A 42,694-nucleotide genomic window follows, 5' to 3' on the forward strand; every position below is an offset into this window, starting at 1 on the left:
AACCTGGAAGTAGAGCGAACCTGGAAGAGTTATTATAAAACTCAAAATGTGGATTTGTAAACCTATTTTAGGACTAATAAATATTGTAAACGTATAACAGGATTTATCAATTAAACTGTAAACCTATTTTAGGACAAGACAGCCAGACCAACCGGTGAATCCGCGAGTCCGTACATCGTCTGCGGGCGCAATCCTAATTGAAAACCATATCCGATACCCTTTTGATATACGAACTGCAAACGCTCGTAAGCGAGTTTCTCGTCGGCTGAAAGACCTGAGGGAGCCGGCGCCCCGGAAAATGCCGCGTTGTTAATATCCTCCTGAAATACGCCAGGCATGTTGGTGTGAATAGCCAACAACTCCGGAGGTGCAAGCAGACCTATTTGCTCGGTGATGAGCGCGCCCCAATCGCCGCCTTGTGCTACAAATTTTTTATAGCCAAGGCGCTTCATCAGCACAACCCAGGCACGTGCGATATGTTGAGGGTCCCAGCCGGTAGTAGTTGGCTTGCCCGAAAATCCATAGCCCGGTATGGAAGGAATTACGACATCAAACGCGTCCTCCGCCTTTTCACCATGTGCAGTAGGATTCACAAGCGGATCAATAATCTTCATTTGTTCGATGATGGAACCGGGCCATCCGTGCGTAATGATCATTGGCAACGCGTTTTCGTGTTTCGAACGAACATGAATAAAATGAATGTCGAGTCCATCGATTTCTGTTATAAATTGGGGCAAAGCATTCAGTCTCGATTCCACGTTACGCCAATTATAACTTGTGCCCCAGTATTTTGCCAGTGCCTGAATAGTACCGAGTTGCACACCCTGCGTTTGATCGTCTACGGTTTCTCTTTCGGGCCATTTTGTTACTAAAATGCGGCGTTTTAAATCATCCAGATCGGCCTGCGGAAAGGTAGTCTGGAAGGGGTGGATCAATTCCGCCGATCCTACTTCTTCTAAAGTGTCTGTGATTGTTTCCATTGTTTAAATTTTAAAATTGCTTTCTTAATTTATTTTAGATGTAAACCGTAGTCTATCAACAAATTGGTTAGGCAGACTAAACGGCATTGTAGTATTCAGACTATTTATCAACGGAGTATCCGGCTTAAACCACGTTGATCTCTACATTAATGTTACCGCGTGTGGCTTTTGAATACAGACAGGTTTGGTGACCTGCATCAGCCAGCGCCTGAGCAACTTCACGTTCCAGGCCAGGTAAGCTAATGTTGAGGCGCGCCTGCAGGTGGTAATCCTCCCCGGTTTGGGCCAGGTCCACTTCAGCATCAACGGCGGCATCTGCCGGAAACCTTACCTTCATTTTTGCAGCAGCAATCTTCATCGCACTCATGAAACAGCCCGACCAGCCGGCGGCAAACAACTGCTCAGGATTTGTTCCAGTACCAGGAGTGCCGGGACTGGAAAGTTTAACGTCCAGGCGACCATCAGAGCTAATAGCTGAGCCGCCATCGCGGCCTCCGGTAGTGTGAGTTTTGCCTGTGTACAGTACTTTTGTGAGCTGGGTATCCACTTGTGGATCTTCTGTATGTGTATTTTCCATTGTTTTGATTTTTAATTATATGTATTGTTCAGTTTTCACTTCCACTTTGTGCCAGTTATACTCCGTAGCCCTATAGTTGGCAAGGAACTTCATTGTCGCGAGCGGCACCCCTGCGTTTATCGTTCATAATTGCTTTCTTAAATTTATCCTCCATGTAAACAATATTCAGTTATCAAATTGGTTGAGCGTTCTAAACAGTCTTATGGTATTTAAACCATTTCCCAACAGATTAACGGAGCGAACTAAAAGCCGCACGCATTTCATTAACAAATAGTGTTGGTTGCTCCCATGCAGGAAAATGCCCTCCTTTGTCAAGTTTATTGTAATGAATAAGATTTGGATATGCCTTTTCTACCCAACTGTGTGGCGCCACAAAAAGCTCATCAGGAAAAACACTCACGGCAACGGGGATAGTGATCCCCTTTGGGCTAAAATAGGCCAGCTTATTTTCCCGGTAAAGACGCGCGGCTGAAACAGCAGTATTTGTTAACCAGAAAAGGGTGATGTTATCAAGAATCTCGTCTCGTGTAAGGGATTCATTTTGCCCGGCAAAGGCTCGTGAGATAAGATCTAAACCACGGGCGTCAAAGTCGATTAAAAATGCCGCCATACCAACCGGCGAATCTGCCAACGCGGCCAGTGCTTGGGGGCGCGATGCCATGTAAGAGGCATAATATACATGTTGGTATACAAATACCAATTGCTCATAGGCCTGTTTTTCCTCCCCGGATAACCATGAAGGAGTCGGCACACCTGTAAATGCGGCCTCGTTAAGTTCTGCCGGAACCGCCCCGGGCATGTTTGTATGAATCCCAATCAATTCGGGCGCTGCCTGTACAGCCATCTGTTCTGTGATAAGTGCCCCCCAATCTCCACCCTGTGCCACAAACTTGTTGTAGCCAAGTCGTTTCATCAGCACTACCCAGGCTTTCGCTATACGCTCCGGTCCCCAACCTGTACTTGTTGGCTTGCCAGAAAATCCATAGCCAGGCATCGATGGAAAAACGACATCAAAGGCTTCCTCCGTCATCCCCCCAAACACTTCAGGATCGGTTAAAGGACCGATGATTTTCATCTGGTGAGTTATAGAAGCGGGCCAGCCATGAGTTATAATAATTGGGAGGGCATTTGGATTTTTTGAACGTACATGTATGAAATGAATATCCAATCCATCAATACTGGTTATAAATTGCGGAAGGGCATTTATTTTTGCTTCTATTTTACGCCAGTCGTAGTTTGAAGCCCAATAGCCGGCAAGTGTCTGTAATGTGGCCAGTGGCGTACCCTGCGAAAAATCATCTACTGTTTCTTTTTCAGACCACCTCGTGGCTAAAATACGGCGATGCAGATCATCAAGGTCGGCTTGCGGAAAGTTGAACCGGAAAGGACGGATCAACTCGCCTGATCCCACTTCCTCTAAAGTTGCTGTGCTGGTTTCCATTGTATAGATTTTAAAATTTCTTTCTTACATCTATCCTCCATGTCAACTGTATTCAATTAGCAAATTGATGGCGTATGCTAAACGGTTTTGTAGTAAATTTTAAGGTGTCATTATTTTTTAGCAAAGATATTTATATCATCAACCGGCATCCAGCACCAAATAGGTTAAGTGGACTAAATACCTCCTGAGGTGGACATTTTTAAACTCGAAATTTTTTAACTTTTGCGATGATTATAATTTCCAGAAACGAAATTTACGTATTAATAGCCTCCAGGGAATGAGGGGAATAATTCAAAGAAGATTGTACTTCTTTTTTAAAGGGTGACCTGAAAATTGCCTGTTTTTTTTAAAGACTACCGGTTATCGAGCCAGTGCAAAAAAATACTCACCTTTTCTTTAGGAACCACCAATTTATCGGAGACAGGTATAATTGGATTAACCAATAGTTTCCTTGCAAAATAATGCTCAACATCCTTTATTAACTGAAAGCTTATCAAGTATTGCCTGTTTAACCTAAAAAACTGACTGTTTGCCAAAAGTTTCTGAATCCGGTCCAATGAATAGTTTACAGCATATTCCTGCTGATCGAAGCACACAAGTGCTGATGATTCGCACGTGACATAAAAAAAAGCAATATGATCAACGGGCACTGTGCTATATTTATTTTGCCTGAAAACAAGGAAGCTTGTTTTACCGCTGCGTTTTTCTAACACATCATCAGAATAAGATCCGTCATTTTGTTGGGTGACTTTCATGACTTGCGTTTCCATCTTATTAGGTTTTATTTTTCTTAACCATCCGCCTGCCCAGGTTTATTACATCTTTAATCAGTTAAAGAATAAACTCGGCTACTGCTATCTACCTTGGGGGCCGAAAACCAAATGTCCATGTTATGTGAAATTCTATTCAAAAATAGTAAAACAGTAAACTCCAAGAAAGATTAAAATGATTAAAAACGTAATTGCAGCAAGGTAGTGGCCGGAGTTTACAAACAGTGTACTATCATAACACTTTTTATTAGTTCATAGTAACTTAACTTCATGAATAATTAATGGAGAAAACCTGCTTTATGCGTTAATGATTGCCTGTACGGCAAGCCATTGGCCTATTATTATTTGAGGCGAAATTTTATTGGTAACAAATTCAACAACTTAGCGTCAAAAGGTTATCAATACAACCTGCAAGTTTTACTGAATTTATTATTAAACATTAACCCCATAAAAACAACCTGTCATGACCTCAAAAGAATCATTCTCCCTAAACGGGGATATCCTGCTTAAAAAAGTAAAAGAACTAATTGCCGAAGGCAACATCAGGAAAATAACCATAACAGATCATTCCGGTAAAGAATTGATGACATTTCCTTTGGCCGTAGGTATAGTAGGCATTTTCCTGGCACCAGTATTGGCAGCCGTAGGAGCAGTAGCCGCGCTGATTGGCGAATGTACAATCACCGTTGAACGGGAGGAGCCGGAAGCAGAACAAAAGGACGAATTGTAAATTGCTGTAAATGCAATAGGTTAAATGCATGCAGCGGCAGTTGGAATTTAAAAACAAACATTGCTGCTGTATGCATTTTTATTGATGCTTTCCCCGTCGCTGGCGAACACCTTCCGCGTAAATCCCGCTGGTAAAATTCAACAATATGATGCATTTTTACAATTGCATCAGCACTCCTCTATAGGTTATGGAAATAAGACCGGCCACTCAACAAGATTATGATTCAGTTTGGGAAATATTCTCAAAAGTTATACAAACAGGAGATACGTACGCGTTTGATCCTGAAACTCCGAAAGCTGATTTACAAAAACATTGGTTTGCAAGCCCCATCCAAACCTTTGTTGCCGAAGAGGACCATAAAATATTAGGCACTTATATCATGAAGCCCAACCAGGTGGGACTGGGCAACCACATAGCCAATTGCGGTTATATGGTACATCCTGATGCCAGAGGCAAAGGTATAGGAAGCCTGCTTTGCCGGCACTCTATGCAAATAGCTAAAGAACAAGGGTACAAGGCTATGCAGTTTAACATTGTGGTTTCAACCAATTATGATGCGGTAAAGCTTTGGCAAAAAAATGGCTTTACCATTATTGGCACTACCCCTAATGGTTTCAGGCACCTGCAATTGGGGCTTGTAGATACCTATATCATGTACAAGCCGCTGTAATACACCTTTATGCTTCAAAACTGCATATCGGCCCCCCATTAGCGAAAGTCTTGTGTGGTGGACAGAGTAGTGGCTGACTTGTGTTTAGTACAATACCTTATCTACCAGCAACTGCCGCTTCAATATCTTCCTTAATAAATACCCATTCCTTACCTTTTAAGCAAATGGGATCCAAATCATCATTGGCATCAGCAAAATCCGAGAAATTATTTATGATCAGGCGTTCATCATGTGTCCATTCAAAACGTCGCTTGTGGAGAAGGATCATGGCGGCGACGCTGTATTGACTTAGTAATTCATGCAAATCCCAAAAGTCTTTTTTCCTGCCGCCCCTTTGTACTACATCTATTTTCATGGCAACAATCTCTTCCATAGTTGCCATGCGCACACCATCTTGCAGAAACACATCTTGAAAAAAAGGATCCATGGAATAGTATAAATCCAGTTTGATAGCGTTATCCGGATCAGTTCCAATAAGGTAAGATTTTCCCATGCCCGGATTACCTCCAAACTCACCATCTACATGCCCGAAGCTTTTGTTGAGAAATCTTTCAATAGCGTCAAAATCAACAGAGCCATAATTCGCATCGGTAAAAAGATCTATATCCACTGACATTCGGTGTCCCAAATACAAGCTCAACGCTGTGCCGCCAACAAGTCTGAAGTCTTTAAGTTCTTCAGCCACCATTAATGTCATTAAACAGTGTTTTAAAAGGGCATTTACAGTATTCCAATAGAGCATGTTATTTTGCTTTTACGTGTCCCATTACAGGCAGTGTATTATTTGCAATCCTGGTACTGCCAGTAATAGCCTTAATTTTATCTTTACCGTAGAACCTCAGCATTTCTTTTTTTTCATCATCATTTCCCCGTTCAAACACACGTTGAATAACTGCTTTATACTGCTTTTCCCAATCAATCTTAGTGATATCTGTATCCCAGAACAGCTTTTTTCGAATAACTGAAAGGTCAGGACGTTCCCCTAAATTAGCTTTCTGCTGTTCCTTTTTTATTTCGTAATAAGTCTGAAGCAGAAGCATTGTTCCCTCTTCCAATCCTAAAGCTTTGTCAATTTTTAAAGATAGTGCAGGCGTCAGTCCGCGTTGTCCTTTAGTAATGCTGTTTAACGTTTGAGGATATTCATGTAATGAAAGTGCAAAAGGGCCTTTTTTGAGGTTCCTTTTCTTAAGCTCACGTTCCAGAATAACTCCTGGATGAATGCCCTTATATTTTTCTATTACAGTTTCCATATGACTAATATAAACAAATTTGTTTATAAAATTATAATTATACAAATATGGTTATAAACGAACTATTATCCTCTCAACTTGTTATTAATAGATTCTTAATTGTAGGGTTGTGGAATGTTATAGTGAACCGTTCAACCAAGGTTGGGTGAAGGCCTTTCTAAGAATAATTTTTGTTAAAAGTTCCCCCTTGCAGAAATTATTGATCCAATTGCGTATTCCTTTGATCAGCTGGGATCTTCAAAAAAGCTTTATAACTGGTATCCAGATAAAACACAAGGTTAAAATCGGCACTGAAATAGGTTTTAGCCGATGGGGTATAAAGAACTAAAAAGTCGTCCATATCCTTACCTTTTAAAGGCAGGTACTTGGCTATATTATCGGCATTAAAAACCTTGACTATTTGATCCTGTTGGTCTTGGTTTATTAAAAAATCCTGCTGTTGCTTGCGTTTCTTCTCGTCTTTTTTAAAATACCTTAACCTGAACGTGAGGCCGCCGTCATAATTACCAAGCTTATCGCGATGATACACCACCGTTTGGTTATGAAACTCGGGCGCAGCGAATGAGCCGGCATGTATCGCTTCCGTAGCGGTTACATTTACCTCGTTAAGCATATTATGCTGAGGCGTCAGGAATATTTCAAGAGGTTTATTGCCGGTAAGCAGCACGGTATCCGGTTTATAAAAAGCACCGCTAAACACCAGCAGTTCACCAGCTTTGCCGCCTATAGTAAATGCACCGGTTTTATCCGTAATAACAACCTTATTGTTACCCAGGTTTTCAACCCGTATATTTTGCAGCACCACGCGTGTTTTATTCTCATATACCACACCGCTATGCAAACTTTGCCCCAATGCAACTGCCGAAATTATGCAGCCCGTAAGTAACAAAAACACCCTTTTAAGCATATATAAAAATAAACATAAAATTTAAACTACAATTATACAAAACAGCATTTAACTAAAATTAACAGCTTTGCAATCATATAAAACATCAATGAAAACTCTTTAACATTGAGTGACTGATGGTTGCACTTTATCGCTGACTTATACGCTATAACCAAAGTATAAAAAAAAGGTGCACCCGAAGATGCACCCTTTATAAAAACCATTATTACAAAGCAATAAAATAGTACTTATTTATCATTCATTATTCACCTTTAGTCTCACCGCTCACTATTCCTCCACTCACGCCGCCACCTTCATTAACGCGCTGTAACTTTTTCAACATTTCGCTGCCTATCAGGGCATCTATCATACCGTTGCCGCCGCCGTCTTTGCCGCTTACCAGTATTTCGGGTACTAACTTAATACCATTGCTGGCAAGGGCCTCGGCTACACGTACAATGGCGTATTGTTCGGTACCCATAGCTTCGGTTTTTTGTTTGGTTACTTCGGCTTCGGCCATACCTATGGCTTTTATTTTGGCACCTTCGGCCAAACCATTCACCTCTGTCGCGTTGGCATCGGCCTTGGCGTTTACGGTTTTGGCTTCTGCATCTGCTTTAGCTATCGTGATCCTCACTTCGGCATCAGCCTTAGCGTTAATAGTTTTGGCTTCGGCCTCACCACGTGATGCGGCAACCCTTGAAGCGGCCATCTGGGTATTTATCTCTACCTGGCGGGTCGATTTTACAACCTCTGGCTGCATATCGGCGCCAGCCCTGGCACTTTCAAATTCCTTACGCTCAATTTGCGCATGGCGTTGTATCTCGTAAGTAACTTTTTCCTGTTCGGCTATTTTACGGTCGGTTAAGGTTTTCATTAAAGCTGCAGGTGGCACTATGTCACCTATCAATGTATCCACGCCTACCACGTTGTAAGAGGACAATACTGTACTGATGTGTTCCTTAGCATCATTTTGCCTATCTATACGATTGGCCAAAAAGCCAATCACATCACTCTTTTGCGCCGAGTTACGGAAATAGTTGGCAATAGTTGGTTCCAATACCTGCGATACCAGGTTTTTCATTTTACCAAACCGGGCTATTACTTTCGGAGCCTCGTTACGCGGTACGTGTATGATCTGTGACACATCCAGATTGAATGTAAAACCATCGCTTGATCTTACCGTAATGGTACACAGGTTTTTATCCAGTTCATGCGCTTCGGTACGGCTATCGGCCCAGTTTAATACAATGTTGGTAGTAGGCACAATTTCAACCGCGTGGGTATAAATGTTAACCGGGTGCTTACCGGGGTCAAGTGGCTCGTCCCAAACACCCTTTTGGTTCCGTTTAACAATGTTACCATGCTTAAAGGCATCGCCGCTGGTATCCTTACCTTCTGGCCCAACAAAGGAGTTAACTACACCCACATAACCAATCGGGATGTAGATCATATCTACCTGTTCCACCAATACAAACCATGGGTTAAGGTAATAAGTACCCGCCAAAATTACATCCTCCTGCAAACCCTTACGGCCGCCGGCATTAATAAATGCAATAGGGTCCTGGTAGTTTTTATGGCCTTCAACAGAGTAGCCCGCAATTTCGCCTTTTGCCAAAGGTTCACCATCAAGGGTGGTAATAATACCCACCTTGTTTTCCTGGATCTGCGTAATAGGCACCATCACAATCTCGAACAAAAAGGTATTGATACGGTAACTACCCGGTGTAAGGAAGGCAGCCTGCGGGCCTTTTTGACCATTGTTATCCAAAAACGCTATCGCATCCTGGAACTTATCGCAGTTTACCGGTTTACCCAGCACACGGCCGGTATCAAACGGGGCACCATCCTTTGCCTTTACCAGCCCAAGCTTATTTTGTTCAATAATTGTAAACGACTCCATGGTAATCCCATACTGCCACGGCCACATCCCCCAGTATAAACCCGGCGCAAGTGCTTTAGCCTGCATACCGGCCTCGCCGTTGGTAGCAATGATACGTCCATCGGGCAAGCGCATTTTTCCCGAAAGGGTAAACTTTTTAACCACCAGGCCAATACGGTCATCGGGTACTATCACCATACCAAAAAACACCCGTAAAACAAACTTGTACATTACAAGCACCAAAATTACAGGCACAGCATAAAATAACATCACAATTGATTTGTCCATTTTTTTAAAAGATTTAAATATTTGATTTTTTTAACGGAACCCTTAAGGTGCGGGTCCTCACAATACTTAATAGCATACCTTTTGGAAGGGAGTCCTTGGCTATTTAGTGTCATTTAGACAGTTACGGTTATAGGTTGTTACAACAATTTTAAAAATTATTTTTTGACCGTTGATGGTTTACCACTAATTTATTTTTGCGCTCTAAGTTCGTCTGAACTGGAATTTGTGTAATTAATTGATAGACAGGATTTTCATCCTTTGCTTGTATCATCATCATCGATGTTCAAAAAAATTTTTAATTCCATCCCAACGCGCCGATATATATATACTGCAATCGTACTTGAACGCCTGACTTAACCCCTGCCTCCCATTCTCCGAGAAAGGAACCGCACATTGCCCCTGTCTTTTTTATTTCTTCCTAACACCTATGGTATCCTCACAAGCAACCATTCCCAACTTTCACAACACTACTCATCGTCAATACTTTAACAAGCCGACCAATTCTAAAAAAAACAATTCCCGATCCCAATGGGTTGATATAGCTAATACCTTTCTATATAATATCTAAAGCACAACTATCATGTCCATATTAACATCAAAAAATAAAACAGACGGCTCAAAATCAACAGAAAGCAGCAGACCTGCCAGCAAAGAACTTAAAACCGATTTCCCGATGAGTGAAAAAGACGAGCTAAAAAAAGCCGAAGAACAGATGAGAAAACGCGCAAAAGGCAAGTAGTTTTGTTTTTAATTTTAAAGGCAATTGCATAGCTTGGCTAAAATATTACCTGTCATGATTAAACATAGCATTTTACTATTAGCCGTTGCACTGTTCCTGCTAACATCATGCAAGCCATCGGTTAGCGTTACAACCCTTACCGGCAAATGGAAATACGTAAAGATTGAACACCCCAATGCCAGTCCGCCGGATACTATGAAAAAGGCCGACCTGGATGAGGTTGTCCCTTATATTCAATTTACCCCCGAAATGAAATTCCTGATTGTATGGGGTGGTAAATTCCTGGCGCACGGCAGTTTTACCCTTAATGGCAGCAATATGAACATAACAGAAGTGCTACCCGACGGTAAAACACGCAGTTATGTTTTCACCGTATCGGAGTTAACAGAAAGCAAAATTGTTTTTGAAACCATAGGTGTAGATGGCTCGAAGGTAACTGCGTTACGGGCGAGTAAGTTTTAGTACTGTTGCGGGGAGCGGGGGACGAGTTGCGGGGTTCGGGTTGCGGGGTTGGTGTAGTTAAAGTAAATGAAGTTATGCCCCCCGCTGTTTGTGTCCTCACAAACAGCTTGCACAATTAACATGGTAGCAGCAGTTTCCACCCGCTGTTTGTGTCCTCACAAACAGCTTGCACAATTAACGTGGTAGCAGCAGTTTGTGGGGACACAAACTGCGGGAATAGAACCCAAACCACGGAAATAGCATACCACTTGCAAACTTGCCCGGTATGTTGAATAACTTGTCCTATGGGGTGCCGAAACAAGTTCGGCATGACTCCTTAGGTATTAAAAGTCCCTCGTCCAAAAACTGCGTAACCACTCAACTAAGTTAATCCTTGCTCCTTCGTCCAAAAATCCTTGCTCCAAAAATCTCTAAAAAAAGGTGATATAACTTCCTTAACTTGCACATAGTAATAAACAGTAAACAATGGATGCGGTTAAATTACAGGAACAGGCGGCAAAAAGGCAGGAGCTTTTTATAGCCTTATATCAAAAAGTTTTCCCGGCTGTGGCGAAGTATGTATCCCGCTGCGGCGGATCATTTGATGAGGCTAAGGATGTTTTCCAGGATGCCTTGCTCAGTTACTACGAAAAAACAGCTTCTGCCGGCTTAGCCATAAACAACAGCGATGGTGCCTACATTTACGGCACCGCAAGATACCTGTGGCTCAAACACTATAAAGAGGGCAGCCAAACATCGCCTCTGAATGAAGCTGAGATAGCCAACTCTGCTGCCGAAATTGTATCCATACCCGATGAACATAAGTTGCTTCGTTTTTTAGAAACCGCCGGTAAGCGCTGTATGGAGTTACTCCGCTCCTTTTATTACGATAAATTACCGATGACGGAGGTGGCAGCAACATTCGGTTTTTCGGGCGTGCGCTCGGCAACTGTGCAGAAATACAAATGCATCGAAAAAGTGAGGGAAACGGTTAAACAAAAAGCATTAACGTATGAGGACTTCCTTAAATAACATAGCGCAAACAGAAGCCCACCTGCTCAACAAGCAGCACCCCGGAGATGCGTTGCTGTTTGATGCCAGGCTGTTGCTGGATACTGATCTGCAGGCTAATGTATCAGCCCAAAAACAGATTTATACTTTGGTGCAGCAATATGGCCGCAGGCAGCTAAAACAAGAGATAGAAGCTGTACATCAGCAATTATTCACTCAACCAGAACATCTGAGTTTCAAACAAAAAATAGCCCGCATATTTTTAAACATGTAAGGCAAAGCTTACCACAAAAACAACATTTTCATGAATATCGATAAACAGGAATTCCGCAAATATGCGGTCATGCACCATGCTATTGCTGGTTCGCAGGTAGATAGCTATATCTCAGGGGTCGAAAAAAGTGCCTTGCCTACGGCCATGACGCCGTACATTACCGAAGAGCGCGAAATGCGCGTAGCCCAAATGGATGTATTCTCGCGCCTAATGATGGACCGCATCATTTTCATGGGCCAGGCGGTTGATGATAATGTGGCCAACATTATACAGGCACAGCTACTTTTTCTGCAATCCACCGATGCCAAAAAAGATATCCAGATGTATATCAACTCACCGGGTGGCTCGGTATATGCAGGTTTGGGTATCTATGATACCATGCATTTCATCAGCCCCGATGTGGCAACCATTTGCACGGGGATGGCCCTATCCATGGGCGCAGTGCTGTTATGCGGAGGCGCAGCAGGCAAGCGTGCGGCCTTACGCCATTCCAGGGTGATGCTGCACCAGCCATCTGGCGGCGCGCAGGGTATGGCATCTGATATCGAGATTGCATCCCGCCAGGTACTCAAAATAAAGCAGGAACTATACGAGATCATTGCCAAACATAGCGGCCAGCCTTACGAAAAGGTTTACGAAGTATCAGACCGTGATTACTGGATGATAGCTGACGAGGCTAAGGAATTTGGGATTATTGATGAGGTGTTGATGTAAATAAAACTTTGACGGGGTTTGAAAAATCGGTGCTTTTATATTTAACTTTAATACACCGATTTTTCAATTAAACCTACCGAAATGAACCGTAGCCAATTTATCTCATTATTAGGTATCCCTTTTTTTGCAGGCCTTTTTTCTTCAACAAAAAACAACCCTGTAAAAGATCTTTTAACAGATTGCGACGATCCTATCACCCCGCCCGTACCGGAAGGCCCTTACTATAAAAATGAAAAATTAAATCGTGCAAATATTGTGGAGCGTAAAGCAGGTACGCCGGTAAAATATATTTTCATGGTTGAGGATAAGCATTGCAAACCCATTAAAGGCGCTATTGTAGATATCTGGCAGTGCGATAGTGAAGGTCATTACTCGGATTTTAAAGCAGAAAACACATTAAATGAAACCTGGTTAAGAGGTTACCAGGTAACGGATGACAAGGGTAAATGCGAGTTTACATCCATATTCCCTGGTTGGTATACCAACCGCTTAACGCATCTGCACGCCAAAGTTCACATCAATGGTGAAACAGTGCTTACTACCAACCTATTTTTTGATAAAAAAGTCGAAAATACGATCCACAAACAACCACTATATCCTAAAGGGCCCAACCCCACAACAATTACCGAAGATTACGAATTAAGGGTGGATAAGGACACAAAAAGACACGATACCCTTATCATGAATATAACAGCCAATAAAAAAGGAGAATTAACGGGATATTATAAAGTAAGCGTGGCTTAATGACGTAAACAACATTTTTCGCGTTTTACATCAGTGACTAACTACAACCGCACCTGCCACAGCTTCCACCTTGTTCTTAATAAACCTTCTGCCAATAACCAATACCAGCAAAGCCACTATGGATGATGCGGCCATTACCCCTGCCATCGGCAAAGTGGTTTGGCTTTTTATCAGCGTAACGCCAACAGATGCCAATGAGCCCACAGCCATTTGAAACGCTCCTAAAAGCGCCGAAGCGGAGCCTGCATTTTTAGTAAATGGAGCAAGCGATAGTGCCGATGTATTGGGGCTGCAAATACCTACACAGCATAAAACTCCAAATATCATAACAATTGCGCCCCCCATGCCGAACCAGCCATTAAAGGAACCTATTAAAAACACTACCGAAATAACAACCATACAAATCAAAAATGCATTTACCAGTTGTTCGCTGCTGTATCTCCTCACCAGCATACTGTTTACCTGGCTGGAGCCTATAAACCCAACCGACAGCCCCGCGAAGATCCAGCCAAAGGATTTCTGACTTACTTTAAACACTTCTATAAACACAATGGGCGATGAGGCAACATAGGCAAACAAACCTGCAAATGCAAAGGCACCGCTTATGGCGTAGGTAAAAAATTGCGGATTTTTCATTACTTCCCAAAAGTTGGTGATGATAGGTTTGGGTTTTAGGGAAAATGAGGGATCGGGCTGATAGCTTTCCGGTAAAAAGAATATAACGGCCAGCAATATTAACACGGCTATAATGGTTAAGATTAAAAAGATCACCTGCCACTCAAATGCCGCTGTTATATAGCTGCCCACAGTTGGTGCAACCATGGGCGAAGCCCCAAGCACCAAAATAAGCAAGGCAAATACCTTTGCATTGTCTTTTACCGGGAACAGATCACGTACCATGGTCATGGAGGCCACCCCTGCCGCGCAACTGCCCACCGCCTGGAAAAAACGCATAATGATCAGCATCTCCAGTGAGGTGGAAAAGAAACAGCCTATAGATGTTACGATGTACAGGCATAAACCAAAATATAAAGGCTTTTTGCGCCCGTACCTATCCAGCAAAGGGCCATATAATAACTGCCCGGCAGATATGCCTATAAAAAAGCTGGAAAGAGATAGCGCCACCTGATCAGTACTGGTATGCAGATATTTTGCTATCGCCTTAAAACCAGGCAGGTACATATCTATTGAAAAAGGTCCTAACGCGGTGAGCGAACCTAATATGAGGATTAAAAAAAAGTATCGTTTTTTGGTCATATGCTGTTAGTCGATGATCGATTGACCATGGTCAACGGATTTTAAGGGTATTAAAATTACGGGCCAAAGATACCACTAACAATGGACTATTGCCCATTGCCCCCGACTTAAAAAGTTTCGCCCAGGTTGAGGTTTATGGAGGAGTAGTTGCGGCTTACCCCATAATCGAGGCTAATATTTGTGCCTGCTTTTTTGTTGAATTTAAACCTTAACCCCGAGCCGGCGGCCGGGTGCCAAAAGGTAAATTTCATATTATCGGGCTCGGTAACGGAGTTTACGTTTGCAAATAAAACAAAGCCTAACAAGCCATTGCGGGTAATATCGCGGCGGTATTCTGTTTCAAAATAGGCAAGGCGCTGGCCCCGGTAGCGGTTCTGTTTAAATCCCCGGCCCGATCGCTGGTAAGGCTCCCAACCCAGGCTGGGCAGGTTGAGGTAGGGCGTTCCGGGCGTAAGCGATGTCCAATAGTACGACCAGAATGCCAGCACATTTTTAGGTCCCGAATTGGTTAGCGAAACGTACTTACGCACATCAATATATAATGACTGCCAGTTGGTATTGCTACCCAGCAACCTGGTATTAAACCGGTATGATATATTGGCGTAAGCCCCGGGCAATGGATTGATTGAGTTTTTGCGGGTATCATACAATAAATTCAGCGTAGCCCCGGATGAGAAAACATCCTGGTTTGTAGCTGTGCCATATTTATAATTGGTAAAGTTGCTAAGCGTATTGTCGCCCTGGCTTTCAATATCTACATAGTAATCCAGGTTATAACCTACACCCCCGTAAAAATATGGCTTTATTTTTTTTAGCACTGTTTGGTAAAAACGCACGTAGTTGTAGTTAACCAAAAACTTATGGCCTTCTGGCGCATTGCCACCCAGGCCCCAGGTGAACTGTGGGTAAACCAGCAAACGGGTATCGCCTGTTATGTTCCATTGGTTATTATTAAGCCATATATTTGATCTGATAGGCAAACCATAGCGGCCTTTTAAATTAAAATAAGGCGTAAATACAAAACTGGATAGATTGGTTGTTGCCGGATCGCCAAGATAAAAACCGGCTGTGGTGGAAGTGAACAAAGCCCTCCCGCCGCTTCGCCCGTCTGATGCGGATATGGGTAAAATAGAAAAATAGAACTTCTTTTTCTCAACGGTTGATACCTTTCTGGGCTTAATATTAAACACCGATCTGAAAATATCTATCAGGTCTCTTTGTGCAATAGTATCCGTTTTGCTTTTAAGGGTATCGGCAATGGGAATGGGAATGGCGTTTTGTGCCATCACAACGTAGGGAATTGAACAAAATAATAATACTATAAACGCTTTACCCATTATATATTAAACGGAATACTTAAATATGCTGTTTGGTGTTTTTTAATAATTTACTCAATACTTTAACGAATAATTTGATTGTTAAGCATTTAATGAAACTTATTCCTTATGCCCCCATTTATGCGGTGGAGCCTTAAGATAGCAAGAAAAAGCCCGCGATTGAAATAACCGCAGGCTTATTAAGTTATTTTAACTTTTTTTAACCTTATTGATATTTAACAGTGGTTACAGTAGTGGTTTTACTGTAAGGACGGTGATGCCTTGGATGCGCCCTACGCCATGCAATACGGCGCGCACGTTCCTTTTTCTCTCTGGAACGGCGAATTTCATTACCAACGATGTAACCACCGCCAGCACCAACCGCACCGCCAAGTAATGCGCCGCCAACATTATGCCCTATTAAGCCCCCTGCAACGGCACCGCCGGCGCCGCCTATAATGGCTCCTTTACCCTGATCGCTGATTCCTTTTTTCCTGGTGGTTTGCGCTTGTATGTTTGATGCGAACGTGAGCAGGAACGCAAAACACAAGCAAGCGAATATGATTAACTTTTTCATAACAATGTATCTGATAAGTGTGACAAAATATACAATTGATACCTGTGCAAATAACAAGCCGAAATGAAGTTTGTGATGATCGCTGGGCCCGTTTGGAGCGCCAGGTTGCGATATATTTGAATTTAATCGCAAGAGTTTGCTATAGCCCGCTTAGCTTTTATTTTTAAGTAAAAAACTAATAAACAGACGATTGAACATAAACAATTCAACTCCAATCAAAAAAATCACGCTCTGCTAACAGCGTCCCGGCTATTCGTAGCTGCAAAAATCCCAGCCGCTGCTGCAAATGCATTTTTACTTCAGAAAAGCCAATACTGTATCAGAAAACTGTACACTTTTGCCTGCAATATTATGATCGCCGGGAATGTAAGTTAATTTTGATCCCGGTATGGCTTGCTGAAGCCCTTCTTCAGATCCACCGTCTTTGTCCTCTGTTCCGCAAATTATTTGTACCGGTATTTTCACTTTAGCCAGTTCGGCCTTACTGGTTGATGGCTGGTATTTTTGTTGCAGGGCAAGCGCCGTAACATCAAACAAGGGGTTGCTATGAATGTATTTGATCATGCCATCCACATCGTGAAAAGTAGTATCGCCCATGAGTGCCTTATACGCATGCACACGCCTTGGCCAATCGGGGTTGGTGTATGCGTCGCCCATGCCACCCATTACCAGTTTTTGCACCCTTTTATCTAAAACCAATATACGCGATGCAATGATTGAGCCACGCGAATAACCCACTACATTATATTTTTTGATACCTAAACTACTTACCAGGCCCATAATATCTTTAGCTTCGGCATCATGAGCATACCCGGCGTCGGTATGTGGCTTGTCTGATCGGCCATTGCCACGCTGATCCAGTATGATCACTTTATAGCCGGCGTTCAACAGATCATTAAAAAGCGGACCGTTCTTCCAGCCCTGCCCTGTACCCGAAAACCCATGGATCAGCAAAACGGGAAAACCCTCCCCCTTGACTTCGTAGTAGATCTTAGTGCCATCAAACGAGGTATAATAACTCCCGGCAATACCTTCCTGAGCAAAGCCAACATGGTACATCAGCAGCATCAGCGTTAATATGGCTCCTGCCTTAAATAGCTTTTTCATGGAGATGATTACTTTACAAACTGATTAATGATCAATACACCCACTAAACCGATAACCGAAACCAATGTTTCCATCACCGACCATGATTTAATGGTATCTTTTATACTCAGGTTAAAATATTCCTTATACAGCCAAAATCCAGAATCGTTAACATGTGAGAACGCCAGGCTCCCCGCGCCAATAGAAAGCACCATTAAATTAGGGTTCACATGGTTTTGAAGCACTACCGAAGCTACAATGCCCGCGGCCGTTAATCCAGCAACGGTGGCCGAACCTAAACTAACACGAATTATGGCGGCAATAACCCAGCCCAATATCAGCGGAGGCAGGTTAAATGCCTGCAACTGGGTAGCTATCTGGTTGCTCACGCCGCTGGCAGTTAATACCTCCTTAAAAGCACCCGAACCAGCAATAATGAGCATGATTAGGGAAATATCTTTTATAGCATCCGTATAATTAACGGCCAGCTGGCTCATTTTTTTTCCTTGTTTTATGCCCAAAGTGTAAGTAGCTACCAAAAGCGCTATTAGCATTACAATAGATGGATCACCCAGGAAGGCCACAACCTTTAATAATTCCTTGTTTTTGAAACCCAGGTACGGAAAAAAAGCGGTTAGCATCAATAGCATAACCGGCAGCAAGGCAGTAAAAAAGCTATTGAAGCCACCCGGTAATTTATCAGCAGGTAATTCTTCTGCTCTGAATGTAGCAAGCGGCTCTGATGGTATTTTTTTTAGGAATTGAGCAAACACCGGTCCTGCAAGTATAATTGCCGGGATGGCAATCATTAAGCCATAAATAAAGGTAGTGGCCATATTTGCATGAAACAGCACCACCAGTGCCGATGGTGATGGATGCGGCGGCAAAAAACCATGAGTAACTGATAAGGAAGCCAGCATAGGCAAGCCAATATATACCGCCGGGAGCTTATATTTGTACACTACAGAAAATATGAGTGGTACCATCAGCACAAAGCCGATGCCATAAAACAAGGGTATGCCTATAATAAAACCGGCAGTAACCAGTGCCCATTGAATGTATTTTTGACCAACGGCTTTAACCAATACTTCGGCAATTTTTTGGGCAGCGCCACTCACCGCTACCAATTTACCCAGCATGGCGCCCAGGCAAATAATGATGAGCAATTGACCCATAATATCACCCATCCCTTTCTGTACCGATGCAGTAACCTTGTTTACAGGAATCCCCAACATTAAGCCGGCAGCTATGGAAACAATCAGAAATGCGATAAAGGGATTTAATTTAATCCAGCTCACTAATAAAACAAGCAGAATTATACAAACAAGAATAATTAATAGTGCCATTATATCAAACTGTTATACGTTTAGGACGGGGACTTTACTAAAAAGCAAATGTTAGCGGCCTAAAGTAATAACAATATTTGAGTTTAGGATTTATATGCGTAAACCTTTTACAATACAATATAGATCAGGAAACCATTCCTCCCTATCCCGATTAAGTATAAAAAGCAAAACCGCAGAGTAAAAAAAATCTTTATTTAACAATTTATTAATTAGAACAAAAAATAAATTACTAAAAACCAATTGTAATTACCAATACTTAATTAAAAAATGATTAATTTTGTTTATTGATCTATTAAACAAAATTTTAGCCCAACCATCGCGCTAACTTATTCAGATAATTTATCAGCGTACTTAACTAAATTTTAGCCTTTACACTTTTTCACTGTTTTTTATGTCAAAACGTATTTTAGTTTTAGATGATAACCAGGATATTTTAGAAATTGTTCATGAAACCCTCACGTATGAGCAATTTGAAGTAATCAGCACTTCTGAGAGCGATAAAGTATTGCCTTTGATTGAAGAATTTAATCCCGACCTGGTTATATTAGATTACCGCGTAGCCGGTACAAATGGGGGCGAAATTTGTAAACTCATTAAGCTTAATCCTAAGTTTGCAGATATTCCTGTTATTATTTTTTCTGCTTACGTAAGTAATACAGACCAGCTGCTAAATTATGGCTGTGATGGCATCATTAATAAACCCTTTGATCTTATTGAACTTGTTGAAAAGGTTAATAGCCTGATTAAATAATATTTAAAGCATCCTAAGCTCAGTTTCCAGCCCATAACTGTGGGGCATAAAACTACATCCAGGTTTATCAAATTACCTCCCTTCTCCAGGGAAAATCGATAACTATTAAAAAAACTGGTATAAAAGCCTCCCTTATTAAGAATATCTCAATTTTATTAGCCAATAATCAAAATCACATAATAATTTATACTGATAGTTAAGATATTAGCAATTTTAATATCTTTGTTTAACAGATTTTTAAACAGATTAGTAAATACAATAAACCCCTGATTGTATTATGGTTGTACCGATAAATTCTCATGAAAGCGTCAGCGCGGGGCCCAAAAAGCTCCCTATATGTCCCAAATGCAAAATAGAACTCGACAATCGGGTTCCGAGAGGTTTCTTTGTAAAACACCTGTTATTCTTTCTTCCTACAAAAAGATACATTTGCTATAGATGCCAGCGTAAACGATATGTATTTGTTTAATTAATTGTTAAATAATTAAACTACCAAAATACTATACTAACGTATTCGTATTTTTTTTTTAACTTTTACATCCGTTATAATTGGGATATCGTAATTTGGTAGCCCCGCCTATTTTTATAAAAGGCAGGCACTATAAAACAATGTCGAGAAAAGTATATTATTGCGGAAAATGCGGAAAGCAATTCCATTTCCAAATGCACAGAAGCTGGTTCGCCAAAAATATTTTATTTTTTTTACCTATCAGAAAATACTTTTGTGCAGGTTGCAAAAAATCAAGCTATGTGTTTACCGGGCATAACGAATAATCAGTTAAACTGCAGCTTTGCAGCAATTTCCACCACATTAGTGTAGTATTTTTTTTTATTGTTGACCTTTTTTAAGGAAATATTTGAAATTATTAAAAAGTTATTACACTATTCCAACAAAAAAAAGTTTGTAATTACCTTATTATTCTCATTTTAAGTACCACTGCATAAACTTGGTATAACATTTGCTTCTATTATCATGATGCGTTTTATTAACTAATAAGCACACCATTTAATAGAATACATAATCAATATTACCATGAGAAGGATATTAGCGGTGGACGACGACAACGATATATTAGAGGTTTTAAAATATATACTTGAAGATTCTGGCTATGAGGTGGAAACACTATCAAACGGGTACAACCTGTTTAACACGATAAGAGAACATCAGCCAGATTTGATACTGCTGGATATTATGCTTGGCGGTTTAGATGGGCGCGACCTATGCAAACACCTTAAGGCCGGTAAAGAAACGCATGATATCCCTGTTATCCTGGTTTCTGCAAGCCATTATGTTTCCTCCAGTTCATTAAATCAAGAAGGATGCCCCGATGATTTTATAGCTAAGCCCTTTGATATTGATGTTTTACTGCGCAGTGTTAAAAGACAGTTGGATTTAGCAGCTTAAATAAATTCATTATACAAAACAAAAAAGCAGGTGCAATTTGCAGCCTGCTTTTTTGTTTTATAAAACCTGCATTTAAATATTAACATCAAACGCCTTATCCCTTTTGGCACGGTTACGCAATTTAAAAAACACTACAAGGTTTAAGAAGTGCATCGCTCCTAATATCAGGATGATCCATCCTAATTTGTAGCTCAATACCTCAACCACTACCTGGGTATTGGGTATACCCCCGGTTTCTTTGAGGGCCAAACTCATATAGCCTATATTGATAAGATAGAAACCAACTACTAATAGTTTGTTTACAGAATCGGCCAGCTCATTATTGCCGTGAAAAATATCTACCAGGAAAATGCGCCCGTTTTTAAATAATACCCTGGCAACCCATACTGTTAATGCAATGCTCACCAACAGGTAAACAAGATAAGTTAAAATAAAGTAGTTCATGATTGTGTGATTTTTATTATATATAAATTATTGAATTTCCAGGAAAAATTGAAATATTAAATCAAAAAAATATTACTTGAATATTTTAAATATCGATCCAAAAAACCAGCTCTCTTCGGCTTTCAACATGGTCTCCAGGGTCTTGTTCACGTTTTTTGCCAGCTTATTAATATCCGCAACAGATGTTTTAAAAGTTTTATAGGCCGGATCTTTTTCATCCCCTTTAACCTCTGATAATTGCGACAGTATTTTTAAAACGGGATCAAGCTCCCGTTTTTTACGCTCTTCGGCTACCCGGCGTGCAATTGCCCAGGTGTCTTTTTCAGCGTAAAAAAACTCCTTGCGCTCACCTGTTTTATGTTGTTTTTCAACCAGGCCCCAGTCAATCAGGTCGCGCAGGGTCATATTGGCATTACCACGGGATATACTCAATTCGGCCATCACCTCCTCAGTAGTTAAAGCCTCCGGCGAAACCAGCAGCAAAGCATGCACCTGGGCCATAGTACGGTTTATCCCCCACTCCGATCCCAACTTACCCCAGGCCTCAATAAACTTAAGCTTTCCTTCTGCCAATTCCATGTACAAATATAACGAAGTTTTTAAACTTTCAAAAATAAATGAAAATTAAAATTGTAGCAAGTAGTTAGTAGCAAAACTTTTCAAAACATATCTGGATAGTAGCACTCTAAAACCTCAATGCAGCTGTCTTGATACTAACTACTTGATACTAACTAACTCCTTATCAATCTTCTTGTTCCATTGTTCCTGTGCATCATGGTCAATCCCGTGGCTGGTTTCGTCATCATAGCGCTTTTCCATATCGTTCATTTCACGAAACGAATCCAGGAACTGCACATTAATTGGTCCATCATAATTTTCAATGGTCAGCTTTTCTTTTAGCAATAGTTGCTTAAAATGCATGGCCACTATTTTTACTATATCAAAATGCCTTTGCTCGTGATTAAGGTTATAGGCGGTTTGTGCCCCCTCCTTTACCCAGCAAGCACTTTTAGGAAGATAACTTTTTAAACTCAAATGGATATTAATTATTCCTTTTACCATCTTCACTTCCTCGTCATAACCAAAGCTGGGGAAAACCTGGGCCTCATACTTACTTGTGGGCGGCTTTTGCTGAAAATCGGTCCATTTTATTGGCCGGTTGGCCGCATAATAAATGGTATCACCTTCGGGTTGTTCTGTGTATTCAGTAAAAACAAGTTTTACCCCTTTAGCCAATTTGATGTTGGTATCAGCCTGCTTGTTTATCCAGGTATTAAAATAAACCATTCCACCTTGAATTACATTACCTAACAACCCGGCTACATCCATTTGCTGTCCCCAGGTGCGTACATAGTTTGATCCTCCTTTGTAATCAATCAGTTGCACATCATTCCCGTTCCTCCGTAACACAAAAGAAAATACCACGCCCAGTTTTCCATCAATTCGCCCCCCTGCCTGCAGCGTTTCATCCAATCGCAGCTTCTTAATGTGGATAGTGATTGGGCGTAAGGCCTTGTTAACAGCAAGTCCCTTGCTGATGAATTGTTTAATTGCTGAGGAGGCACCATCTTTCAGGTCGAGGGTGTATTTTGACGCGGGCCCGTTTACCTGCGCGGCGGGGAGTAACCAGGCTACAGCACTGCGGTCATCACGGTCATCAACCACATCGGCTATATAAAACCCCGTTGCCGAAAACAAAAATTGCTGATCATTTAAAACAATCGGGCCGTTTGTTTTTTGTGCTTTACAAAACATAGCGTGAACCAAAATAATCATCAACATGACCATGCTGTACATTAAGCGTTTTTTACAATTGTTTATCAGGATCATAGCAAAAATTAAACAAACACCCAGCAAAATATATCATTCCTCACGTCCAATATTCAAAAAAATTGCAGCAAATTATGGTAATTAGTTACTTTTGGCCCAAACGCCAAACGGCTGTGGAATGTGCTTCAATTTTAAAGTTTTCCACACACATATCATGTTTAGTATTACCTTCGTTAATAAAAGTGTTTTCCACATTTGTTAACTACTTATGTGAATTACCCTTTTTCGTTTCGCTATTTTAGCACCATCGTTAGTATGCGCTTTATGATCAAAAAAAGATACATCCCCCTGCTAATCCCGGTATTTATTGCTTCAAACGCCCTTGCCCAGCAAAACCCATCTGCCAAAGTTTACCGCACTTATCACTCAGCTATCGATCTGATGGATAAAGGTAAATACGTGTCTGCTGCCGAGCAATTCCGCCTTGTTGAAGCATCCCGGCTTAAAACAACAACCCAACCGCAGTTTGAATCAGACCTATCGCTGGTTAAAGAAAACAGCCAGTATTATGAGGCTTTTTGCGCGCTAAATTTAAATAATGACGATGCTGAAAGCATGTTTTTGCGCTTCATTAAAGAACATCCCGAAAACCCGCTTACCCGGCAAGCTTACTTTCAGATTGGTAAATCGTACTTTAAACAGGGCAATTATGAAAAATCCTTGGAATGGTTTGATAAAGTACAGGCAGTTGAACTTAACGGGCACGATAATACCGAATACAAGTTTAGAAAAGGCTATGCCTATTTTTCTATAGGTAACTTTAAGGATGCCCAACTGCTTTTTGCAGAGGTAAAAGCCAAAAAGACTGAATTTACCGAGGATGCCACCTATTACTTTGCTTACATAGCTTACCTTAATAAAGATTATCACCTGGCATTGGTAAATTTTGAAAGACTAAAAAATTCAAAAAAATACCAAAACAGCTACCCTTACTACATATCTGCCGTTTACTTTTTAGATAAACGTTATGATGATGTGATCCATTACGCTGTACCTATTGTTAACAGCACACATCAGCAAAACGAAACCGAGATGCTGCGCATTATAGCGGCATCATATTTTGCCAAAACCGATTATGATAATGCGGTTAAATATTATGGCCGTTTCCAGGACCGCGACCAGGGCCGTACCCAAAATACGCAGGATAGCTACCAAATAGGCTATACCTTTTATAAAGTTGGTAATTATGCACAGGCATCTACCGAACTGGAAAAACTGGTGGAACAAAAGGACATATATAGCCAAAGTGGTAATTACACCCTTGGTGATGTTTTCCTGAAGATGAATAATAAGCAAAGCGCCCGCAACGCTTTCCTTAATGCATCAAGGCTTACTTATGATAAGCAACTACAGGAAGATGCTTTATACGAGTACGCCAAACTATCATACGAGCTTGATTTTAATACTGATGCACTTGCGGCTACAAGGTTATACCTTAAAAATTATCCGCGCTCGCGCCGTAACGATGAAATGAAGGTATTACTGGGCGAGGAACTTTTAAACTCCCGCAATTACAAGGAAGCGGTTGATATACTGGAACCCATCCCCAATAAATCGCAAAGCGCGCAGATAGCCTACCAAAAAGTTACCTATTACCGCGGATTGGAGTTTTATAATGAACGCGCGTTCGAAAACGCTATCGGCATTTTCCTGCGCTCGTTAAAAAACCCTGTTGATAGTAAAACCGAGGCACTTACCACCTATTGGATGGCCGAGTCCATGTATGAGGTACGTAAATACTCAGAATCGGTTGAAACGTTTGAGCAGTTTTTGGCCATGCCCGAGGCTAAGGAAACAGATGTGGCCAACTACGCCAACTATGCTTTAGCTTACGCCGCGTTTTATGGCGAACAATATAAAAAAGCCGCTAACTACTTTGAGAAGTTTTTAGCCGGCGATGTAAAAGATGCAAGCACACAAAATGATGCTATAACCCGTATTGGCGATAGCTACTTTGTGTTAAAAAGCTACGGCAAGGCTTTGGAATATTACAACCGCATTATCGCTATGCACAACCAGGGCGAGGATTACGCTTTATTTCAGCGTGGTATGATTCAGGGTTTACAGGGATCACTTGATACCAAGATAAGTACACTGAATGATGTGCTGAACAAGTTCCCTAATTCTGACTACGCCGATGATGCATCGTTCGAGATTGCTTACACCTATTTCCTGAAAACTGACGGTGAAAAGGCCAAAACAGACCTGCAGGCTATGATCCAGAAATATCCGCGCAGCAGCTACGTGCCACGTGCGTTGGTTACCATTGGCTTAATTGACTACAATGCCGGCAGTGATGACCTTGCTGTAGAATCATTTAAAAAAGTGATACAGGACTATTCATCAACCGATGAAGCCAAGCAAGCTCTTAAACAGATAGAAAAAATATACACCGATAAGGGCGACGCGCAAACATTTATCAATTACGCTACTACTACGCCAATTGGTAACTATACCACTGCCGACCAGGAGAGCATCATGATCACCGCGGCCAATAACCTTTATTTAAAAGGCGACTGGCAAGGTACCTTAGGCGCTGTAAATGCCTATTTTGATAAGTTTCCGGCAAAACAGATCTATGAAAAACAAGCAAGGTTTATAAGGGCGCAAAGCTTAACCAACCTGAACAGGACCCAGGAAGCTGTTGCCGATTACAATTTGATACTAAACGACTGGACAAGTGCGTACAGTGAAAAATCACTGATCGCGATGGCCAAGCTTTACATACAACAGAAAAAATATAATGAAGCCATAGTGTTCCTGAAAAGGTTAGAAACAAACGCCGAATACAAGGCCGATTATACTTTTGCCGTTAATAACCTGATGCTTTGCTACGCTGAAATGCAAATGCCGGATGATGTGCTTAACTACGTAAAACTGGTTAGGGAAAATGAAAAATCGGCACAGGAAGATAAGTTCCGCACCGGTTTATATGCTGGCAAGGCTTACCTGCAACGTGGCGATACCACAACCGCTGTTAAGGAACTTAATTACACCATTACCAACACCAAAACAGTAGCCGCTGCCGAAGCGAAATACAATGTGGCCCTTGTGGAGTATTTAAAAGGCCGTTACAAAACATCGCAAAAAATGTGTTTTGACCTGGCTAAAGAAATGCCAAACTATGATTACTGGATAGCTAAAACCTATATTTTGTTGGCTGATAATTATAAGGCTTTAAAAGATAATTTCCAGGCTAAGGCAACGCTGCAAAGCATTATTGATAACTATAAGGCCGATGATGAGATACTATCAACAGCCAAACAAAAACTGGATGTATTAAATGGAGGCAAAGCAAGCAAGACCGCTGCACCTGCCGTTCCTGCTACTGACGATAGTAATAAATCGGCACCGGCAGATACCACTAAAACTCCATCTCAAAACTAACAGGATCCCAAAGAATAATAAAAAAGAAGACAAGCAATGAACTCAAGATACACCTACACGCTGCTTACCTTAATAATAGCATTATACTTTGTTCCTGCACAAGCGCAAACAAAGAAACCCGCGAAAAAGGCAATAGTAAAAACAGCAGCTAAAGCAAAAACTCCGGCTAAAGCAACCGCCAAACCCGTAAAAAAAACAACTGCAAAACCGGGCACAAAAAAAGCTGATGCAGGCGCCTCAAAAAGCCTGGGCGATGCAGCAGCAAAAGCAAGCCAGGATACTACTAAAAAAGGTGGCAATGGCACAAACCCGTCAAATGGCAGCAGTGTTTCCGAAGAAATAGTGATAACCACAGCATACAAACCGGTATTAGCCGATGCTGTTAAAATTCGCCGTAACCCCGATTTGGAGGATAAAGCGCCGTTTAAAGCACCGCTTACCTATACTACTTTAGATAAAAAACTTGACCAGGACTCGGAAATAAAACACCTCGACCCACAAAAAAGACCGGCCGAGCAGGATTCTGTACTACTTAACAATTATGTTAAAGCTGGTGTTGGTAGTTTAAAAACCCTACTTGGCGAAGCCTATTTTGGCAACGGCCGCGACCAGGCTTTGCAGGTTGGTGGTTTCCTGAAACATTTTTCGCAAGCCGGATCATGGGAAAAACAAAACGAAAGCAAGGATGAGGTTGGTGTATTCATTAAAAGCATCAATTCAGAAAACAACATCAGTGGCCGTATCAACTACAAACGCCAGGGCGTTTATTTTTATGGTCACCCTGATTCCATCCCGTTAACATTCGCTCCTCAAAAACAACACTTTAGCGAAATAAGCGGTGAAGTTGAGCTGGCCAAAAACTTTAAAGATGTTGAAAACGATTTTACATACGCTGTAAAATTAAAAGGTTATTCGTTTAGCAATGCTTACCAGGCAAAGGAAAGTAACATTGTATTATCCGGATTTTTAAACCAAACCATTAAGCAATTTTATACTGGCTTAAGCGCATCTATTGATTTAAGCAATCCAAAGGACAGCCTTTACAATTTAAACAACAGCATCCTGAGGTTAAACCCCTATATTAAATTCCAGGGCACCAATTATAAAATTGATGCGGGTGTAAACATTGAAAAGGAGTTTGGTGATTTTAACCGCTTCTTCATATTCCCGGCAGCTAAACTGGAGTACCAGGTGATCCCTAAATATGTGCGCCTGTTTGTAGAAGCCAAGGGCGATATCAACCGCGCATCCATCCGTGATTTTGCCGCCATCAATCCTTATATCGATAAAAACATCCAGCTTAAAAACTCAGTTGATCAGTTGGATATCAGCGCCGGTTTAAAAGGCACGTTGGCTCCCGGGCTTAGTTTCAAGGCATCGGTATTTCGCAATAGTGTGAAAGATATGCCGCTATTGGTAAGCAACCAAACTAACGAGGGCTATAAATTTATTGTGATATACGATAATGGCCGCTCGCGCGTAACTGGTTTTAATGGCGAGCTGGACTTTAAAGCAACCGATGATGTAAATATTTTTGGTCGCGTTGAGTTTAAGGACTATAAAATGAACACCGAAAAAGAGGCATGGAACCTGCCTAAGTTTTTATTAACAGCTGGTACCGCCATACATATCAATAACAAAGTGAGCATAACAGGCTCGTTACTGATCCGTGGAGACGCTTATGACAGGCCTTTCGGAATTGTGCCCGGACCATTGGGTACACTTACCCCAAACACCAATTTGTTAACACAAAACCGTTCTATCAGCTCATTTGCCGATCTGAATGGAGGTGTTGAGTACCGCGTAACACCGGTAATTACCGTGTTTGCACAGGCAAATAACATTTTAAACTCAGGATATCAAACCTGGATATACTATCCTAACTACGGATTTAATATCTTTGGCGGCGTCGGTTTCTCGTTTTAAGAATTTGATATTTACAATAAACCGTACTTTTAGCAAATGGATATAGCCAACTATTTAAGTGAACTGTTGGGCCAGCACGGCGAAATAAGCGTGCCAGGCCTGGGCTATTTTGTGCACGTACGTGTAAGTGCCACCTATAATGAGGCCGAGCGTAAATTTTATCCGCCCGGTTATAAAATACAATTTGATCCGCAAACACTTGAGGGCGACGATACCTTAACCCAGTACATTGCCGAAAAGAAAAAGATTTCGTTGGCTTCATCAAAGTACTTTACTGATAAATATATAACCGCTTTAAAACAAGAAGTTTCACTGCAGGAAATACCATTTGCCGACCTGGGCTGGTTTTATATGGATAAGGGCAAAATCGCCTTTAAATCGCAGTTAACCAATACCGATAATGCGCTTTTTTATGGTTACGAAGCCGTTAGCATAAAAAAATTAAACCAGGTTGCGGAACCCGAAGTACAAGCATCTGCACCGGTACCGCCACCAATACAGGAAGCTGCCGCTGCAGTTACTGCAACAGAGCCTTTGCCGCTTCCACCACCAATAAGGGAGCTTCAAGTGCCTGTAGAGCCAGTTGATTTGCCAGAAGAATTTACTGAAGAAGAATCTGAGCCAAAACGCGGTATAAGCATCTGGATCATTATTTCAATTATAGTAGTGGTTTTGGCGGCCGCATTATTCGGGGTTTACAGGTACAAACCCAGCCTGCTAAACTTTTCTAAAGGCGAAGAAATTCAACTACCTACTGTGCCAAAGGCAACGCCGGTAGTTAAACGCGATACTGATACAGTAAAAAAAGCCAATACACCGATAGATAGCACAAAAGCAATTTCCAAACCCGATTCGGCGTTAAATAAGCCTGTGGCAAATACAGACACTGTTGCTAAACCTGTTTTCGTAATTTATGCGGGCTCATTTAAAACAGCAGCAAAAAGCGAGCTTTTTATAAAGGACCTGAAAGCAAGGGGAGTGGACGCAAGAATATTAACAGGACCGGGAACAGGCCAGCGGATTAAAGTTATTATTGGCAGTTTTGCCTCCTCTGCTGAAGCCGAAGCAGCAAGACAAAAATTAATTGATTCAAAAAAAATATACAAAGATTCATATTCTCAACAACTCACTAACACTCAGAAATGACTTTATTATTCATACAGCAAGTAACAGATACAGCAAAACATTTAGTAGATACCGCTAATCATACAGCCACACAGTTGGCTCAACCCCCAGAGGAATTACGTTTTGGCGATCTGTTGATAAAGGGTGGTTGGGTAATGGTGCCTATCGGTATACTGGCCGTACTGGGCCTGGTTATATTTTTCGAGCGTTTTTTTACCATCCGCAAAGCTTCACGAGACGAATCGAACCTGATGGTCCAGGTACGTTCAAGTATACACACTGGTAATTTAGAATCGGCCATTGCTATTTGCCGTAACAGCAATTCGCCTTTGGGCCGCATGCTGCAAAAAGGTTTGTTACGTATCGGTCGCCCTATAAAAGATATTGAAGGCGCTATTGAAAACGTTGGCAAGCTGGAAGTATCCAAGCTGGAAAAAAACATAGGGATATTGGGTATTGTAGCTGGTATTGCACCCATGTTTGGTTTCCTGGGTACCATTGCCGGGGTAATTAAAATATTTTATGATATTTCAAAAACAGATAACATCAGTATGGGCGTTATATCTGGAGGGTTATATGTAAAAATGGTAACGTCGGCCGCTGGTTTAATGGTGGGTATTGTGGCCTATGTTTGCTACCATATTTTAAATATGATGGTTGATAAGGTGATCCTGAAACTGGAAACCGATGCTATTGAATTTATTGACCTGTTAGAGGAGCCGAGCAAATGAATTTAAGAAAAAGACATAGAGGTGCATCGGCAGAGGTTCACACCTCGGCCATGAACGATATCATGTTCTTCCTGCTTTTGTTTTTCCTCATCGCGTCAACAGTTACAAACCCTAACGTTATAAAACTGGTATTGCCCAAATCATCAAGCGGGCAATCAGTATCAAAAAAAACAATAACAGTTTCGGTAACCAAGGATCTGAAATATTACGTTGATAAAAAAGAAGTACCGGTAGATGCCCTGCAAACTACCCTATCGGGTTATAAAACACTGGCAACAGAACTTACCATTGTTTTATATGTTGATAAAACAGTAGCCATACAGGATGTGGTACAGGTAATGGATATAGCACAAAAATTAAACATCAAACTGGTTCTGGCAACAGAACCGAAGGGATAGTTTGCAGTGGGCAGTTTGCAGTTAGCAGCCTTTTTGGCTGATATGCTGGATATTGATTTTAACCCACTAATAAAACTCATATAACTTACTAAACAGCTGCAAACTGGCAAATGCAAACTGTAAACTGATAACTGCCAACTGAACAAATGGAATACAGGGAAGAAAATAACTATCCGAAAGCGTTTTTAGCAACAGGCATAATCATGACTGTGTTGATAGCCGCGTGTTATTTTATCGTGTTTCAAAACCCACCCAAAACCGAGGATGGTACCGGTGGCATATTGGTAAATTACGGCACGGTTGATGAAGGTATGGGTAGCGACTATATGAGCACCGAAGAGCCTTCTGTAGCCGAAAAAGCAAACCATACCAAACCGGATAAGGTTACCCCCGAAAAACCAACGGAAGAAAAACCGCAGCCAGAAAGCAGCGACAAAGCTGTTGTAACTCAAAATAACGAAGATGCCCCTGAAGTGGCGACTCCGACCAAAAAGCCTACCAATACGGTAACCGCGGCCCAGCCTACAAAAACTGTAACTAAACCTGTAGTAAACCAAAACGCGCTATATAAAGGCAAAGCAACCACAGGTACCGGTGAAGGCGACGGAACAGGCGCCAAACCCGGCAACCAGGGCAAGCCAACCGGGACAACCTTAACCAATAACTATAACGGAACAGGATCTGGCAACGGTGGTAACCTCAATATGTCACAACGTAGCTTTGTAAGCCGTCCTGCTGTGAGTGATGATAACCGCCAAAGCGGCAAGATTATGGTTGATATCAGGGTTGATAAAGATGGCAACGTGGTTTATGCACGTGCCGGCGCGCGCGGTACAACCATTTCTGATGCAGCGCTGCTCCAGAAATGCGAAGATGCCGTTAAAAATTCCAAGCTTAATCCGCTCGACTCCGCACCAGAAACACAGGTAGGTACTGTTGTATTTGTATTTAAGGTGAATTAATAGTCATCCGTTTGCAGTAGGTAGTTTGCAGTTTGCACAGTCAATTAATAGCTTTGCATTTTTAATTAACAATAGTTGCCGCTGAACTCACTAACATCAACTGCCAACTGAAAACTGCCAACCTCCCAAATGGACTATAACGATACCATCCAATACCTTTACACCCAACTCCCCATGTTTACCCGGGACGGGGCTTCGGCATTTAAAGCTGATTTACATAATACCATTGAGCTTTGTAAACGTTTGGGCAATCCGCAGCATCGGTTTAAAAGTGTACATGTTGGCGGCACCAATGGTAAAGGTTCCACATCGCACATGCTGGCGGCTATTTTACAAACCGCGGGCTATAAAACGGGTTTATATACATCGCCACATTTAAAAGATTTCAGAGAACGGATCCGCATAAACGGGCAGATGATCAGCGAGCAAACGGTGATTGATTTTGTTGCCGCCCACAAAAATGATTTTGATGAAATAGCGCCCTCCTTTTTTGAAATGACCGTGGGCCTGGCTTTTGAAATCTTCGCTAATGAAAAAGTAGACCTTGCCGTTATTGAAGTCGGTCTTGGCGGCAGGTTGGATTCCACCAATATCATCACTCCCCTGTTATCAGTAATTACCAATATCGGCTGGGACCACATGAACCTTTTGGGCGATACGCTACAACTCATCGCATCAGAAAAAGCCGGCATCATAAAGCCGGGTATCCCAGTAGTTATTGGCGAAAATCAGCTCGAAACAGCTCAGGTATTTATTGATAAAGCGGCAAAGGAAGTGACTGATATTTTGTTTGCATCTGATGTTTGGGAGGTTGAAAAATCAAACACCAAAAGTCAAGATTCAAAAAGCGACTTGCTTGAGTTAAATGTTATAAAAAACTCACCACTCACCACTCACCATTCACCACTCACCATTCATCTTGACCTTACCGGCTCTTATCAGCTTAAAAACGTAAAAACGGTTTTATCTGCTGTTGAAGAATTACGCTCGCAGGGATTCAATATCAGTGATGACCATATCCGTACAGCGCTATCCCAGGTAAAAACCTTAACCGGCTTGCACGGTCGTTGGGAAACATTGAGCCAAAACCCACTTACCATTTGCGATACAGGGCATAACCCCGATGGCATTGAGGAAGTAATGAAAAACATTACTGCTGTTGACTACCAGCACCTCCATTTTGTAATTGGTATGGTGAATGATAAGGATATTACCAAAGTATTAGCCATGTTGCCCAAAGATGCTACCTACTATTTCTGCAAACCAGATATCCCACGGGGATTGGAAGCCGAAAGCTTAAAGCTTAAAGCCGAAAGCTTTAATTTGCGCGGTGAGGCTTACCCTTCGGTAAAGCAGGCATTGCAATCAGCGCAACACAATGCAGGTAAAAATGACCTGGTTTTTGTGGGGGGAAGTACTTTTGTGGTGGCAGAGGTTGTGTGAATCAGGCTATCTGAACCGGACCGCTAAATAGATCGTCATTGCTGTGTACGAAGCAATCTCTAAGCTCTACAGAGGGGGCTATGCAACCCTTTTTGTCATCCTGAACGCAGTGAAGGATCTATTCTCCACCATGCTTCTTCGCCCTGTAAAGTCTGGGAATAGATCCTTCGTTCCTCAGGATGACAAATCTTTTTTAACGTCATTTCCCCTTCAGAGTCTCGAATTTTAAACCTCAGCAATGACGCCTGGGAAACATTTCTTAAAAATTTCTCAAATCCTGTAAATTCTGATTCAGACTACTCCACCTTCCTCCACACCACCTCCCCCGTTACAGCACCTCCTGTAGTTGGCGCAGGCACAGTATACTTAAAAATATTACCAATAATGGTGAACGGTCGCTTTTGTTGTGTCCCTTCCCAGTTAGGGAATGAAGCATCTTGAATATTAAAGGTGATAGTTCCATTAGCTTCATCAATGGCATAAGTGCCAAAATGGGCATTACTGCCTTTTACTGCAACACGGTTCTCCTCATCGGTGCCTTTACTTTTATCGTTGGCAGCAAACTTTTGTCGCCCCCGGCTAAAGATCTGTAATGCATAATGACCTTGCCCATCAAATATCAATAAGCCTTGCGGGGCCTCTCCATATAAATGCACCCGGCCGCCATCGGCAAGAATATTATCTACAGCAACCAATGCATAAGTCCCGGTTAATTTGGTTTCCTTTTTTTGAGCCGATACCAGCAGGCTGCTCATTACACAAAATATGATTATTAGGTTGGTTTTCATGTATCAAAGTTATATTTGTGCTGTACCTTTATCAAGTAGGCACAAAAAAGTAACCCGGTCACTTAAAAGTTACCAACCTGTAAATCAGCTATATTATTTTTGACTAACAGATAAAAAAATGAAAAGACAGCTGCCCAAATGTGGAATAGACTACGCCTTTCAACGTATAGGCGGTAAATATAAAGGTCGCATTTTATGGCGATTACGCACCGGCATCCTGCGGTATGGCGAATTGCGTAAAACCGTTACCGGCGTTACCCCAAAAATGCTTACCCAGGCATTAAGAGAACTGGAAGACGATGGCTTGCTCACCCGCAAAGTTTACGTAGAAGTGCCACCCAAAGTTGAATATGAGCTCACCGAAACCGGCAGAGAATTATTGCCCTTTTTATCCTTATTAAGAGATTGGGCCAAACAGCAAATGCTGGTTAATAATGTGGAAGCTATGCCATAAAACCAGCAATCATCACAAAATATTTACTTCGGTTATCTATATAAAATTCTATTTTTACGAACATTAAAAACCAAACTATTCTTACCTTTTATATATGACATACGTTCCATCTGCAGATAGGTATCAAAAAATGCAATATCGCCGTTGTGGTAACAGCGGCATCAAATTACCGGCCATTTCGCTGGGTTTATGGCACAATTTCGGGCATGTTGATGTTACCGAAAATTACCGTAAAATTTTGCACCTCGCTTTTGATAGCGGCATTACCCATTTCGATCTGGCAAACAATTACGGTCCGCCTCCGGGCTCAGCCGAAGAAAATTTTGGTCGTATTTTAAAAGAAGATTTCCGCGGTTACCGTGATGAAATGATCATCAGCAGTAAAGCCGGCTACACCATGTGGGATGGCCCTTACGGCGATTGGGGTTCAAAAAAATACCTTGTTGCCAGTTTAGATCAAAGCTTAAAGCGTATGGAGCTGGATTATGTGGATATTTTTTATCACCACCGCCCGGATCCGGAAACACCGCTTGAAGAAACCATGGCAGCACTTGACCTCATCGTTCGCCAGGGAAAAGCCTTGTACGCTGGTATCTCCAACTACCCAGCCGAAACAGCTGCAAAAGCTATCAAAATATTAAAAGACTTAGGTACGCCATGCCTTATCCATCAGCCCAAATACTCTATGTTTGAGCGTTGGGTTGAAGGTGGTTTAATGGATGTATTGGGTAACGAAGGTGTTGGCTGTATCCCATTCTCGCCATTGGCACAGGGATTACTAACCAACAAATACCTGCATGGTATCCCTGAAGATTCCAGAGCGGCAAAGGCAACCGGATTTTTACAGGTAAATCAAATAACCGAAGAAAGACTAAGCCAAATAAAACGCCTTAACGACCTTGCACTGCAACGCGGCCAAACACTTGCCCAAATGGCATTAGCCTGGTTGTTAAAAGATAACAGGGTTACATCGGTACTGATTGGTGCAAGCCGCGCCGAGCAACTGGCCGATTCATTAAAGGCTTTGGACAACATTGTTTTTTCTGCTGATGAACTGGCGCAGATAGAGGCGATATTGGTTTAGGCCCCCCGGCCTCCTAAAGGGGAGCAGAAATGCAGTTGCGATACGATATTGAATTTATTAAATTTTAATTTTAAAAGTCTCCCCCTTTAGGGGGAGACTTAGAGGGGGCTTCTATATATGGCTACTATCAATTGGGGCATCATTGGCTGCGGCGATGTAACCGAAAAAAAAAGCGGACCGGCATTTAAAAAAATTGCGGATAGCGACCTTATCGCTGTGATGCGCCGTGATGCCGCCAAAGCGGCCGACTACGCCAGCAGGCACGGGGTGAGCAAATGGTATAATGACGCGGATACAATGATGAGCGATGCGGATATAAATGCCATTTACATTGCCACTCCCCCATCATCGCACTTGGATTATGCTTTAAATGCTTTGCAAAAAGGCTTTAATGTATATGTAGAAAAACCGGTTACCCGTAATGCCGCCGAGGCGCGTGCCATGGCGGAGGCAGTGAGGCAGGGCAACTCAAAACTAACGGTGGCTCATTACCGCCGGGCAGTACCCATGTTTTTGGCTGTAAAGAAGCTGTTGGATGAGCAAAAAATTGGCGATGTGCGTACCGTACAGATCAGGATGTGGCAAAGCCGCAAGCCTAAACTCATTGCCGATGTTGAAACCAACTGGCGGGTGCTTCCGGAGTTTTCTGGTGGTGGGTATTTTCATGACCTTGCCCCTCATCAGCTCGATTTGATGTTGTTTTATTTTGGCGAGCCGGAGAAATATCATGGCTTCTCGCTCAATCAATCAGCCTCCACTCCGGCCGATGACCATGTTTGCGGAGAAATTTTATTTAAAAACAAAGTAGTGGTCAACGGCTCCTGGTGTTTTAACGTTGCCGAAAATGTGGCCACCGATACCTGCGAAATCATCGGCACAAAAGGGAAGATCACTTTCCCATTCTTTGGCAATTATATAAACTGGAAAACCGACACAGAGGATGAGACTATAACGTTTCAGCATCCGCAGCATATACAGCAGCCGATGATAGAAAAGATTGTGGCTTACTTTAAAAATGAAGGCCCCAACCCCTGCTCTATTGACGAGGCCGTTGTATTAATGGATATTTTGGATGCCTTTACAAAAACTAATTGAACGGTTTTTCCTTATTAGTAAACATCCATGAAATTCTGCGTTTGGAATTTCATTGGTTTAATTAATCCCGTAAAAACAAAAATGAAGACGACTTTAATACTTTTAGTAGCACTAACTGCTTTTAGCTTAACTACAAGGGCACAAAAATTTGATGTGCCCATGAACTATGTTCTACAAACCGATGCCGACTTTGCCATGTACGAACCACAGGTAATAACCACGGCCGATTGGCTGCAACAAACCGGCTGGAAAGACAAAAGAGATAAAAGACGGGTAGCCCGCTTGTTTATACTGGCCTGGGTGCAGGGAGCTCATAACGTTTCCATAACCATCAACAAAGCAGTTAATGATCTGTCAGATCAAAACCCCGAGCTGTTATTTACATACACCTCGCAATATGCCAAATTTGCCATACAGCATAAAACCGACTTTGACAAAAACACAGCCAACCTGGTAGCATTAAGAGCCATGATAGCCAAATACAACATCGAAGAATCGCACAAAAAAGATGATGACGTAGAGAAGCTGATTGAAATTAATAAAGAAGGTAATTTAGCCAGCTGGATAACTACTGATTTTAAATAGATATTTTAAACAAAGCCATTGTATAGATGCAGGGAAATCGCGTCTATACAATGGTTTTTCCCTTTTCCATAGCCAGAGAGTTCGAAATTCAAAAACGAACGTCGTGCCGTCCGTCGGCTGACGGATCGGCATCCCACAGGACATTCTCGCTTGCAATGTCTCAGCCTTGCCTGTTGCAGAATTATCCCGTATTACCCTTCCCGGGTTTGTGCAGATTTACAAAGCTCACTACAAAATAAAAGGATAAATTTTGTTGATCAATATTTTTGTATCTTCAAACATCTGATATGAATATTCGTTACCCATATCAAAAAACAGAATATAACCTCTACCATATGCCGGCAAAGAAACTTATAGCCCCTTTTTACGAACGTCTTGCACTTACTTTAATTGGTTTTTTAGCCCTCGGATACCTCATCATTGTAGGTAAAGATATTCTTGATCCGCTCATCTTTGGGTTCATATTTGCTATTTTACTGTTGCCGGTTTCTAATTTTTTAGAGAAAAAACTACGCTTGCCACGCAGTATGTCGTCCCTGGTATCCATACTTTTAATGGTAGCTTTGGTAGGTTCCATATTGTACCTCGTAGGCTCGCAGATCTCCAACTTAGCCAACGACTGGCCAATGCTTAAAAACCAGGTTATCCAATCGCTGCATGATCTGCAGGAGTGGATACAATCAGCTATCCACATAAATGCCAGCAGTCAACTAAAGTATGTTAACGATGCATCTAAAAAAATCATGGCATCGGGCACCGATGTGGTGGGTACAACCTTCGGGGCCATATCATCACTCATGATATTTTATGTATTTATCCTCATATTTACCTTTTTCATATTGCTTTACAGACGCTTGCTGCTCCGTTTTATCATCTGGGTTTTCAGAGACGAAAACTCGCACGTGGTGATGGATATTGTAGAGAACATTCAAAGCATCTTAAGGCAATACATACTGGGCTTACTGCTTGAAATGGCAATTGTGGCCAGCGTAGCTATTACCATTTTTTGGTGGATAGGTATAAAATATGCCGTATTACTTGGCATTATTGTAGGTTTATTTAACATTATACCTTACATAGGTATTTTTACAGCCTTATTGCTTAGCGCTATTATCACCTTTGCTACCGGTAATATTGGCAAAACCATTACGGTTATAGTGAGTGTAATATCTATCCATGCTGTTGATGCTAACTTTTTACTGCCAACAATTGTAGGTTCAAAAGTACGGCTTAACGCGCTCATCTCATTCATTGGCATTATAGTAGGCGAAATGGTCTGGGGACTTTCGGGCATGTTTCTTTCCATTCCGGTGATCGCTATTTTTAAAATTATTTTTGACAGGATAGAAAGTCTTAAGCCATGGGGTTACCTGTTGGGCGGTGATAATGAGGACAACAAAGTGGCAGTCCCCAAAATCGAAGTCGAGTAAATTACTTTTTTTTAAAAATTGAGGTGCTCATTTTAACTGTTTGCAATTTATTTTAAATTTGTATCATAAAGATACCCCTTTAAAATAATGCAAATTGTTAGTAATAACCTGCGCCCGGTTTACAGGTGCAAAAAGTGTAAGCAAGCCCTTACTACCAGGCGTAAGCGTGGGCCCGTTTTTAAAATTTTTCTGTTTTGGCTCCCTATAAAAAAATTCTTTTGCGAGCGATGCCTGGCCACCAGGTATCATTTTTGAAACACTTATTTTATTTTGCTTAATTGATGGGTATATCATTAATTTAGTGCTTTACCAATTGTTTTATAATGGCAATTGAAAAACTACCGTTAATGAACCGTAAGCATACCTCACTAATTATTGCCATATTTCTTTTACTGCCTTTTTTCACAATGGCGCAGGTCAAAAGTACTGCTGCCTTTAGGCTGGTGCCCCTGGGCGTTTGGGGTGGTATTGACGAAAGCAACCTATCGGCCTACATGCTGGCAGCCAATGGAACCAATAATTACATCTGTTTAGATGCCGGCACCCTGCACTACGGCATTAAAAAAGCCATTGAAAACAAGGCTTTCACCGCGCCGTCAGAAACCGTATTGAGGCAATACATCAAAGGATATTTTATATCGCACGCCCATCTCGATCACCTCGCCGGATTGATCATTAATTCGCCAGATGATAGCACCAAAAATATCTACGGCTTACAAAGCACGCTCGAAACCCTAAAAACGCATTATTTTACCTGGGCAAGCTGGGCCAACTTCGCCGATCAGGGCGAAACCCCGGCGTTAAAAAAATTCCATTACCACGTGCTTAACCCCGGTAACGAAACCACCATAGAGTATACTGATATGAAGGTGCAGGCATTCCCGCTTAGCCACTCAAACCTTACCAGCACCGCCTTTTTGGTACACACTAACAATGCCTATGTTTTATATCTGGGCGATACCGGTCCCGACGAAATAGAAAAAAGCCAAAACCTGCAAAACCTTTGGCAGGCCATTACTCCCCTTATTAAAAACAAACAGTTAAAAGCTATTTTAATAGAAGTATCTTTCCCTAATGAGCAGCCCGATAAAACACTGTTTGGTCACCTTACACCCAACTGGCTCATGGTGGAAATGAATAAGCTGGCCGCCTTAACCGGTAAAGAGGAATTAAAGGGATTAAACATAGTTGTTACCCACCTAAAACCACCGGTTAAAAACATGACTAAAATAAAAGCACAGCTCAGGGTACAAAATAAATTGCAATTAAACCTAATTTATCCCGAACAAGGCAAACCTTTAACTTTTTAACCATCAGCCAAAAACCAAACCAAATACATGAAAAACATCTTAAAAAATTGCTTGCTCTTTTGCTTCCTTTTAAGCTCAGGCAGCGCTTTTGCACAACAAGGCAAGGTAATTGAAGAACAAACGGTTAAAAGTAAAATTCTGAAACGTAATGTAAAGTTCACCATTTACTTACCTGCCGATTATGAAACCGCTAACCGTACTTACCCGGTTGTATATCTTTTACATGGCTATACTGACGATAATACCGGCTGGCTGCAGTTTGGAGAGATAAACCGTTATGCCGATAAAGCCATTGCCGATGGTACCATCCCCCCGATGATCATTGTGATGCCTAATGCCGATTCTAGCTGGTACATTAACTCTTATGATGGCAAGGAAAAATACGAGGACTTTTTTATTAAAGAGTTTATGCCACATATTGAACAAGCCTATCGCATAAAAACCGAAAAGCAGTACCGTGGTGTTGCAGGCCTTTCAATGGGTGGTTATGGCACCCTTATATATGCTATTAAATACCCTCAGTTGTTTTCGGCTGCGGCTGCTTTAAGCGCGGCTGTATTACCTGGTGATCAGATGATAGGCCAGGCTGATGAGAATTATGAAAAAGTTTTTGGTCAATTGTACGGTCGCGGATTAAAAGGAAAAGACCGGATAAACAAGGCATGGGAAGCTAATTCAGTTTTAGACCTGGTGCAAAACAAAACAGCAGATGAACTAAGCAAAGTACGTTACTGGATAGATTGCGGCGACGATGATTTTTTAACCAAAGGAAACTGTCTGCTACATATCGCCCTTATCGAAAAGAAAGTCCCGCACGAATTTCGTATCCGCGACGGTGCCCATAACTGGACCTATTGGCGCACCGGCATCACCAACGCGCTTATTTTTATGGGTGATAGCTTTAGGCAGAAGTAAGCTGCGGATGTGCAGATATGCAGATTATAGATGTACGGATTATTACAATTTTGATCTTATTTACTTGATACCTGGATATGGCACAAGATTTTGAATTATCGTTTTCTGCGGATATTCTCGGGAAGTTATCGGGTGGTGAAATTTCCGTTGAACAGTTTTTGAATCAGGTGTTTGAGGACAAACAAAATCATACTAACCTATGCCGGAGCCTTGCAGCCTACTTTTATGACGAGGGTGGATCGCCGGAGGTGCGGGAGTTTGATATAGTTCAGGCAAGCTTTAATGCTGATAATTTAAACGGGGCATTTAAATGCGAGTTTAAGGTTTATTACTTTTTTACCTGCAGCGATATCAAAAACGACAAACACGAAAACATCACCTGGAAATTTAAAATTGATGCTACTCTTTTAAACATAGCTTTTGTTGGCGAAGAACCCTGGGTAAGGGATGCTGACTGAGTTTAGATGTACAGATTTGCAAATTTTAAATATGCAGTTGATAACTACTAATGCAATAAATACGGCTCCTAACTAAAATATTTACAAATGAAAAAACTTATCTTAATCTGCCTTTTTCTATCCGCGTCAACCGCGTTTGCACAGCATATTCCGGTTGGTAAAGTGATTGAAGAACAAAACGTTAAAAGCGATATTTTAGGGCATAATGTAAAATATGCCATTTACCTGCCTGCTGATTACGAATCATCAAACCGTAACTACCCCGTAGTTTACCTCCTGCACGGCTATGGTGACGACCAAACCGGCTGGTTACAGTTTGGCGAGGTTAACCGCTATGCTGATAAAGCCATCGCCGAAGGTAAAATACCACCGATGATTATTGTGATGCCGGATGCAAAGGCTACATTTTATATCAACTCCTACGATGGCAAACAAAACTATGAGGATTTCTTTTTCAAAGAGTTTATCCCAACTGTTGAAAAGGAGTACCGCATTAAAACAAGCAAAAAATACCGTGCCGTTGCAGGGCTATCCATGGGTGGCTACGGTACACTTATTTACAGCATAAAACACCCGGATATGTTCTCGGCCGCGGCAGCCTTTAGCGCCGCAGTACGCAGCGATGAGGATTTTGCTGCCATACCCGATGCCCGCTGGACAGAAGTATACAGCAAAATATTCGGTTCGAACCTTAAAGGTACCGAACGGTTGAATGATACCTGGAAAGCAAATTCCATATTGGGCTTGGTACAAAGCAAAACTACCGATGATTTGAAAGATGTTCGTTACTGGATAGATTGCGGTGATGACGACGCTTTAAGCAAAGGAAATTCACTGCTGCACATTGCTTTGATGGAAAAGAAGGTGCCTCATGAGTTCCGCATCCGCGATGGCGCCCACACCTGGACCTACTGGCGAACCGGCATCACCGACGCCCTGGAGTTTATAGGCGATAGCTTCAGGCAAAAATAAGCTGCGGATGTACAGATTTCAAATGTGCAGATTTCAGATGATGATTTTTATGCATCAAATTCAGTCCCCTCAAGGTCTCTCCAATGCTATTAAGTTAATGAGTTTCTCCCCCAGCGGGGGAATAGCTTTGTAGCAAAAAAGCAAAAATGAAGCTCCGTGCCAGAGGTACGGAACCTTAGGTAGCGTACCTCTGGCACGCAAAAGACAATTTATTTATGTTTT

At 41.8% G+C, this 42,694-nt stretch carries 44 protein-coding genes; 26 read left to right on the plus strand and 18 right to left on the minus strand.

Annotated elements, in window-relative coordinates; translation table 11 throughout:
• Nucleotides 1-128: 128 nt before the first annotated feature.
• The 4 genes from Q0R88_RS14565 to Q0R88_RS14580 all read right to left on the minus strand — a co-directional run bounded on the left by Q0R88_RS14565 (nt 129) and on the right by Q0R88_RS14580 (nt 3,768).
• Entirely contained in the window at nt 129-980 is an 852-nt protein-coding gene (locus Q0R88_RS14565) for an epoxide hydrolase (protein WP_295717266.1), read from the minus strand.
• Nucleotides 981-1,104: 124 nt separating this feature from the next.
• On the minus strand, nt 1,105-1,557 hold the full coding sequence (locus tag Q0R88_RS14570; RefSeq protein ID WP_295717270.1) for an organic hydroperoxide resistance protein: 453 nt from the start codon (nt 1,555-1,557) through the stop codon (nt 1,105-1,107).
• Between the two features lie 229 nt (nt 1,558-1,786).
• Nucleotides 1,787-2,998 carry an epoxide hydrolase family protein gene (locus tag Q0R88_RS14575; protein WP_295717271.1) on the minus strand — a complete coding sequence of 404 codons (1,212 nt, stop codon included), beginning with the start codon at nt 2,996-2,998 and terminating at the stop codon, nt 1,787-1,789.
• A gap of 353 nt (nt 2,999-3,351) precedes the next feature.
• Nucleotides 3,352-3,768, minus strand: coding sequence for a LytTR family DNA-binding domain-containing protein (locus Q0R88_RS14580; protein ID WP_295717273.1), 417 nt, complete (start codon nt 3,766-3,768; stop codon nt 3,352-3,354).
• Nucleotides 3,769-4,231: 463 nt separating this feature from the next.
• On the opposite strand from Q0R88_RS14580, the gene Q0R88_RS14585 reads away from it, so the two are divergent.
• On the plus strand, nt 4,232-4,498 hold the full coding sequence (locus Q0R88_RS14585) for a DUF4342 domain-containing protein (protein WP_295717275.1): 267 nt from the start codon (nt 4,232-4,234) through the stop codon (nt 4,496-4,498).
• 187 nt (nt 4,499-4,685) lie between these two features.
• Complete coding sequence (locus tag Q0R88_RS14590; protein WP_295717277.1) at nt 4,686-5,168, plus strand: GNAT family N-acetyltransferase; 483 nt, start codon at nt 4,686-4,688, stop codon at nt 5,166-5,168.
• Between the two features lie 97 nt (nt 5,169-5,265).
• Here the strand turns inward: Q0R88_RS14590 and Q0R88_RS14595 are convergent, their stop codons facing one another.
• The 4 genes from Q0R88_RS14595 to Q0R88_RS14610 all read right to left on the minus strand — a co-directional run bounded on the left by Q0R88_RS14595 (nt 5,266) and on the right by Q0R88_RS14610 (nt 9,474).
• Entirely contained in the window at nt 5,266-5,910 is a 645-nt protein-coding gene (locus Q0R88_RS14595) for a nucleotidyl transferase AbiEii/AbiGii toxin family protein (RefSeq protein ID WP_295717279.1), read from the minus strand.
• Between the two features lies 1 nt (nt 5,911).
• A complete protein-coding gene (locus Q0R88_RS14600; RefSeq protein WP_295717281.1) occupies nt 5,912-6,418 on the minus strand; it encodes a plasmid maintenance system antidote protein in 507 nt (168 codons plus the stop codon).
• A gap of 196 nt (nt 6,419-6,614) precedes the next feature.
• The gene (locus Q0R88_RS14605) at nt 6,615-7,325 is read right to left on the minus strand and encodes a hypothetical protein (protein WP_295717282.1); all 711 of its coding nucleotides are present in this window, start codon (nt 7,323-7,325) and stop codon (nt 6,615-6,617) included.
• A 241-nt stretch (nt 7,326-7,566) separates the two neighbouring features.
• Nucleotides 7,567-9,474 (minus strand): SPFH domain-containing protein, encoded by a 1,908-nt coding sequence (locus Q0R88_RS14610; RefSeq protein ID WP_295717283.1) that lies wholly within the window; start codon nt 9,472-9,474, stop codon nt 7,567-7,569.
• Between the two features lie 580 nt (nt 9,475-10,054).
• On the opposite strand from Q0R88_RS14610, the gene Q0R88_RS14615 reads away from it, so the two are divergent.
• The 6 genes from Q0R88_RS14615 to Q0R88_RS14640 all read left to right on the plus strand — a co-directional run bounded on the left by Q0R88_RS14615 (nt 10,055) and on the right by Q0R88_RS14640 (nt 13,397).
• On the plus strand, nt 10,055-10,213 hold the full coding sequence (locus tag Q0R88_RS14615; protein ID WP_295717286.1) for a hypothetical protein: 159 nt from the start codon (nt 10,055-10,057) through the stop codon (nt 10,211-10,213).
• Nucleotides 10,214-10,267: 54 nt separating this feature from the next.
• On the plus strand, nt 10,268-10,675 hold the full coding sequence (locus Q0R88_RS14620; protein WP_295717287.1) for a hypothetical protein: 408 nt from the start codon (nt 10,268-10,270) through the stop codon (nt 10,673-10,675).
• A 465-nt stretch (nt 10,676-11,140) separates the two neighbouring features.
• Nucleotides 11,141-11,686 (plus strand): sigma-70 family RNA polymerase sigma factor, encoded by a 546-nt coding sequence (locus Q0R88_RS14625; RefSeq protein WP_295717288.1) that lies wholly within the window; start codon nt 11,141-11,143, stop codon nt 11,684-11,686.
• Nucleotides 11,667-11,939, plus strand: coding sequence for a hypothetical protein (locus tag Q0R88_RS14630; RefSeq protein ID WP_295717289.1), 273 nt, complete (start codon nt 11,667-11,669; stop codon nt 11,937-11,939). The genes Q0R88_RS14625 and Q0R88_RS14630 overlap by 20 nt, the downstream gene beginning before the upstream one ends.
• A 30-nt stretch (nt 11,940-11,969) precedes the next feature.
• Complete coding sequence (locus tag Q0R88_RS14635; protein WP_295717290.1) at nt 11,970-12,653, plus strand: ATP-dependent Clp protease proteolytic subunit; 684 nt, start codon at nt 11,970-11,972, stop codon at nt 12,651-12,653.
• Nucleotides 12,654-12,734: 81 nt separating this feature from the next.
• Nucleotides 12,735-13,397: a hypothetical protein gene (locus tag Q0R88_RS14640; RefSeq protein ID WP_295717292.1), complete on the plus strand. Its 663-nt coding sequence runs from the start codon at nt 12,735-12,737 to the stop codon at nt 13,395-13,397.
• Nucleotides 13,398-13,427: 30 nt separating this feature from the next.
• Here Q0R88_RS14640 and Q0R88_RS14645 read toward each other — a convergent pair whose 3' ends face one another.
• The 5 genes from Q0R88_RS14645 to Q0R88_RS14665 form a co-directional block, all read right to left on the minus strand.
• On the minus strand, nt 13,428-14,654 hold the full coding sequence (locus Q0R88_RS14645) for a multidrug effflux MFS transporter (RefSeq protein WP_295717294.1): 1,227 nt from the start codon (nt 14,652-14,654) through the stop codon (nt 13,428-13,430).
• Nucleotides 14,655-14,761: 107 nt separating this feature from the next.
• Complete coding sequence (locus Q0R88_RS14650) at nt 14,762-15,940, minus strand: hypothetical protein (RefSeq protein WP_295717297.1); 1,179 nt, start codon at nt 15,938-15,940, stop codon at nt 14,762-14,764.
• A gap of 256 nt (nt 15,941-16,196) precedes the next feature.
• Nucleotides 16,197-16,547 carry a hypothetical protein gene (locus Q0R88_RS14655; RefSeq protein ID WP_295717298.1) on the minus strand — a complete coding sequence of 117 codons (351 nt, stop codon included), beginning with the start codon at nt 16,545-16,547 and terminating at the stop codon, nt 16,197-16,199.
• A gap of 294 nt (nt 16,548-16,841) precedes the next feature.
• Entirely contained in the window at nt 16,842-17,654 is an 813-nt protein-coding gene (locus tag Q0R88_RS14660; RefSeq protein WP_295717299.1) for an alpha/beta hydrolase, read from the minus strand.
• Between the two features lie 8 nt (nt 17,655-17,662).
• Nucleotides 17,663-18,979, minus strand: a complete 1,317-nt coding sequence (locus Q0R88_RS14665; RefSeq protein WP_295717300.1) for a gluconate:H+ symporter — start codon at nt 18,977-18,979, stop codon at nt 17,663-17,665.
• Between the two features lie 391 nt (nt 18,980-19,370).
• On the opposite strand from Q0R88_RS14665, the gene Q0R88_RS14670 reads away from it, so the two are divergent.
• On the plus strand, nt 19,371-19,730 hold the full coding sequence (locus Q0R88_RS14670; RefSeq protein WP_295717301.1) for a response regulator: 360 nt from the start codon (nt 19,371-19,373) through the stop codon (nt 19,728-19,730).
• Between the two features lie 1,033 nt (nt 19,731-20,763).
• The gene (locus tag Q0R88_RS14675; protein WP_295717302.1) at nt 20,764-21,135 is read left to right on the plus strand and encodes a response regulator; all 372 of its coding nucleotides are present in this window, start codon (nt 20,764-20,766) and stop codon (nt 21,133-21,135) included.
• Nucleotides 21,136-21,207: 72 nt separating this feature from the next.
• Here the strand turns inward: Q0R88_RS14675 and Q0R88_RS14680 are convergent, their stop codons facing one another.
• The 3 genes from Q0R88_RS14680 to Q0R88_RS14690 form a co-directional block, all read right to left on the minus strand.
• A complete protein-coding gene (locus Q0R88_RS14680; RefSeq protein WP_295717303.1) occupies nt 21,208-21,579 on the minus strand; it encodes a hypothetical protein in 372 nt (123 codons plus the stop codon).
• Between the two features lie 72 nt (nt 21,580-21,651).
• On the minus strand, nt 21,652-22,158 hold the full coding sequence (locus Q0R88_RS14685; protein WP_295717305.1) for a MarR family transcriptional regulator: 507 nt from the start codon (nt 22,156-22,158) through the stop codon (nt 21,652-21,654).
• 138 nt (nt 22,159-22,296) lie between these two features.
• Nucleotides 22,297-23,409, minus strand: coding sequence for a hypothetical protein (locus Q0R88_RS14690; protein ID WP_295717307.1), 1,113 nt, complete (start codon nt 23,407-23,409; stop codon nt 22,297-22,299).
• 264 nt (nt 23,410-23,673) lie between these two features.
• Between Q0R88_RS14690 and Q0R88_RS14695 the strand changes: the two genes are divergently transcribed.
• The 7 genes from Q0R88_RS14695 (at nt 23,674) to Q0R88_RS14725 (ending at nt 33,381) form a co-directional block, all read left to right on the plus strand.
• A complete protein-coding gene (locus Q0R88_RS14695) occupies nt 23,674-26,796 on the plus strand; it encodes a tetratricopeptide repeat protein (protein ID WP_295717309.1) in 3,123 nt (1,040 codons plus the stop codon).
• A gap of 36 nt (nt 26,797-26,832) precedes the next feature.
• Nucleotides 26,833-28,722 (plus strand): TonB-dependent receptor, encoded by a 1,890-nt coding sequence (locus Q0R88_RS14700; protein ID WP_295717311.1) that lies wholly within the window; start codon nt 26,833-26,835, stop codon nt 28,720-28,722.
• Nucleotides 28,723-28,758: 36 nt separating this feature from the next.
• Nucleotides 28,759-29,868 carry an SPOR domain-containing protein gene (locus Q0R88_RS14705; protein ID WP_295717312.1) on the plus strand — a complete coding sequence of 370 codons (1,110 nt, stop codon included), beginning with the start codon at nt 28,759-28,761 and terminating at the stop codon, nt 29,866-29,868.
• Entirely contained in the window at nt 29,865-30,578 is a 714-nt protein-coding gene (locus Q0R88_RS14710) for a MotA/TolQ/ExbB proton channel family protein (RefSeq protein ID WP_295717314.1), read from the plus strand. Before Q0R88_RS14705 ends, Q0R88_RS14710 begins: the two co-directional genes overlap by 4 nt.
• Nucleotides 30,575-30,976 carry a biopolymer transporter ExbD gene (locus Q0R88_RS14715; protein ID WP_295717316.1) on the plus strand — a complete coding sequence of 134 codons (402 nt, stop codon included), beginning with the start codon at nt 30,575-30,577 and terminating at the stop codon, nt 30,974-30,976. Before Q0R88_RS14710 ends, Q0R88_RS14715 begins: the two co-directional genes overlap by 4 nt.
• Nucleotides 30,977-31,122: 146 nt before the next feature.
• A complete protein-coding gene (locus tag Q0R88_RS14720; RefSeq protein ID WP_295717318.1) occupies nt 31,123-31,938 on the plus strand; it encodes an energy transducer TonB in 816 nt (271 codons plus the stop codon).
• 129 nt (nt 31,939-32,067) lie between these two features.
• On the plus strand, nt 32,068-33,381 hold the full coding sequence (locus tag Q0R88_RS14725) for a folylpolyglutamate synthase/dihydrofolate synthase family protein (RefSeq protein WP_295717321.1): 1,314 nt from the start codon (nt 32,068-32,070) through the stop codon (nt 33,379-33,381).
• A gap of 296 nt (nt 33,382-33,677) precedes the next feature.
• On the opposite strand, the gene Q0R88_RS14730 is transcribed toward Q0R88_RS14725, so the two are convergent.
• On the minus strand, nt 33,678-34,169 hold the full coding sequence (locus Q0R88_RS14730) for a lipocalin-like domain-containing protein (RefSeq protein ID WP_295717324.1): 492 nt from the start codon (nt 34,167-34,169) through the stop codon (nt 33,678-33,680).
• 118 nt (nt 34,170-34,287) lie between these two features.
• On the opposite strand from Q0R88_RS14730, the gene Q0R88_RS14735 reads away from it, so the two are divergent.
• From Q0R88_RS14735 to Q0R88_RS14755, 5 genes are all read left to right on the plus strand, one after another.
• Nucleotides 34,288-34,623 (plus strand): helix-turn-helix domain-containing protein, encoded by a 336-nt coding sequence (locus tag Q0R88_RS14735; protein ID WP_295717326.1) that lies wholly within the window; start codon nt 34,288-34,290, stop codon nt 34,621-34,623.
• 94 nt (nt 34,624-34,717) lie between these two features.
• On the plus strand, nt 34,718-35,707 hold the full coding sequence (gene mgrA, locus Q0R88_RS14740; protein WP_295717328.1) for an L-glyceraldehyde 3-phosphate reductase: 990 nt from the start codon (nt 34,718-34,720) through the stop codon (nt 35,705-35,707).
• A gap of 117 nt (nt 35,708-35,824) precedes the next feature.
• The gene (locus Q0R88_RS14745) at nt 35,825-36,802 is read left to right on the plus strand and encodes a Gfo/Idh/MocA family oxidoreductase (RefSeq protein WP_295717330.1); all 978 of its coding nucleotides are present in this window, start codon (nt 35,825-35,827) and stop codon (nt 36,800-36,802) included.
• 81 nt (nt 36,803-36,883) lie between these two features.
• Entirely contained in the window at nt 36,884-37,387 is a 504-nt protein-coding gene (locus Q0R88_RS14750; protein WP_295717332.1) for a hypothetical protein, read from the plus strand.
• 287 nt (nt 37,388-37,674) lie between these two features.
• The gene (locus tag Q0R88_RS14755) at nt 37,675-38,817 is read left to right on the plus strand and encodes an AI-2E family transporter (protein WP_295717334.1); all 1,143 of its coding nucleotides are present in this window, start codon (nt 37,675-37,677) and stop codon (nt 38,815-38,817) included.
• Between the two features lie 63 nt (nt 38,818-38,880).
• Here Q0R88_RS14755 and Q0R88_RS14760 read toward each other — a convergent pair whose 3' ends face one another.
• Nucleotides 38,881-39,111 (minus strand): hypothetical protein, encoded by a 231-nt coding sequence (locus tag Q0R88_RS14760; RefSeq protein ID WP_295717336.1) that lies wholly within the window; start codon nt 39,109-39,111, stop codon nt 38,881-38,883.
• A 29-nt stretch (nt 39,112-39,140) separates the two neighbouring features.
• On the opposite strand from Q0R88_RS14760, the gene Q0R88_RS14765 reads away from it, so the two are divergent.
• From Q0R88_RS14765 to Q0R88_RS14780, 4 genes are all read left to right on the plus strand, one after another.
• The gene (locus Q0R88_RS14765) at nt 39,141-40,127 is read left to right on the plus strand and encodes a 3',5'-cyclic-nucleotide phosphodiesterase (protein WP_295717339.1); all 987 of its coding nucleotides are present in this window, start codon (nt 39,141-39,143) and stop codon (nt 40,125-40,127) included.
• 27 nt (nt 40,128-40,154) lie between these two features.
• Nucleotides 40,155-41,042 (plus strand): alpha/beta hydrolase-fold protein, encoded by an 888-nt coding sequence (locus Q0R88_RS14770; RefSeq protein ID WP_295717340.1) that lies wholly within the window; start codon nt 40,155-40,157, stop codon nt 41,040-41,042.
• 77 nt (nt 41,043-41,119) lie between these two features.
• A complete protein-coding gene (locus Q0R88_RS14775) occupies nt 41,120-41,500 on the plus strand; it encodes a hypothetical protein (RefSeq protein WP_295717343.1) in 381 nt (126 codons plus the stop codon).
• An 87-nt stretch (nt 41,501-41,587) separates the two neighbouring features.
• On the plus strand, nt 41,588-42,472 hold the full coding sequence (locus Q0R88_RS14780) for an alpha/beta hydrolase-fold protein (RefSeq protein WP_295717346.1): 885 nt from the start codon (nt 41,588-41,590) through the stop codon (nt 42,470-42,472).
• Nucleotides 42,473-42,694 lie beyond the last annotated feature (222 nt).

Origin of the sequence: Mucilaginibacter sp. (assembly GCF_025362475.1) — a bacterium.
Taxonomy (GTDB): Bacteria; Bacteroidota; Bacteroidia; order Sphingobacteriales; family Sphingobacteriaceae; genus Mucilaginibacter.

What these genes read in the sequence shown, in the direction of transcription:
- Q0R88_RS14565 (WP_295717266.1), bottom strand. Translation starts at nt 980, where the DNA reads ATGGAAACAATCACAGACACTTTAGAAGAAGTAGGATCGGCGGAATTG.
- Q0R88_RS14570 (WP_295717270.1), bottom strand. Translation starts at nt 1,557, where the DNA reads ATGGAAAATACACATACAGAAGATCCACAAGTGGATACCCAGCTCACA.
- Q0R88_RS14575 (WP_295717271.1), bottom strand. Translation starts at nt 2,998, where the DNA reads ATGGAAACCAGCACAGCAACTTTAGAGGAAGTGGGATCAGGCGAGTTG.
- Q0R88_RS14580 (WP_295717273.1), bottom strand. Translation starts at nt 3,768, where the DNA reads ATGGAAACGCAAGTCATGAAAGTCACCCAACAAAATGACGGATCTTAT.
- Q0R88_RS14585 (WP_295717275.1), top strand. Translation starts at nt 4,232, where the DNA reads ATGACCTCAAAAGAATCATTCTCCCTAAACGGGGATATCCTGCTTAAA.
- Q0R88_RS14590 (WP_295717277.1), top strand. Translation starts at nt 4,686, where the DNA reads ATGGAAATAAGACCGGCCACTCAACAAGATTATGATTCAGTTTGGGAA.
- Q0R88_RS14595 (WP_295717279.1), bottom strand. Translation starts at nt 5,910, where the DNA reads ATGCTCTATTGGAATACTGTAAATGCCCTTTTAAAACACTGTTTAATG.
- Q0R88_RS14600 (WP_295717281.1), bottom strand. Translation starts at nt 6,418, where the DNA reads ATGGAAACTGTAATAGAAAAATATAAGGGCATTCATCCAGGAGTTATT.
- Q0R88_RS14605 (WP_295717282.1), bottom strand. Translation starts at nt 7,325, where the DNA reads ATGCTTAAAAGGGTGTTTTTGTTACTTACGGGCTGCATAATTTCGGCA.
- Q0R88_RS14610 (WP_295717283.1), bottom strand. Translation starts at nt 9,474, where the DNA reads ATGGACAAATCAATTGTGATGTTATTTTATGCTGTGCCTGTAATTTTG.
- Q0R88_RS14615 (WP_295717286.1), top strand. Translation starts at nt 10,055, where the DNA reads ATGTCCATATTAACATCAAAAAATAAAACAGACGGCTCAAAATCAACA.
- Q0R88_RS14620 (WP_295717287.1), top strand. Translation starts at nt 10,268, where the DNA reads ATGATTAAACATAGCATTTTACTATTAGCCGTTGCACTGTTCCTGCTA.
- Q0R88_RS14625 (WP_295717288.1), top strand. Translation starts at nt 11,141, where the DNA reads ATGGATGCGGTTAAATTACAGGAACAGGCGGCAAAAAGGCAGGAGCTT.
- Q0R88_RS14630 (WP_295717289.1), top strand. Translation starts at nt 11,667, where the DNA reads ATGAGGACTTCCTTAAATAACATAGCGCAAACAGAAGCCCACCTGCTC.
- Q0R88_RS14635 (WP_295717290.1), top strand. Translation starts at nt 11,970, where the DNA reads ATGAATATCGATAAACAGGAATTCCGCAAATATGCGGTCATGCACCAT.
- Q0R88_RS14640 (WP_295717292.1), top strand. Translation starts at nt 12,735, where the DNA reads ATGAACCGTAGCCAATTTATCTCATTATTAGGTATCCCTTTTTTTGCA.
- Q0R88_RS14645 (WP_295717294.1), bottom strand. Translation starts at nt 14,654, where the DNA reads ATGACCAAAAAACGATACTTTTTTTTAATCCTCATATTAGGTTCGCTC.
- Q0R88_RS14650 (WP_295717297.1), bottom strand. Translation starts at nt 15,940, where the DNA reads ATGGCACAAAACGCCATTCCCATTCCCATTGCCGATACCCTTAAAAGC.
- Q0R88_RS14655 (WP_295717298.1), bottom strand. Translation starts at nt 16,547, where the DNA reads ATGAAAAAGTTAATCATATTCGCTTGCTTGTGTTTTGCGTTCCTGCTC.
- Q0R88_RS14660 (WP_295717299.1), bottom strand. Translation starts at nt 17,654, where the DNA reads ATGAAAAAGCTATTTAAGGCAGGAGCCATATTAACGCTGATGCTGCTG.
- Q0R88_RS14665 (WP_295717300.1), bottom strand. Translation starts at nt 18,979, where the DNA reads ATGGCACTATTAATTATTCTTGTTTGTATAATTCTGCTTGTTTTATTA.
- Q0R88_RS14670 (WP_295717301.1), top strand. Translation starts at nt 19,371, where the DNA reads ATGTCAAAACGTATTTTAGTTTTAGATGATAACCAGGATATTTTAGAA.
- Q0R88_RS14675 (WP_295717302.1), top strand. Translation starts at nt 20,764, where the DNA reads ATGAGAAGGATATTAGCGGTGGACGACGACAACGATATATTAGAGGTT.
- Q0R88_RS14680 (WP_295717303.1), bottom strand. Translation starts at nt 21,579, where the DNA reads ATGAACTACTTTATTTTAACTTATCTTGTTTACCTGTTGGTGAGCATT.
- Q0R88_RS14685 (WP_295717305.1), bottom strand. Translation starts at nt 22,158, where the DNA reads ATGGAATTGGCAGAAGGAAAGCTTAAGTTTATTGAGGCCTGGGGTAAG.
- Q0R88_RS14690 (WP_295717307.1), bottom strand. Translation starts at nt 23,409, where the DNA reads ATGATCCTGATAAACAATTGTAAAAAACGCTTAATGTACAGCATGGTC.
- Q0R88_RS14695 (WP_295717309.1), top strand. Translation starts at nt 23,674, where the DNA reads ATGATCAAAAAAAGATACATCCCCCTGCTAATCCCGGTATTTATTGCT.
- Q0R88_RS14700 (WP_295717311.1), top strand. Translation starts at nt 26,833, where the DNA reads ATGAACTCAAGATACACCTACACGCTGCTTACCTTAATAATAGCATTA.
- Q0R88_RS14705 (WP_295717312.1), top strand. Translation starts at nt 28,759, where the DNA reads ATGGATATAGCCAACTATTTAAGTGAACTGTTGGGCCAGCACGGCGAA.
- Q0R88_RS14710 (WP_295717314.1), top strand. Translation starts at nt 29,865, where the DNA reads ATGACTTTATTATTCATACAGCAAGTAACAGATACAGCAAAACATTTA.
- Q0R88_RS14715 (WP_295717316.1), top strand. Translation starts at nt 30,575, where the DNA reads ATGAATTTAAGAAAAAGACATAGAGGTGCATCGGCAGAGGTTCACACC.
- Q0R88_RS14720 (WP_295717318.1), top strand. Translation starts at nt 31,123, where the DNA reads ATGGAATACAGGGAAGAAAATAACTATCCGAAAGCGTTTTTAGCAACA.
- Q0R88_RS14725 (WP_295717321.1), top strand. Translation starts at nt 32,068, where the DNA reads ATGGACTATAACGATACCATCCAATACCTTTACACCCAACTCCCCATG.
- Q0R88_RS14730 (WP_295717324.1), bottom strand. Translation starts at nt 34,169, where the DNA reads ATGAAAACCAACCTAATAATCATATTTTGTGTAATGAGCAGCCTGCTG.
- Q0R88_RS14735 (WP_295717326.1), top strand. Translation starts at nt 34,288, where the DNA reads ATGAAAAGACAGCTGCCCAAATGTGGAATAGACTACGCCTTTCAACGT.
- mgrA (WP_295717328.1), top strand. Translation starts at nt 34,718, where the DNA reads ATGACATACGTTCCATCTGCAGATAGGTATCAAAAAATGCAATATCGC.
- Q0R88_RS14745 (WP_295717330.1), top strand. Translation starts at nt 35,825, where the DNA reads ATGGCTACTATCAATTGGGGCATCATTGGCTGCGGCGATGTAACCGAA.
- Q0R88_RS14750 (WP_295717332.1), top strand. Translation starts at nt 36,884, where the DNA reads ATGAAGACGACTTTAATACTTTTAGTAGCACTAACTGCTTTTAGCTTA.
- Q0R88_RS14755 (WP_295717334.1), top strand. Translation starts at nt 37,675, where the DNA reads ATGAATATTCGTTACCCATATCAAAAAACAGAATATAACCTCTACCAT.
- Q0R88_RS14760 (WP_295717336.1), bottom strand. Translation starts at nt 39,111, where the DNA reads ATGATATACCCATCAATTAAGCAAAATAAAATAAGTGTTTCAAAAATG.
- Q0R88_RS14765 (WP_295717339.1), top strand. Translation starts at nt 39,141, where the DNA reads ATGGCAATTGAAAAACTACCGTTAATGAACCGTAAGCATACCTCACTA.
- Q0R88_RS14770 (WP_295717340.1), top strand. Translation starts at nt 40,155, where the DNA reads ATGAAAAACATCTTAAAAAATTGCTTGCTCTTTTGCTTCCTTTTAAGC.
- Q0R88_RS14775 (WP_295717343.1), top strand. Translation starts at nt 41,120, where the DNA reads ATGGCACAAGATTTTGAATTATCGTTTTCTGCGGATATTCTCGGGAAG.
- Q0R88_RS14780 (WP_295717346.1), top strand. Translation starts at nt 41,588, where the DNA reads ATGAAAAAACTTATCTTAATCTGCCTTTTTCTATCCGCGTCAACCGCG.